The following is a 55,791-nucleotide window of genomic DNA, read 5'->3' as shown; positions in this document are numbered from 1 at the left end:
CACGATGCTGCACACGGTTGCAAAGCTGCACTATGTGGAGGAGATGTCGCAGGTCGACATAGCGCGGCAGCTCGGTGTCTCCACCGCGACGATTTCGCGCTTGCTGCAGCGGGCGCGGGCCGAGGGCATCGTGCGCATCGAGGTCATCGACCTGGCGACGCCGGAGGATATCACCAGGCAACTGGTCGACGGGCTGAAATTGCGGGATGCCGCGGTTGTCGAGACGCCGGCGGCGGGTGGGTTGACGGCGCTTTCCGCCCCGCTTGGCGCTTTGCTCAGGCAGGCGCAGCTGGTGGCCGGCTCCGTGGTCGCCATCGGCTGGGGGCGCGCCGTGCGCGAGGTCATCCGCGCCGGCCTGCCGCGCATGCCGGGCGTGCTGACAGTGGCCGCAACCGGCGGCATGCAGCAGCACGCGGCGCATTTCCAGGTCAATGAATTCGTGCGGCTTGCCGCGGAGGAGTTCGGTGGCACGCCGCGCTTCATCCATGCGCCCTATTTGCCGTCGAGCGAGCTGCGCGAGGTCTTCCTGCGCGACGCCGCCATCCGCGACGCCGTCGCCTTGTGGGAGAGAACCGATGTGGCGATCGTCGGCATCGGCCTGCCGCACGCCATAAACGCGCCCGAGGCGAGCGCAGCCACGCCGAGCGAGCAGGCGCTGGTTCACGCGGCCGGCGACGTGCTGCGTCATTACTTCGATGCGGAAGGCGCCCTGATCGCCTGGGAAGGGGAGAGCCGGATGATCGCCATGTCGCCGGCGCAGCTTCGCGCCGTGCCGCTGGTGATCGGCGTCGCCGCCTCGCCTGAGAAGGCGACGGCAATCATCGGCGCCGTTCGTTCCGGGCTCATCAACACGCTGGTGACGGATACCAAGACGGCGCAGGCCGTCCTCGCGGTTCTTGCAACGCGATAGCGGCAGATATGCCGGACGGATGCCGCGCCGTGGCGCGGAGAGAAGCCGTTGCGAAATCGATTGTATCGCCGGGGAGTCGGGACGATAGTTCGCCTGGGCTCCGAGGAGCAGTCGGATGGTGTCTGGAAAAGCCGGCGTTGCCGTCCCGGAAAAACCGGGTTGCAATTTATTTCTGCAAAGTGTTACAAAATACGGACCCGGCGTGCAGGCATGCCGGGCGCTGTGTTCCCTGACCTGGCGGAGGCGAGGAAAGCGAGCACGGCGATTGCGCCGGTCGGCTGGACCGGCTGACAGACTGGAGGGCGCTTGGGAGGAGCTGCCCGCGAAAGGCAAACAGGCGTTCCCGGCCGTCGGCATCCTGCCCCCGCGCGGATGACGGCCATTCCAATGTCACCGCAAACGGCAGAATTGCCAACAATGAGGAGGATGTCATGAAGAAGATCGTTGCCGCGCTCGCGGCGCTTGCCGTCAGCGCGACGGTGCTGATGGCGCCCGCGCAGGCACAGGACAAGAAATACACCATTGCGCTCATTCCGGGCCTCACCACCGATGGCTTCTACATCACCATGCGCAAAGGTGCTCAGGCGGCTGCCGATGCGCTCGGCGTGAACCTGGTCTTCCAGGGTGCTCCGGACTTCAATCCGGTCACCCAGGTGCCAGTGCTCGACGCGGTCATCGCCAAGAAGCCGGATGCTATCCTGATCGCGCCCACCGACAAGGTCCAGCTGGTGGAACCGCTGCGCAAGGCCAATGATGCCGGCATCCCGGTCATAACCGTCGATACTTTCATCGGCAGCGGCGCCTACCAGACGGGTGCCGGCGACGCCGATTTCCCGCTGGCCTACATTGCCTCGGACAATGTGCTGGGCGGCGAGATCGCGGCTAGGGCGCTGGCCACGTCCATCGGCGACAAGGGCAAGGTCTATGTGTCGAACGTCAAGCCCGGCATTTCGACCACCGATCAGCGCGAAGAAGGCTTCAAGAAGGAGATGGCCAAGCATACCGGCATCACCGTTCTGGAAACCCAGTTCAATGACGACGACGCCAACAAGGCGGCCTCGCAGCTGCAGGCTGTCTTCGCGCGCAATCCCGATCTCGTCGGCGTGTTCGGCGCCAACCTGTTCTCGGCGCTCGGCGCCGCCAACGGCGTCAAGCAGGCGGGGCAGACGGGGACCGTCAAGGTGGTTGCCTTCGATGCACCGACCAGCATCGTCGACAACATCAATACCGGCCTCGTGGACGTGGCAATCGCCCAGCATCCGGCCGAGATCGGCTATTACGGCGTGGTTTCGGCCTACGCCCACCTGACCGGCCATTCGATCCCGGTCACGATCGGCACCGGCTTCACGATCATGGACAAGTCGAACATCGCGGACCCGAACATCTCGAAGTATCTCTACTCCGAGTAAGCCCAGACGAGCTTGGCTCCTCCCGGTTTTGCCGGGGGGAGTTCGCGCCGGGTCCCGCAAAAGGCGGGGCCTGTTTGAAGGCAGCCGCGCCGCGGAGTATTCATGACCTCGACATCACCAGCCCAGCCTGCCGAGAAGCATGTCGCCCCCCAGGCCGATCATGGCGATCCGGCCAGGAGCCTGATCGGACGCATCGCCGAAGGGCGCGCCTGGCTGTTCCTTGCCGGCCTGATCATCTGTTTCGAGATATGGTCGAGATACGCCTTCGGCGCGACGTTCGTGCTCAACCCGTTCAACCTGCAATCCATTGCGATCTTCGCGATAGCGCCGCTGCTGCTGGCGACCGGCCAGACCTTCGTCATCATTTCAGGCGGCATCGACCTGTCGCTCGGCTTCATCATGGGCCTTGCCGCAGTCGTTGCAGCGCATGCCACCAATATGGCGGGCGCCGCCATTCCCTTGCCGCTGGCCATGCTCGCGGGCATCCTCGCCGCCGTGATCGTTGCCGGTGTGCCCGGCATCATCAATGGTCTGCTGATCTCACGCCTCAGGGTGCCGCCGTTCATCGGTACGCTCGGCATGTTCGGCGTCGCGCGCGGCGTTGCCTTCCTGCTTGCCGGCGGCACCACGGTGCCGGTGCAGAATTCTTGGTTCGCGCTGCTCGGCAACGGCAAGTTCTATGGCGTGCCCTATCTGGTCATGATCGCTGCCGTCTTCGTCATCGGCATGCACTACCTGCTCAGCCAGACGCGGTTCGGCCAGCACAATTATGCCATCGGCGCCAATGTGCAGGCGGCGCGGCGCGCCGGCATCGATATCAGGGGCCACATATTGCGGCTCTATGTGCTGTCGGCGATGTGCGCCGGCCTTGGCGGGGCGCTCTACGCAGCGCGCTTCACCGCCGGTGCGGCACAAGCCGGCGAGCCGCTGCTGCTCGACAGCGTCGCGGCGGTGGTGATCGGCGGCGCCAGCCTGTTCGGCGGCTCCGGCACGATCCTGGGCACGGTCGCCGGCGCGCTGGTGATCGCGGTCATCCAGTACGGGCTGGTCTTCGTCAATGTCGAGCCGTTCTGGCAATTCATCGCCGTCGGCGTCGTCATCATCATTTCCGTGCTCATAGACCAGGCGCAGCGCCGGTTCAGTGGAGGCCGCCAGGATGAATAGCACCGACCAGAACACTCCCTTGCTCGAAGTCCGCAACCTGTCCAAGCATTTTGGCGCCGTGCGTGCGCTCAGCGATTTCTCCATGGCCGTGCGGCCGGGCGAAGTGGTGGCGCTTGCCGGCGACAATGGCGCCGGCAAGACGACGCTGATCAAGGCGATCTCGGGCGTGTTCCAGCCGACGGGGGGCGAAATCCTGCTCGGTGGCCAGCCAGTGGCTTTCGCGACGCCGCAGGAGGCGCGCGAAAAAGGCATCGAGACGATCTACCAGGATCTGGCTCTGGCCGACAATCTGTCGATCGGCGCCAACATCTTCCTTGGCCGCGAACCGATGCGCAAGGCGTTCGGCTTCCTGCCGGTGCTCGATCGCAAGGCGATGGCAGAGGCCGCCAGGGAGACGATGAAGCGGCTCGATTTCCATGTCAGCCGGATGAACGCCCCGGTCAGCAATTTCTCCGGCGGCCAGCGCCAGGCCGTCGCCATCGGCCGCGCCGTCTACTGGGATGCGCAGATCCTGATCATGGACGAACCGACGGCGGCATTGGGCGTGCCGGAGCAGCGCAAGGTGATTTCGCTGATCCACCAGCTCAAGGCGCAAGGACGCGGCGTGATCTTCATCTCGCACAATTTGCAGGACATTTTCGCGGTTTCGGACCGCATCGTCGTGCTGCGGCGCGGCGTCCAGGCCGGCGAGCGCAAGATCTCCGAGACCAATCATGACGAAGTCGTCAGGCTGATGGTCGGGGGATAGGCGGGTTCTCTCGGTGTGATCTTGCTCGAAGACCGGATCATGGTCTGCTTCTGTCCAATCTGGGCGCGGCCGCCACCAGCGCCTTGCCGACGGCCGACCGCGGTGCGTCGATGACGGTTCGGGCATCGCCGCTCTCGGCAATCTGCCCGCCATCGAGAAGGATGACGCGGTGGGCGATTGCGCGCACCACGCCGAGATCATGCGAAATGAAGAGATAGGCGATCCGTTCCTGGCGCTGCAGGTCGAGCAGGAGATCGAGGATCTGGCCGCGCACCGAGACATCGAGCGCCGACACCGCTTCATCAAGCACGATCAGCGACGGCTTGGTGGCGATGGCGCGGGCAATCGCCACGCGTTGCCGCTGACCGCCGGAGATTTCATGGATGGCGCGCGGTGCAAGACCGGCCGCAAGGCCGACCCGCTCCAGCAAGGCAGCGATGCGGCGCGGCCGCTCGGAGCGCGAGGCGACGCCATGAATGCGCAAAGGGTCGTCGAGGACGCGCGCCACGGTGGCGCGTGGGTTGAAGGCGGCGAGCGGATCTTGGAACACCATTTGCAGGCGGGCGCGGCGCACACGCAAGGGCGCGCCGCGCAGCGCCAAGAAATCATCGCCTTCGAATTCGATGCCTCCGCCATCCGGCTCGATCAAGCGCAACACCAGTCGCGCGATCGTCGATTTGCCGCTTCCGGACGGCCCGGCCAGCGCCAGCGTTTCGCCGGGCTCGACATGAAAGGAGACATCGTCCACCGCGGCGAGGGTCTTGCCGGCGCGACCATAGCGTTTGGTGAGATTGGACACCGTCAGCAGGCTCATCCATTCAGCCCGCTTCGGTTCAGCAAGGGTTGGGCGTCGAGGCCGATATGGGCGTCGAGCAGCGCGCGCGTGTAGGCTTGGGCGGGTGCGTCGATCATCTGCGCCGTCTTGCCAAGCTCCACCAACTGGCCATGTCGGAAGACCGCGATGCGTTCGGCAAGTTCGGCGGCGAGCGCGATGTCATGGCTGATGAACAGCAGCGTCATGCCGTCCTCTGCCACCAGCCGTCGGATCAGCGCGACGATCTCGGCCTGCACGATGGTGTCGAGCGCGCTGGTCGCCTCGTCGGCGATCAGCAGTTTCGGCCCGGCGGCAATCGCGGCGGCAATCGCCACACGCTGCTTCTGGCCGCCGGAAAGCTGGTGCGGGAAGGCGCGCAAGGCGGAATCAGGGTCGGGCAGGCGGACGCGTCCGAGGAGGGTTTTGGCTTTGGCGTATGCCTGCTGCCATGTGAGGCCGAGATGGGTGCGGGCGACTTCGGCGATCTGCTTGCCGATGGTCATCAGGGGATCGAGGCTTGCGGAGGGATCCTGAAAGACGAAGCCGATGTCGCGGCCGAGGAGGGGTGTCAGGTTTTGTCCGGAGTGAGACTTTGGCGTTCTGCGTTCTACGGCATCCAACGTTGGTAGAGAGAACCACTCGATGCTGCCTTCAATTTTCGAAGACAGTGGCAACAACCCCGCGATCGCCAGCGCCAGGGTGCTCTTGCCCGAACCGCTTTCACCGATGATCGCAAGCCGTTCGCCTGCGTGGAGATCGATAGTGATGTTCTTCAGCGCCGTGACCTCGATGCCATCGCCGCGGTAGGTCACCGAGAGATCGCGGATCGACGCCAGCGCGGTCACGACAGGCCCCTGCGCACGGCCGTCGTCTCGACGATGCCTTCGCCGGCGAGATAGACGCTCAATACCGTCAACACCAGCGCAATGCCCGGGACGATCGACAGGAACGGCGCGGTGCGCAAGACAGTGCGGCCTTCCGCGATCATGCCGCCCCAGGTGACCCGGTTGGGATCGCCGAGGCCAAGGAAGGACAGGGCCGCTTCGGTGAGGATCGCGGCGGCGACGATCACCGATGACATCGCCAGCACCGGCGGCAAGGCGTTGGGCAGCACTTCGCGAAAGGCGATCTCCATTGGATGCATGCCGATGACACGGGCACCGGCGACATAGTCGCGCTCGCGGATCGACAGCACTTCCGCGCGGGCAATGCGCGCCGGTCCAGTCCAGGTTCCGAGCGCTATGGCCACGACAACGACGCCGAGCGAGGGGCCAACCACGCTGACGAAAGCCAGCGCCAGCAGGAAACCAGGCACGGTCTGGCACGCGTCGGCAATGCGCATCAGCACTTCGTCGACGAGGCCGCCGGCAAAGCCGGCAAGCGTGCCGACGATCGCACCGACGACAAGGGCCGCGGCGGCCGCGGCGAGGCCGACAGCCAGCGAGGTGCGGGCGCCGTGGAACAGTTCGGCCAGCACGTCACGGCCGAGCCGATCGGTGCCGAGCGGCAGCGACCAATCCTGGAATGGCGGCAGCAGCGCGGGGCCGGCAATGGCTTGCGGATCCCCGGGAAACAGCAGCGAGGCCGACAGCGCCATGGCGAACAGCACCGCCAGAAGGATAGTGCCGGCAACCGCCTCGGGCGTGCGCAGGAAGCGGCGCAGACGGCTCATGCGCCCGCCTCGCTGGCGCCGACGCGGGGGTCGAGAAAGGCATAGGCGATGTCGACGAGCAGGTTGATGAGGATGACGAGCACCGCGCTTGTGAGGATGATGCCAAGCAGCAAAGGGGTGTCGCGCGCGGCCACCGCTTCCTGCGCCAGCCGGCCGAGGCCGGGCACGGCAAAGACGCTCTCGATGACGACGCTGCCGCCCAGCATCTGCGCCGATTGCAGGCCAAGCATGGTGACCAGCGGCAAAAGTGCGTTGCGGGCGACATGGGCGAGTACGATGCGGCGGCGCGAAAGCCCCCTGGCGCGGGCGGCCAGCACGAAATCCTGACGCCAGGCCTCTGCCATGCCGGAGCGCATCATGCGCAGATAGAGCGCCAGGTAGATGAAGCCGAGCGCGGAAACCGGCAGCACCAGATGGATGGCGATGTCGGCGGCGCGGTCGAGACCGGTCCTGTCCGATGCCAGGGTTTCGATGCCGCCGATCGGCAGCCACCGCAGGTCGACGGCGAAGATCACGATCAGCACCAGGCCGAGCCAGAAGCCAGGCACCGCGTAGAGCGCCAGCGAGGCGACGGAGAGAAAACGGTCGCGGAAGCTGCCGGGCCTTGCGCCGGCATAGATGCCGAGCGCCGAGCCGAGGCCGAAGGAGAGCGCGGTGGCGCTGACCATCAGGATGAGCGTGGTCGGCAGGCGTTCCAAGATGACATCGCGGATCGGCCGGGAGAAAGTGACGGACTGGCCGAGGTCGAGATGCAGCAATGCCCAGAGGTAGTTGGCGAGCCGCGTCAACTCCGACTGGTCAAGGCCCCAGCGATGGCGCAAGAGCTCGATCATGCCGGCGTCGCCGCCGGTCGAGACGATATAGGCGTCGACCGCGTCGCCGGGCGCGGCTTCAAGGAGAAGGAAGGTGCCGATGACGACGATAAGCAGAACGAAGATGCTGCCGATGAGGCGACGACGCAGGAGGACGAGGGCGCGAGTCATAATAATGGGACGCCGCTTGTAAACTTCTGAGGCCGTGCTCCACGGCGCCCCCCTCTGTCCTGCCGGACGCCCTGGCCCGAGCCACGGGTCTCGGCCCGTCCTTCGGACCCCCCACGAGGGGGGAGATCAGTTGTCATCGCGGCTTTCGCCAATCGCCAACGTTGCAGGGAAGTGCGAGGCGCGGAAACCGCCAATCCCCCCCCTTGTTGGGGGAGATGTCCGGCAGGACAGAGGGGGGCGCGAAGGAACTCTCATTCTCCGAATCTGAGCACCCCAAACTTCGATCCGCAAGTGCGGGATCAGCCCGCCAAATAGGTGTCCGCCCAGTTCGACACCGCCCAGCGCGGGTTGTTGGCGATGTTGCCCACCTTGTCACTGGCGACGCTGATAAAACTCCATTCGGCGACGTTGATCAGCGGCAGGTCGGCCGTGACTTGCCTCTGGAACTCCTTGTAGAGGTCGGTACGCGCCGTGGTGTCGAGCGTTTCCGATGCCTTGGTGATCAGCGCGTCGAGCGCAGGGTTTTTGTAGCCGCCCTGGTTGGAGAACGGCACGCCATCCGGAATGCCGCTCTGCACCAGGATGGTAGTCGAGATCGCCGGGTCGCCGCGGAAGACCGGCGGGCCGACCGCGAGGTCGAAGGCGTGGTCGGTGTAGACTGCCTTGATGTGGGCGGCCGAGTCGTTGTTGACCAGTTGCGCGTCGATGCCTATAGCCGCGAGCGCTTGGCGCAGATAGTCGCCGAACTGTTTGGTCTCGTTGAAATAGGGGGCCGGCAAGAGCTTGAGCGAGAAGCGGTTGCCGTCGGCGCCTTTCTTGTAGCCTGCCTCGTCGAGCAGGGCGTTGGCCTTGGCGACGTCGAAGGCATAGGTCGGCACGTCGGCGGTGTAGAATTGCGGATCGTTCTTCGGCACCGGGCCGGTGGCGGTGGCGGCATAGCCGAGGAACACCGTCTTGACGACGAAATCCTTGTCGATGGCGTGCGCGATCGCCTGGCGCACCTTCACGTCGGCCAGTTCCTTGCGGCGATGGTTGATCTCGACGACGAGCTGGTAGGTCAGCCCCTCATAGCCCTTGGTGATGACCTTCAGGCCGGGAACCTTGGAGATGCGGTCGAGGTCGGCCAACGGCACGGCCGAGAAAGCCGCGAGCTGGATTTCTTGCGCTTCCAGCGCCGCAGCGGCGGAGGTGCGGTCGGGCAGGACCTGATAGATGATCTCGTCGAGATAGGGCTCGTCCTTGCCCCAATAGTCCGTGTTCTTCGTCAGCCGGTAATACTGGCCGGCCTTGTACTCGACGAACTTGAACGGACCGGTACCGATCGGCGCGTTGTTGGCCGGGTTGTCCTCGATCTTGCCGACCTCGTAGACGTGCTTCGGCACCACGCTCGACAGCGCCGGCAGGGCGTTGCGGATCAGCTGGAACGGCGTCGGCTTGGCGAATTTGAACACGGCGGTCAGATCGTCTGGTGTGTCGACCGCGCTGAGGTCCTTGAACACGGTGCGGCCGAGATTCTGCAGCGGCTTCCAGATCTGCAGCGCCGAGAAGGCGACGTCGGCCGAGGTGAATGGCTTGCCGTCATGCCATTTTACTCCTTCGCGCAGCTTGAACGTCGCCGACAGTCCGTCGGCGGCCCCTTCCCAGCTCACCGCCAGCCGTGGCGCAAGCCCGTCCTTGCCGTCGAAGGAGGTTTCCGCCAGCGTCTCGACGATCTTGCTGGAGATGAAGAAAACGCCGTTCGAGGCGACGATCGCCGGGTTGAGATTGCGCGGCTCGGAGTCGGCGGCAAGCACGAGCCGGCCACCCTTCTTCGGCGTCTGTGCCCAAGCCAGCGCCGGCATGGCCGTGGAGGCCAGCAGCATTGCCGAACCGGTAAGCATGGTGCGTCTGGAAATGGTGAAACCTGACATGATCGAACTCGTCCTCTCCGCGCGACCCGACCCGGGCGCGACACCCCTCGAACGCCGGCGTGCATCGGCATCCTTGCGGCGGGGATTATGAGCCTTGCGAAGGGTTTCGCCAGAGACGGAATTGGCGCATCCTTGCTTGGCTTTGAAATTTTCGTCCGCTGGACCAGTTTGGCATAAGTTCATTCAATTCCTTTGTCTGGTAGGACCAGATATACGGATAGCTGGACCGAATACCGGCTTGATGCCGCATGGACGGGCATTCATAACGTTTCTGGCTGGACCAGAGTGAGCAAAATAGTGCAGATTTGATCGCGAGCCAGCGGATCGCTGCGAAACAGCGACGATCCCGGCAATTCTGGGAGAGAGTGATGAACATTGCGCCGGGCAAGGGTGCCGTCAGCAATATCCCGTTCGACCAGGCACGGGTCGACCGGCTGATGGAGGAGGCCGGCATCGACGTGCTGCTCGCGACCTCCAAGCACAACACGCAGTACCTGCTGGGCGGCTACAAGTTCATCTTCTTTGCCGCCATGGATGCGATCGGCCACAGCCGTTACCTGCCGATCGTCGCCTACGAAAAGGGCGGACCGGACCATGCGGCCTATATCGGCAACCGCATGGAGGGCGGCGAGCACCAGAACCATCCGTTCTGGACGCCGACGCTGCATGCCGCCTGCTGGGGCACGCTCGACGCCGCGAACCTTGCCGTCGAGCATATCAGGAAGATCGGCAAGGAGGGCGCGCGCATCGGTATCGAACCCGGCTTCCTGCCGTCGGACGCCTATGCGCTGATCCGCGAGGCATTGCCCGACGCGAAATTGATCGACGCGACCGACATGCTGGAGCGCATGCGCGCCATCAAGACCGATGCCGAGCTTGAAAAGCTGCGCACCGCCTCCGAGTTGATCACGGATTCCATGCTGGCGACGATCGCCTGGGCGCATGAGGGCACGACCAAGGCCGAGATGATCGAGCAGCTACGGCGCGAGGAGACCAATCGCGGCGCGCATTTCGAATATTGCCTGCTGACGCTTGGCTCCAGCCACAACCGCGCCGCTTCGCTACAGGCGTGGAAGAAGGGCGAGGTGCTGTCGATCGATTCCGGCGGCAATTATCACGGCTATATCGGCGACCTCTGCCGGATGGGCATTCTGGGCGAACCCGATGCCGAGTTGGAGGATCTGCTGGCCGAGGTCGAGACGGTGCAGCAGGCGGCGTTTTCGAAGGTCAGGGCAGGTGTGCTTGGCGGCGACATGATTGCTTACGCCGAGGGCGTGCTGAAGAAATCCAAGGTCGCGCCCTATACGGATTTCTTCGCCCACGGCATGGGCCTGATCACCCATGAGGCGCCGTTCCTGATGACCAACCATCCGGTGACCTATGAAGGCACCTATGCGGCCAAACCGCTTGAGAAAAACATGGTGCTGTCGGTGGAGACCACCATGCTTCACCCGACGCGCGGCTTCATCAAGCTGGAGGACACGCTGGCGGTGACCGAGGCGGGATATGTGATGTTTGGCGATCGCGGGCGGGGTTGGAATCGGGGTGGGATTTCATGATGCCCAAGGCTGGCGCTGCCCCTCATCCGCCTGCCGGCACCTTCTCCCCGTAGAACGGGGAGAAGAAGGCAGCTTCGGCGATTGGCGAAAGCGGCGATGACAGCATATTTCTCCCCGTCACTATACGGGGAGAAATGTCCGGCAGGACAATGAGGGGCGGCGCGACCCTCGAAGGGTTCACTCCCCCGCCGGCACCAGCCTGAAATCCGGAAGCTCCCTTAGCACCAGCTCCGGCCCGGCCGGCGAATAGACCACAAACAGCTGCATCGGGCCGTCACCCGTGTTGAGGGTAGAGTGGAACCGGCTTTCCGGCACGTAGATGGTGCAGCCGGGGCCAACCTTTTCGACCACCGGATTGCCCTTCTCGTCCTCGACCATCTGTTCGCCATGGCCCGAAATGACGAAGATGATTTCCTCGGCGCCCGGATGGTTGTGGCGGGTATGGCCCTTGCCCGAGGGCAGGTCGACGACGCCGCCGGAAAAGCGGGTCGCGCCATTCACTTCGGGCGCAACGGTCAGGGACAATTTCCCCCAGTCGAAGCCGAAGGCGCTGACGTCCTTCGGATAGACAAACACCTTGCTCTTGTCGGTCATCTCTCATCATCCCTTCTTTTTCTTCGCGGGCGCTCTGTCGTCGCCCAGTGTGACGGCCTTGAAATCCGCCGTCTGCCTGGCGATCGCGGCTTCCGCCGGCAGCCGTTCCATCGAGCTCGCGCCATAGAAGCCGTGCAGGCCCTTGGCATGGGAGAGGATGTAGCGCGCATCGTCCGGCATCGAGATCGGGCCGCCATGGCAAAGCAGGATGACATCCTTGCGCACCGAGCGCGCTGCCTCGGCAATGGCGTCGATGGCAACGACGCAGTCGTCGAGCGACCTGGCCGAGGTGGCGCCGATCGAGCCGCCCGTCGTCACCCCCATATGGGCGACGACGATGTCGGCTCCGGCCTTGGTCATGGCACGCGCTTCTTCGGGGTTGAAGACATAAGGCGTGGTCAAGAGGTCGAGCTTGTGCGCCTCGGCGATCATGTCGACCTCGAGGCCGAAGCCCATGCCGGTTTCTTCGAAACTCTGCCGCATGCTGCCGTCGAACAGGCCGATGGTCGGAAAATTCTGCACGCCGGAAAAGCCCATCGTCTTCAGTTCCGCCAAAAGCAGCGGCATGATGACGAAGGGATCGGTGCCGTTGACGCCGGCCAGCACCGGGGTCTTCTTGACCACCGGCAAGACCTCGTAGGCCATCTCCTTGACGATCTCGTTGGCGTTGCCATAGGCGAGCAGGCCGGCGGCCGAGCCGCGACCCGCCATGCGGTAGCGGCCGGAATTGTAGATGATGATCAGGTCGATGCCGCCGGCTTCCTCGGCCTTGGCCGACAGGCCAGTGCCGGCGCCGCCGCCGACGATCGGCACGCCCTTGTCGATCATTCCCCTGAACTTCTTCAATATGTCCTTGCGCGGTATGGCTGGCATGTCTGGGTCTCACTGTCTGGCAATGTCGAGGAAGGCGGCGGTTGCCGCTTGGGCGAATTCGGGGTCGTTGATGTGCAGCGGCAGGCGGGTGACGCGGCGCGTCGCATTCGGCCTGATGGTGCGCTCGATGGCGTCGAACAGGACGGCGTCGGCTTCCGGATCGAAGAAGGCGCCGCCTTCGATGTCGAGCGCGGAGACGCCTTTTTCCGGGATCAGAAAATGCACCGGACCTTCGCACTGGGCGAGCCTGGTGCCGATCCATTCGCCGATCGCGCGGCATTCCTGCGCGGTCGTGCGCATCAACGTGACGTTGGGGTTATGCTCGTAGAACAGCCGGTCGCGATGCTGTTCCGGGATGGTCGAAGGCGCCCAGAAGTTGATCATGTCGAGGGCGCCGACCGAGCCGACATAGGGCAGGCCGGTGCGGGCGATGGCACCGAAACGATCCTGCGTCGCCGGCAGAACGCCGCCGAACAGCAGGTCGCAAACCTCCGTCGTGGTGATGTCGATGACACCTGACAGCAGGCTGCTGTCGGCCAATTTCTCCATGCTGCGGCCTCCGGTGCCGGTGGCATGGAAGACCATGCAGTCGTAGACGTCGCGCAATCGATCGGCGATTGCGGTCACGCAAGGCGTGGTGACGCCGAACATGGTGAGGCCGATCGACGCCTTGCCGTCCGCTGCCGGCGCTGGATTGCCTGCCATGCCCGCTATCGCCTGGGCGGCGTTGTGCAGCACGACACGCGACAGCCGGTTGAGGCCGGCCATGTCGGTCACCGATGGCATCATGACGATATCGGAGACGTCGACATAGGGAGCGGTGTCGCCGGAGGCAAGCGTCGAGACCATGATCTTAGGCAGGCCGAGCGGCAGCGCGCGCATGCCCGCGGTGACGATCGAGGTGCCGCCGCCGCCGCCGATGCCGATCACGCCGGCAATGTCATTTCGCGACTGGATGAATCGGGTGAAGGCGACGCCCATGGCGGCGACCGCCGCGCCACGATCATTGCCGCCGAGCACGGCCGTGCTGCCGCCGGGATGATGCGCCGCGACATCGGTGGCACCGATGTCGACAGATATTGTTGCCTCTCGCGTTCCGACATCGACACGGCAGACTACTGCGCCGGTGGCAGCGATGGCATCGGCCAGGAAGCCGAGTTCCTCGCCTTTCGTGTCGGTCGTGCCCACCACATAGACGCGCTTCATCAAGGGTCCCCAATCCTGGCGGCTGCGATGCGTGTGTCTCATCGCCAGGGTCGCGCTGGGCTGCCATTGCAATTTTTTGAGACGCGCGTATCGTATTGGTATGGATGTCTCACGTCAACAACCGGCAACGAACGACGATACCGGTGAGAGAGCCGAGCGCGGACCCCGCGCGCGTACGAAACGGCTGATGCTGGAGACGGCGACAAGGCTGATGCAGGCGGGTGTCACCCCGTCGGTCAGCGAAGTGGCGGAGGCGGCGCAAGTGTCCCGCGCCACCGCCTATCGCTATTTTCCGAGTCAGTCAGCGTTGGTGCAGGCGGTCGTCGACGAGGGGCTCGGGCCGATCCTCACCTGGAAATCCACCGCCGCCGATGCCGAGCGCCGCGTGTCCGAACTGTTCGATACGGCCATGCCGCGCATCGAGGCCTTCGAGGCCACATTCAAGGCAGCGTTGAAGTTGTCGCTTGATCAATGGGCGCGGCGCCAGGCGGGCACGCTGGGCGGCGAGCCGGCCTTCACGCGCGGCCATCGGGTCGAATTGCTGAAGGAGGCGCTGGCGCCACTCAAGGGCCGCTTGCCGCCGCGCGACTTCAAGCGGCTGGCGCAGGCGCTGTCGCTGATCTTCGGTGTGGAGGTGCTGATCGTGCTCAAGGATATATGGGGGCTGGACAGCCGCCGGACGATGTCGGTCGCGCAATGGGCGGCGCGTGCGCTGGTGCGCGCGGCGATCGCGGAGTCGGCCGTCGATACGGCCCGGATCATGCAGGCAACGACACAGAAATAGCGCTTATCTGGTTCTACCAGATTTGGGTGTCGACTAGCGATAATAGTTCCAATGCAAAAGTCCGTACAAGGCCAACGCGTATCAATGAGTAGGAAAATATAGAGAAAACAGGTGGATAAGTCTGGAATTCGCCGACTTTGTCCGACATCACTGCTCAAGAAAGGGCTTGACGGGCATTCACAATTGGTAATACCAGATTTGGAAAGAAAAGCGGATCGAAAGTGAGGGCTGCGATCCATTTCCGGACAGGGCGAGGAGGCTCCGAATTCGGAAAGCGCGACCACGGGAGGAACTACCAGGGCCGGCTCCGTCGCCGGCTCGCAAGACAGGGTAGAATGCGCACAAGGGAGGAAATCATTATGCGCAAGTTAGTGACCAGCATGCTTGCTGGTATCGGCTTAACGCTTGCCTGCGGAACGTCCGTCTACGCGCAGGAAAAGTCGCTCACCATCTTCTGGGCGGAGTGGGATCCGGCCAATTACCTGCAGGAACTCGGCAACGAGTACGAGAAGGAAACCGGCGTCAAGATCACGGTGGAAACCACGCCCTGGTCCGACTTCCAGACCAAGGCCTTCACCGAGTTCAACGCCCATGGCGACGCCTATGACCTGGTCGTCGGCGACTCTCAGTGGCTCGGGGCCGGCTCCACCGGCGGCCACTATGTCGACCTGACCGACTTCTTCAAGAAGCATGATCTCGGCAACGTCATGGCACCGGCGACGGTGAAATATTATGCCGAGTATCCCGGCAACAGCGGCAAATACTGGGCGATCCCGCTCGAGGGCGACGCGGTCGGCTGGTCCTATCGCAAGGACTGGTTCGAGGATCCCAAGGAAAAGGAAGCCTTCAAGGCCAAGTATGGCTACGACCTCGACGTGCCGAAGGATTTCAAGGCGCTGCGTGACATCGCGGAGTTCTTCCACCGGCCGGACCAGAAGAGATACGGCATCGCCATCTACACCGACAATTCCTATGACGCGATGGCGATGGGCTTCGAGAACGCGCTGTTCTCCTATGGCGGTGAATTGGGCGATTACACGACCTACAAGGTCGACGGCCATATCAACTCCGACAAGGCGGTTGCCGCGCTCGATGCCTACAAAGAACTCTACAAGTTCACACCTCCGGGCTGGGCCAAATCGTTCTTCGTCGAGGACAACCAGGCAATCACGGAAAACCTGGCCGCGATGAGCATGAACTTCTTCGCGTTCTTCCCCTCGCTGATCAACGAGGCCTCGAACCCGAATGCCAAGAACACCGGCTTCTTCGCCAACCCTCCCGGTCCAAATGGCGACCAGTTCGCCGCACTGGGCGGGCAAGGCATCTCCGTCATCTCGTATTCGAAGAAGCAGGACGAGGCGATGAAGTTCCTCGAATGGTTCATCAAGGACGAGACCCAGAAGAAGTGGGCGGCCCTCGGCGGCTACACCTGTAGCCAGGCAGTGCTCAAGTCGCCTGAGTTCCAGAACGCCACGCCCTACAACAAGGCCTTCTACGAGACCATGTTCAAGGTGAAGGACTTCTGGGCGGTGCCGGAATACGCCGAACTGCTGCAGCAGCTCAACCAGCGCATCTACCCCTACATGATCGGCGGCAGTGGCACCGCCAAGGAAACGCTGGACGCATTGGCTGGAGACTGGAACGCGACCTTCAAGAAATACGGCCGCGTGCAATAATCCTTCATGTCCCGCGGAGGGGGCGGTGTCGCCTCCTCCGTTTCTTTTTCTTGAACCGGGAGCAGGGTCTTGGCGACCACGATGATCACCACCCTCGACAGATCCTCGCGCGCCGCGGCACGCGGCCTGAGCGATATCTCCATCCGCAATCTCTTCATCATTCCGACGGTTCTGTTCCTGATCGTCTTCAACATTTTTCCGCTGATTTACTCGCTCGGCTATTCCTTCACCGATTTTCGCGCGTCGACCAATGCGCCGGCGAATTTCGTCGGGCTGCAGAACTATCGCGACCTGCTCAACGATCCCTACGTCTGGTCGAACTTCGCCATCACGGCGAAATACGTGATTGTCTCGGTCGTCGGACAGTTGCTTGTCGGCTTCGGCGTGGCGATGCTGCTCAACCGGGATATCCCGCTCAAGGGTCTTATCACCACGCTGCTGCTGCTGCCGATGATGCTGTCGATGGCGGTCGTCGGGCTGTTCTGGAAACTGCTTTACGACCCATCATGGGGTGTCATCAATTATGCGCTCGGGCTCGGCAATTTCGAGTGGCTGGCCGATCCCAAGATGGCGCTCTACGCCGTTGCGTTGACCGACATCTGGATGTGGTCGCCCTTCGTCATGCTGCTGTCGCTGGCCGGCCTGTCAGCGGTGCCGAAGCATCTCTATGAGGCCGCCGCGATCGACCGCGCCGGGCCGTTCTACACCTTCTTCCGCATCACCCTGCCGCTGGTCGCGCCGATCCTGATGATCGCGGTCATTTTCCGCACCATGGAAGCGTTCAAGACCTTCGACCTCGCCTACATCCTGACCAGCCAGCCGACGGCCGAGCTGATCTCGATCCGGCTCTACAAGATGGCGTTCCAGGAATGGCAGACCGGACGCTCCTGCGCGATGGCCTACATCGTGCTGATCATGGTGCTGGCGATCACCAACATCTACGTCAAATATCTCAACAAGGTGAAGGAGCGCTGAGATGGCGGCCGTCCGCACTTCTTCCGAAATCACCTTCAACCGCGTCGCCATCGTCGCCGTGCTGCTGGTGACCATCATCTTCCTGGCGCCGATCTATTGGATCGCCTCGACCGCGTTCAAGCCGCGCAATCTTGCCACCACCATTCCGCCGACCGTCGTCTTCCAGCCGGAGATATCGCCCTTCGTGAAGCTGTTCACCAAGCGCTCCCAATTGCGCAGTCCGCCTTCGCCGGAAGAGTACGCGGCCGCCCCATGGTGGGAGCGCGTCGTGTTCGACGGCGGTGAAAAGATCGTGCGCGACGGCAAGGGCCAGGTGCAGTGGTCGGGCTATCCGAGCCGCTTCCTGAACTCGCTGATCATCGCCATCACTTCGACGGTGCTGGCTGTCGGCATGGGCACGTTCACCGCCTACGGCTTCTCTCGCTTCAAGGTGAAAGGAGAGGCGGACCTGCTCTTCTTCATCCTGTCGACACGCATGCTGCCACCGGTGGTGGTGGCGATCCCGATGTTCCTGATGTACCGCGCGGTCGGCCTCAACGATTCCCATATCGGCCTGATCATCCTCTACACTGCCTTCAACCTGTCCTTCTCGGTGTGGCTGATGAAGGGTTTCATGGACGAAATCCCGAAGGAGTATGAGGAGGCGGCACTCGTCGACGGCTACACACGCATGGAAGCCTTCTTCAAGATCGTGCTGCCGGAGGCCGCCACCGGCATCGCCGCCACAGCCGTGTTCTGCTTCATCACCGCGTGGAACGAATATGCCTTCGCGCTGATCATGACCAACCGCCGCGCCCAGACGGCGCCGCCGTTCATTCCCAGCCAGGTCGGCTCCGGCCTGCCGGACTGGACGGTGATTGCCGCCGGAACCTTCCTGTTCCTGCTGCCGGTCGCCATCTTCACCTTCCTGCTTCGCAATCATCTGCTGCGCGGCATGTCCTTCGGAGCGATCCGCAAATGAGCTTTCGCGCCATCAATCAGAAATATCTGGAGCCCGGCAGCCAAGTGCTGATGGTGCTCGGCATCGTCGCACTCTGCCAGCCATGGAACATGCTGCTGCACAGCTACGGCCTGACCATCATCCTGATCGGGCTGATCGGTTTCAACATCACCTCGAAGATAGCGCCCGAGGAAGAGGCCGGCACCGGCCATGGCGCGGATACGCGAAATCCGGGAGCACAGCATTGACCCAGATAGAGCTTCGCGGCGTCCAGAAATTCTTCGGTGCCGTCCAGGTCATCAAGGACCTCAACCTCAAGATCGCGGACAATGAGTTCATCGTGCTGCTTGGACAGTCCGGCTGCGGCAAAACGACGACGTTGCGCGCCATCGCCGGACTGGAAACCATCGGCGAGGGCGACATCCTCATCGACGGCAAGCCGGTCCAGCATTTGAAGGCGGCCGACCGCGATATCGCCATGGTCTTCCAGTCGTTTTCACTCTACCCTCATATGAGCGTCTACGAGAACATCGCCTTTCCGCTCCGCGCCACGCGCAAGAGCAAAAGCGAGATCGACCAGGAAGTACGCTCGGTCGCCAAGACGCTGCAAATTTCAGACCTGTTGGCCAAAAAACCGTCGGCGCTTTCAGGCGGCGACATGCAGCGGGTGGCGATCGGCCGGGCGCTGGTGCGGCGGCCGAAGGCGATGCTGATGGATGAGCCGATCGGCGCGCTCGACGCCAAGCTGCGCGAAGAGATGCGGGCCGAGATCAAGCGGCTGCACATCAAGCAGGGCTCGACCACCATCTACGTCACGCACGACCAGATCGAGGCGATGAGCCTCGCCGACCGCATCGTCATCATGCATGAGGGCGTGTTGCAGCAGGTGGGAACGCCCGACGAGGTCTATTCGCAGCCGGCCAATCTGTTCGTGGCCCAGTTCGTCGGCAGCCCGGTGATGAATGTCGCCGACGCGGCCGTGACCGAGAAAGCCTCGGCCGCATCGGTGACCCTAGGCGACGCGGCCACCGGCTTCGAGTTTCCCAACACGCTGCTGTCGAAGCTCAACGGTCATGCCGGCGACGCGTTGGCGCTCGGCATCCGGCCCGAAGGGGTGCTCATTCGCCGCGATGCGGCCGACGGCTTCATGGCGGTCGAGACGCAGATCGTCGAACCGCTCGGCTCCTTCGACATCGTCGACCTCAAGGTCGGCTCCAATATGCTGCGTGCCCGCACCAAGAGCGGCTTCATTTCAGGCCCCGGCGAAAAGGTCTTTGCCAGGATCGATCCGACGCAGGCGCATTTCTTCGACAAGGCAAGCGGCAAGTCGCTTGAGGTGAGGCTCTGATGGCCCATATCCAGCTCAAGAATATCTCCAAGACGTTCGGTAACCACACGGCCTTGACCGGGCTCGATCTCGACATCGCCGATGGCGAATTCTTCGTCCTGCTCGGCGAAACGGGCGCCGGCAAGACGACCACGCTGCGGCTGATCGCCGGGCTGGAGAAGCCGAGCGCGGGGCAGGTCTTCATCGATGGGGTCGACGTTGCCGACTGGGGCGCGGCCGAGCGCGACGTGGCGCTGGTGCTGCAGCAATATTCGCTCTACCCGCGCTACACGGTGCGCGAAAACCTCGAATTTCCGCTGAAGCCGAAGATCCGCAGGTTGCCTGACGCCGAGATCAAGGACCGCGTCGACCGCGCCGCCCGCACGCTACGGATCGAGCACCTGCTCGACCGCAAGACCGACCGGCTGTCCGGCGGCGAAATGCAGCGCGTCTCCATCGGCCGCGCCATCGTGCGCAAGCCGCGCGTGTTCCTGATGGACGAGCCGCTGTCGGCGCTCGACGCCAAATTGCGCGAGGCGCTGCGCACCGAGTTGAAGAACCTGCAGATACAGCTCGGCGCCACTTTCCTGTTCGTTACCCACGACCAGATCGAGGCGATGTCGATGGGTGACAAAGTCGGCGTGCTCAACCATGGCCGCATCATCCAGACCGGCACGCCTCACGAGATCTACAACAACCCGCGCGACACCTACGTGGCGAGCTTCGTCGGCTCGCCGCCGATGAACCTCATCGACGGCAGGCTGGTGAACGGCCGTGCGGTGATGGCGCCATTGAATTTTGAACTGCCGTTTGCAGGGGGAGCCAAGGCGAGTGCGGCGACCGAGGGTCGCCCGCTCGTCTTCGGCATCCGTCCGGAGGATGTGTATCTGGAAAGCGGCGCACCGGTCGAGGCGCGTGTCCACGACGTCGAGAACCATGGCGTGGAAAAGATCCTGACGCTGCGGGTCGGCGATACAACCCTGCGCGCCACGGTGCCGGCCAGGACCGATGTCGCGATCGAGCAACCGGTGCGCTTTGCCTGGAACCCCGACAAGGTGGTGCTGTTCGACAAGGGCAGTGGAGTCAGCTTGCGGCACGCGTCATAAGGCGCGGCTATTTCGGCAGGTAGGTCTCGTAAGGCGTGTCGTTGATCAACAGGATCACGCATTCCGTCTGCGAGAGGCAGGCGTCGTCATGCATCTCATCGGCCTTCTGGGTCCAGTAGGATCCAGGTGGCAGTTCGACCTTGCTCGCCTCGCCGCCTTGCATCTGCCAGTGCGCCCATAGACCCTGGATGACCACGGCGCGATAGTCGGCGGTGTGCGCGTGCACGGGGGCGCGCCAGTTGCCCGGGACTTTCAGCAAGGTTCCGGCGGACCCCTTGGCCCTTTCGCCCCACAGTGGTCCCAGGCGCTGCGGCTGGTCAAGCGCCTCGGCGACGTAAGGGATCTTGCCTGCCGGCAGATAGCTGTCCTCGAGAGCAAAGGCGCGTCCTGGAATGACCGACAGGACACCAAGCGCGAGCAGTACGAAATGATTGGCCATGGGATTTCCTCCACGGGCCAGCCTATCCGCCGGAAGCCGGCCGGCAATGACGCCGCGTCCAAAAGACCTGGCAATTCCTCCAGCCGGGAGGGATTGGCGTGATTTGGCTGCCTGACGTCAGGACGGCTCTTCGCCGGCACCAATGTGGCGCAGATGGCTCGGCGCCACGCCCATCACCCGCTTGAAGGCGCGGCTGAAGGATGCTTCCGAATCATAGCCCAGTCTCGCCGCCGCAACCGACACCCTCATGCCATCCCGGGCCAACCATTGCCTGGCCTGGTGCATGCGCACGCGCAGCACATATTTGGCCGGCGTCTCTCCGACCACCGTGGCGAAGCGCTGGGCAAAGGCGGAGCGCGAGGCTCCCATCATCCGCGCCAGCGCCTCGACGCTCCAATCGCGATCCGGCTGCAGGTGGATGGTCGCCAGCACCTTGCCGATGTCGGGATTGCGGACGGCCGCGATCCAGCCGGTGGCATCGCCACAGCCGTTCTCGACCCAGGAGCGGATGATCGTGGCGGCGAGCACATCGGCAAGGCGGGCAAGGATTCCGCCGGAGCCGACCCGGTCCATCGTCACTTCGCCGGCCATCGCGTCGAGCAGATGCTGAATGCCCGGTGCGTTCGCCATCAGCTTATGCGCCTGCATCAGGTTGGGCATCATGTCGAGCAGCGGGTGCGAGCCGTCGAGATTGAAATGCATGCTGCCGCAAAACAGCAAGGTCTTGGGGCCGCCACACTCGTTGGAGACGTCGTAGATGTTTTCGCACACCGGTTCGATCGTGTAGCGGCCGATCGGCACCGGGGGCACGCCGGGCGCGCTGGCCAGGACATGCGCGTCGCCGCGCGGGATCAAAAGCGCGTCGCCCACGGATAGTTCGATCCACTCCTTGGCCGGTGAGAACAGCCAGCAGCCCTGCTGGCCGATGAAATGAAACCGAGCCGCCTTCTGTGCGGGAAAGGAAACGGCCCAGGGCTCGCCCAACACGCAGCGGCCATAGTCGACGCCGTCGAGCCGTAATCCGCGCAGCATGTCGGTCAGGGGATCACCAGAAGTCGGCAGCGCCATCTTGGACGAATTGTAATTCATTCCGGCGTTTCTAGCATGGAAACTCCAACTCGTCACTCCCATGTTGCATTGCAGCCAAATGCTGCGCTGCAAACAAATCGAAGACCGGCCGCATAGCCAAGCCATGACGGCAAGCATGTAACGGGTGGAGCCCGAGCCGGTTGTTTTCTATGTGGCGCCGCAAACAGATCGGAGACTGACCATGGCCGAACCCGCGACAGGCGCCGTTGATGCCGCACTTCTCGACCCCGCCGAATCCGATGAACGAACCGAACCGGCGTGGGGTGCCGTGGTCTCGCTCGCCCTTGGCGTTTTCGGTCTGGTCACCGCCGAATTCCTGCCCGCCAGTCTGCTGACGCCAATGGCGCGTGATCTCGGCGTAAGCGAAGGCGTTGCAGGGCAAGCGGTGACGGCGACCGCGATCGTCGGCGCCATCGCCGCTCCCACCATGGCCATCGTCACAAGGCGCATGGACCGCAGGCTGGTGATGTGGATGCTGACGGCGTTCCTCATCCTGTCCAACCTTCTCGCCACCTTTGCGTCGTCGCTGCCCATGCTTCTGCTGGCCCGCGTCGTGCTCGGCGTGGCCCTTGGCGGCTTCTGGGCGATGTCGGCGGCCATGGCGTTGCGGCTGGTGCCGATGCGGCTGATGCCGCGGGCGATGTCGATCATCCTGACCGGCGTGTCGCTTGCCACCGTCACCGCGGCTCCGGTCGGCGCCTATGTCGGCGACATCTGGGGATGGCGCACGGCATTCATGATCGCGACCATCGTCGGGGCGCTGGCACTGCTGGTGCAACTGGCGACCATTCCGAAACTGCCGCCGGTGGGCGTCGCGAGCTTCCGCACCTTGCTCGAAGTGCTGGAGCGGCCGTCGATCAGGGTTGCCCTGCTGGTCGTGATGCTGGTCGCGTCCGGGCACTTTGCCGGTTTCACCTATGTCCGTCCCTTCCTCGAGAAGGTGCCGGTGCTCAACATCGAGACGATCTCGCTGGTGCTGCTGGCCTACGGCATAGGCGGTTTCTTCGGCAACATCGCCGGCGGCATCCTCGCCGAACGCAACCTCAAGGCCGCCGTCGCGCTCGCGCCTCTGCTGATTGCATTGGCGGCCGCCTCGATGCTGATCCTTGGCGCTTCGCCCATGATCGCCGCCACTGCCGTCGCGGCCTGGGGTTTTGCCTTCGGCGCGGTGCCGGTCGGGCTGCAGAGCTGGCTGGTACGGGCAGCACCCGACCAGGCAGAAAGCGCCGGCGGCCTGATGGTTGCGACCTTCCAGGTGGCGATTGCGATCGGCGCCGTCTTTGGCGGTCTGCTGGTCGACAATGCCGGCGTCGCCAGCGCCTTTGCCTATTGCGGCATCGCAACGCTGCTGGCTGCCATCGTGGTGTTCCTGCGCGGCCCGAGGCAGGCCGAATAGTCTCTCCCAACAGCCACCATTGGCAACGGCCCGAGAACCACTACGGTTTTCGGGCCGTTGCCGTTGTGATGGCGGCGACGAAGCGGTTGAGACTGTCCTCGACATAGACGGCCACTTCGATGGTCGGATCAAAGCTCCACCATAGCAACGCCCCTTGCCAATGCGACGCCATCAGCAGGCCGACGTCTGGTGGCGGGTCGTCGATTTCAGCGAAGCAGGCCGCAAGAGCAGCGCACAGGAATGCCTTCCAGGTAGCGCCGCGCGCCCTGAGCACAGGATCGCGCAGATCCTCGCGCAAGACGAGCAGGCCCTCGGCATAGGACTCGATGCCGCCATAGCCCTGCGACAGCGCCACCAGCAATTCGATGGCACCGGCCGGGGTTCTAGCAACGCCGGTGGCCAGCGTTCTGGTCTTGTCGTCGAGATCATCCCAGGCATGCAGCAAGGTGCGCTGCTTCAACCGCGCCTTGTTCTTGAAGCGCTGCACCAGGGTTGCGCCGGACAGGCCGCAGGCTTTTGCCAGACGCTCGAAGGTAAGCGCCTCCGGCCCGTGCTCGTGCATCAATCGCAAGGCTGCTTCCAGCACCTGTTCGTCGGACCGGGTTTTGGGACGGGTCATCTTGACATTCCAATATAACCGAATGATCATTTATATATGTTGTGAGCGGCGTTTGCCAGCTCGGATTTGATCGATGGTGCTGTTTTGGGAGAGTTCAATGACGTTGCAAGGGAAAGTTGCCCTGGTTGCCGGCGGCACACGGGGCGCCGGGCGCGGCATAGCGGTCGAACTCGGCGCCGCCGGCGCCACCGTCTATGTCACGGGGCGGAGCACGCGCGGCCAGCGATCCGAGTATGCCCGGCCAGAGACCATCGAGGAGACGGCTGAACTGGTCACCGTGAACGGCGGCACGGGCATCGCCGTGAAGGTCGATCATCTCATCGCCGATGAAGTACGCAGGTTGGTCGAGCGCATCCGTGACGAGCAGGGTCGCCTCGACATACTGGTCAACGATATCTGGGGCGGCGAAAAGCTGTTCGAATGGGACAAGCCGGTCTGGGAGCATAATCTGGAGAACGGCCTGCGCATGCTGCGCCTGGCCATCGACACGCATCTGATCACCGCGCACCATGCCTTGCCGTTGATGATCGAGCGGTCGGGCGGGCTGCTTGTCGAGATCACCGACGGCACCGCCGAATACAATGCCCGGCATTATCGCCTGTCGCCTTTCTACGACCTTGCCAAGGTGGCGGTGAACCGCTTGGCCTGGGCCCACGCCAAGGACCTGGTGAAACACGGCGCCACGTCGGTGTCGCTGACGCCGGGCTGGATGCGCTCGGAAATGATGCTGGAGATTTATGGCGTCGCCGAAGAAAACTGGCGCGACGCCACGGCGAAAGTGCCCCATTTCGTCATCTCCGAAACGCCGCGCTTCGTCGGCCGCGCCGTTACCGCTTTGGCCACGGATCCGGATCGCTCGCGCTGGAACGGCCAGTCGCTGTCCAGCGGCGGGCTGGCGCAGGTCTATGGTTTCACCGATTTGGACGGCTCGCGACCCGATGCCTGGCGCTATGTTCCGGAGGTTCAGGATGCCGGCAAACCAGCCGATGCAACGGGCTACCGGTAGAGCAGAACTGCTTCACGCCGAGCGCCCATCGAAGTCGAAGATCGACAAGGTGGACGGGTCGAGACCGGTCAAGCAGTTGATGTTGACGTAGGCGCTGCGTTCGCCGCTTTCGCTGATGTCTTCGGCAAAGGGATGGATGCCGCAGGTTCGGCAGAAGCGGTGTGCTATTTTCGCTTCGCCGAATGTGTAGCGGCCAAGGTCATCGCCCCAGGCGACGAGTGTGAGCTTGTCATGTGGCACGGCCCACAGCAGCGCACCCTTGCGGGCGCAGATCGAGCAATTGCAGCGAACGACGCCCTCGAGCTCGCCCTCGATTTCGAACGCAACCTTGCCGCAATGGCAGCTGCCCTTGTACAGCATCAGTATCTTCCTGTCGCTGGCCGGTGCAAAGGCACGCTGGTCGGGTTATTCCTTCGGCAGGCCTGGCGGCTGCTTGCCCGAAGGACGTTCTATCCTGGCGGAGTCCGACATCGACATGCAATCAATCCGCGACCGTCTCGAAAACATCCTGTCACGTCTTGCCAGTCGTGCAGCCGACGAGAAGGTCTACACGAAGCTTTATGCCGAAGCCGCACGGGCCGCGGCTGACGCCAGCGATGCCCGCAAACGAGCCGGCGTGACGCTTGGGCCGCTCGACGGCACCATTGTCTCGATCAAGGATCTGTTTGATGTCGCCGGCGAAGCGACCACGGCGGGCTCGCTGATGCGCAAGACCGCCGCGCCGGCTCAGCGCGATGCGGCCATCGTCGGCCGGCTTCGGCAAGCCGGTGCGGTCATCATCGGCAAGACCAACATGACCGAATTCGCCTTCACCGCGATCGGCGACAACATGCATTACGGAACGCCCGGCAATCCCGTCGACCCAGGGCGCATTCCAGGCGGTTCGTCCTCGGGCGCCGGCGTGTCTGTCGGCGAGGGGACGAGCGACATCTCGATCGGGTCCGACACCGGTGGTTCGATCCGCATCCCGGCGGCGCTCAATGGTGTCGTCGGCTTCAAGCCGACAGCACGGCGCGTGCCGCTGACCGGCGCCTTTCCGCTTTCGGGCACGTTGGACTCTATCGGGCCGCTCGCCCGAACCGTCTCGCAATGCGCAGCCGCCGACGCGGTGATGGCCGGCGAGGCGCCGAACGAATTGGCCGCCATTCCACTCGCCGGGCTTCGCATTGGCATTCCGCGCGGCGTTCTTTTCGGCGACATAGAAGGCGGGGTTGCCGCGGCCTTCGAGCATTGTCTTGGCAGGATCGAACAGGCCGGCGCGCACATTGCGGATCTGTCGATCGACGACATGCTCGCGGAGTTTCGTGCGGCCACCAAGCGCGGTTCGATCGCCGCCATGGAAGGCGCCGAGGTGCATGCCGACTGGCTGGCGGCAGGCGCGCCGGCGCCGGTCGACCCGCATGTGAGTGGACCCTTGTCGCGGGCGGCGCTGCTGCCGGCGCCCGTCTATATCAGGGCGCTGCGCCGGCGCGCCGCACTGGTCGCTGCCATGGACGAGCGGCTGGCGTCGGTCGATCTCCTGGCTCTGCCGGCCACACCGGTGACCGCCCCGACCATCGCCTCCATGGCCGAGGACGCCGAGCTGCGCGACCGCACCGAAGGACTGCTGCTGCGCAACACGCAGGTCGCCAACCAGTTCGACCTCTGCGCGATTTCGCTGCCAATGCCGGGCACGGCGCTGCCGGCTGGCCTGATGCTGGTCGCGCGCAACGGCCACGACCATCGTCTGCTGCGGATAGCGGCTGAAGTGGAGAGGCTGCTGTGACGAGCAGCGTGCCCACGGCAATCAGTGCGCCGCGCAGCGCCTGCGCTCGGCTTTGCCAGAGGCGCGTTCGATACGCGTAACGACCAGCATGGGCGGCTCGTTCGGCTCACCGCGATGCTGGATCGATCCTCTGACGACGAGCTGTCCCGCGTGGAGCTTGTCGGAAGTGTCGGGTGCGGCCCTGTCTTGCAGCGCCAATTCGGTGGTGTTGAGCGCCACGCCTTTGATGACCTTGCCGGTGGCCAGATCCAGCGCGTTACCCGAGGGACAAGGGTCTCTGAAGCAGACGATTCCATTGCTGCAGTAGACATAGTCGCTGCCCTCTGCCGCAGCGAGTGCAGGCAAGGCCGCGGTCGAACACGCGGCGAGAACCAAGGATGCCAAGCGACGATACAACATGACTTTCAGCGTCACCAACAATTGAAGCGAAACCGCGGTGTATTTCACGTGTCGGCCGGAAACCGCCGCCGGTAATGATCGACCACTTCGGGATTGCGCAGATTGACAGGCAGCTTGCCGGCCAGCACCAGCAGGGTCTCGCCGGCCGCGCCGACGCCCATGCGCATCATCGATTCCTCGGTAATCCCTGCCATATGCGGGGTGATGATGACATTGTCGAAGCCGAAATAGGGATGATTTGCCGGTAGCGGCTGTGTCGAGAAAACGTCGAGCGCGGCGCCGCCAATGCGGCGCTGCCGCAAGGCCTCGATCAGCGCGTCGTCGTCGACGACCGGCCCACGCGACACGTTGATCAGCAGTGCGTTGGGTTTCATGCGGGCGATGCGCTCGCGGCTGATCAGGCCGCGCGTCTCCGGCGTCAGCGGGCAGCAGAGCACGATGATGTCGCTCTGCTCGACCAGCGCGTCGATCGACAGGAAGCCGACTTTTTCCGGCGCCGGCTGCATGCTGCGCGTCGTTGCCACAACCTTGAGGTCGAAGCCGTGCGCGGCGATATGCCCGACGGCTTGCCCGACTGCGCCGAGGCCGACGATGCCGATGGTCTTGCCGGCGAGTTCGATGTTGGAGTTGGCATGCTCGCGGCCGGCAAGCCAGCCCTTGGCGCGCAGGTCGCGGTCGACCCTGCGGAATTGCCGCAGCAGCGCAAGCGCGGTGAACATGACATGTTCGGCGACCGAGCGGGCATTGACCGCCGGCACGTTAGCCACCAGCACGCCGGCTGCCGCGGCTGCTTCCATCGGGATCATGTCGAGCCCCGCGCCATGGCGAATTGCGGCCCTCAGCTTCCAGGCGCCCTCGAACAGCGCCGGCGGCAGCGGCGCCCGCACGATGACGATGTCGGCATCCTTGGCCTCCCTGGCCAAGGTGCCGGCGTCCAGCGCCGAAGCGATCACCAGCTGACCGGCGCCGGCGAGCTTGGCCGAGGCGCGCGGGTGCAGCGGATGGGTCGACAGGATCTTTGGCACGGTCTGGGTCACGGTCAGGCCTTTTCGAGCGCCGCGCCTGCCGGCGAAGCCGCCATGCCGCCCTCGATCAGGCCCTTCCAGTAGCTTTCGGCGCCTTGCAGATGGGCGCTCATCAGCGCCTGGGCGAGATTGCCGTCGCGGCGCAGCAGCGCCTCGTAGATCTGCACGTGCTCGGCATGCGAGCGCACGCTGCGTTCGGGATCGTTGAAGTAGATTGGCAGGCGCTGCTCGCCCATCAGATAGTAGACGCTGCAGATGTTGTGGAAGACGCTGTTCTTGGTGGCGCGCACGATTTCGAGGTGGAATTCGCGGTCCTCCTTGGCCAAGCCTTCGCCAGCGGCGATGCGCTCCTCGGAGGCCTTCAGGATTTCGCGCAGCCGTTCGAAATTTTCCTCGGTGGCGCGCGAGCAGGCAAGCTCCGCGGCCTTGATCTCATGGATCTTGCGCAACTCGACCGTTTCATAAATCTGCATGGGATCGAGCGGCAGGCCGGCGCGTGCGAACAGCGCCAGCGCCTCCACGCTCGCCTGTTTGGTGTCGATGTAGATGCCTGATTTGGCGCGGCGCTCGACGATGCGCATGGCTTCGAGGATGGCAAGCGCTTCGCGGATCTGCCCGCGGCTGACGCCAAAATGCTCAGCCAACTCGCGTTCGGAAGGCGTGCGGCCGCTCTCCTTGTCCGAGTGGGAGAACAGATAGGCGGCGAGTTCCGCGAGAAGGTTGTTTTCTTTCATCGTCAATTGCGTTGCGCGTGCGCCTCCAGGAATCGCTCCGAAATGGTGAATCCCAATCCGGCCTTTTCCGGGATCGCTATCATACCGTCCTTCGCTTCGACAGTCTCATCGACCAGATCGTGGATCATCGGGTTGGCGCCGAGCGAATATTCGACCGTGAAACTCGAAGGCGATGCGGCACAGACATGCAGCCCGGCGAAGAAGCAGGGCGCGCCGGCCCATAGATGCGGCGCAAAGCGCAAATTGAAGGCGCTGGCGATGGTGCCGATCTTCATTGCCTCGCTGATGCCGCCGCAAAAGGCCGGATCCGGCTGGAAGATGTCGGCGGCCTTGAGCACGGCGAGGTCGCGAAAGGCATAGCGCGTCGCCTCGCTTTCGCCGGTGGCGATCGGAACGGCGCCGGCGGCGCGCACTTCGGCCATGCCCGGCTTGTCGTCGGCGATCACGGGCTCCTCGAACCAGGCGAGGTCGAGATCGCCGACGAGGTGGATGAAGCGCTTGGCTTCCGCCACGGTATAGGTTCCGTGGGCATCGACCATCAGATCGACATCGGGGCCGAGCGCCTGGCGTGCCGCGCGCACGCGAGCCGCGGAAATATGCGCGGCGCCATCCATGGCGCCCACCCGCATCTTCAGCGCCTTGAAGCCGCCCCTGGCGATATAAGATTTCAATTGCTCGCCGATGGCATCGGCCGACGCCCAGCCACCGGAGGCATAGGCCTGCATGCGATCGACCTTACGGCCACCGAGAAGCCGCCAGACCGGCTGGCCCAGCGACTTGCCCAGGATGTCCCAGAGCGCGATGTCGACGGCGCTGATGGCGGCGACGCTCATGCCGCGCCGCGCCAGCTGCGGCATGGCGTGGCCTGCATGGGCGGCACTCTGGTGGCGCACGCCGTTGTAGAGCATTTCCCAGATGACGCCGATATCGGCCGGATCGCGGCCGATCAATTGCGGCCCGACTTCTTGGTTCAGCATATGGACGAGGGCGCCATAGCTGCCGGCACTGCCGGCCGCATTCTTGCCTTCGCCCCAGCCGACCAGCCCGTCATCGGTTTCGATGCGCAGGATGGCCGCGTCGAAGGTCGTCACCTGGCCGAAGTCGCTGCGATGCTGCTTCGCGGCTTCGATCGGGACGCGGACCCACCAGGCCTGGACTGTCTTGATGCGCATATTTTTCCCCAGCCCCGCCGCCGGCCAGGGCGGAAGGGCAAATTCCCAGAGGCGGTCGACTACTTGATCAGCGGCAACAGCGTTTCGGCGGTGATGCGCATCTGGTCGGTGTAGAATTTCTCGGTGAGTACGCTGGAGCCGTGATCCTGGATGAACTTCAGCTGCTCGGGCGAGATATCGACCGGGTGGCGCTCAACCATGTCGGGATAGGGTGCCGCCGGCGTGCGGTCGACCGGGGCGACGAACTCGTTGGTCAGCGCGCCGTCATAGCCGACTTCCTTCAAGGTCGCGACGATCCTGGGCCAGTCGATCTGGCCGAGGCCGGCGGCGAAGCGGTTGTTGTCGGCGACATGGAAGTCGAACAGGCGCTTTCCGACCTGCCGGATGGCGTCATGGACGTTAAATTCCTCCATGTGGAGGTGGTAGGCGTCGAGGCAGACGCCGCATTCGGGGCTCACCGCATCTGCCAGCGCCAGTGCCTGTGCGCCGCGGTTGAACAGATAGGTCTCGAAGCGGTTCAGCGGTTCGACGGCAATCTTGACGCCGACCTTCTTGGCGTGGGTGAAGCATTCGCGGGTCGCGTCGACGACCCACTTCCACTCCTCTTCCTCGGTGCCGTCCGGCACCACCTTGCCGACGGTTGCCGGAACCAGCGTGATGATCTCGCCGTCGAGTTCGCTGACCATCGTCAGCACGTCCTTGACGTATTGCACGGAGCGCTCGCGCTGACCCTGGTTCCTGGCGGCGAGGTTGCGTTCGCCCAACATCAGGGTCACCGCGCCCCAGCAGCGGATGCCATGCTCCTTCAGCAGCGCCCGCGTCTCCTTGGTCTTGTACTGCGCGGGCTCGCCGGAAATCTCGATCGACTCATAGCCGAATTTCTTGATGCGCTTGAGCGTCGTCTCAAGGGGTTCCGCGCGCATCCAGTTGTGCGTCGAAAGATGCATGGTCTGTCCTTCCCAGATTCGTCCGTATGGTTTGCCTGCGACATGCATCGCCGGAAGACGACGCAAGGGTTCCTCCCCAAGGCATCCCCAGCCTTTTCCCGCAAACTGGTTCGACCAATTGGGCCTGAAGCGAGGTCTACAGCAAATTCCCTGGAACGGCAAGAAGCGTGGAGACGCTACTTCCTGTGTGAATTATAACATTGATTGTATTGCGTTATGTGCCGATATTTTGGATATGCGGAGGGCTTTGCCGTGACATTGTCGGGCTTGACCAAAATCCCCCATTTGGTAATACCAGAATGGCCGTGCCTGTAAGGCGCCTGGTTCGAAAAGACCAAAATGGCTGGCCCTGCTTCCAATCGGCGCTATGCTTGGTCGCGACAAAATGAGGAGGATGCCGATGCCGACGACAATGAAGGGCCCTGGACTGTTTCTGGCGCAGTTCGCGGGCGACGCCGCGCCGTTCAATTCGCTGGCGTCGATCACCAAATGGGCCGCCGGTCTCGGCTACAAGGGCGTGCAGATCCCGACCTGGGACGCGCGCCTGTTCGACCTCAAGAAGGCGGCGTCTTCCAAGACCTATTGCGATGAGGTGAAGGGCATCTGCACTGACGCCGGGGTCGAGATCACCGAACTGTCAACGCATCTGCAGGGGCAATTGGTGGCGGTGCACCCGGCCTATGACGCGCAGATGGATGGGTTCGCGCCGCCATCGGTGCACAACAATCCGAAGGCGCGGCAGGAATGGGCCGTCGAACAGATGAAGTTCGGTGCCAAGGCATCGCGCAATCTCGGGCTGAATGCCTCGGTGTCGTTCACCGGCTCGTTGGCTTTCCCCTACCTTTATCCTTTTCCGCAGCGGCCCGCCGGTCTGATCGAGGAAGCCTTCGGCGAACTCGGCAAGCGCTGGAAGCCGATCCTCGACGCCTATGAGGACAATGGTGTCGATGTCGGCTACGAAATCCATCCTTCGGAGGACGTGTTCGACGGGGCCACCTTCGAAATGTTCCTCGACGCCGTCGGCGGCCACAAGCGCTGCAACATCAATTACGACCCTTCGCACTTCCTGCTGCAGCAGCTCGATTATCTCGAATTCATCGACATCTATCACGAGCGGATCAAGGCGTTTCACGTCAAGGATGCCGAGTTCAACCCGACGGGCCGGCAGGGCGTGTACTCCGGTTACCAGAGCTGGACGAACCGTGCCGGCCGTTTTCGTTCGCTCGGTGATGGGCAAGTGGATTTCGGCGGCATCTTCTCCAAGCTGACGCAGTACAATTACGATTCCTGGGCGGTGCTGGAATGGGAATGCTGCCTGAAGCATCCTGAGGACGGGGCGGCCGAAGGGGCCCCCTTCATCCAGCACCACATCATCCGGGTGACCGAGAAGGCATTCGACGATTTCGCCGCGGGCACCACGGACAAGAAGCTGCTGCGCGCCATGATGGGAATTTGACACGGCTTTCGCTCCCTTTGGGGAGGGTATTTCATACGAGGGAGAAAAATATGGTTGGCGCATCGAAGTCGGAAACGGGAGGCGGCCCGATCCGCTACGGGATGGTCGGCGGCGGGCAAGGCGCCTTCATCGGCGCGGTGCACCGTATCGCGGCGCGACTGGACAATGATTTCGTGCTCGTCGCGGGCGCCCTGTCGTCCGATCCGGCACGCGCCAAGGCCTCGGCCGCCGAACTCGGGCTCGATCCCTCGCGCAGCTATGCGTCCTACGCGGAAATGGCCAAGGCCGAGGCGAAGCGCCCGGACGGCATCGAGGCGGTGGCCATCGTCACTCCCAACAACGTCCATGTGCCGGCTGCCAAGGCTTTCCTCGAAGCGGGCATCCACGTGATCTGCGACAAGCCGCTGGCAACGACGCTGGCCGAAGCCAAGAAGCTTGCGGCGATAGTCGAGAAGACGGGCAAGGTGTTCGTGCTCACCCACAATTATACCGCCTATCCGATGGTGCGGCAGGCGCGCGAAATGGTGGCCAAGGGCGTGCTTGGCGACATCCGCATCGTGCAGTCGGAATATCCGCAGGACTGGCTGACCGAGGACCTCGCCGCCACCGGCCAGAAGCAGGCGTCGTGGCGCGGCGATCCCAAGCAGGCGGGGGCCGGCGGCGCGCTCGGCGACATCGGCACGCATGCCTACAACCTCGCCCGCTTCGTCTCCGGGCTTGAGCTCGACTCGCTGTCGGCCGATCTCGATGCCTTCGTGCCGGGGAGGCTGCTCGACGACAATGTCAACGTCATGCTGCGTTTCAAACCGGCGGGAAAAACGCATCCGGCCAAGGGCATGATCTGGGCGAGCCAGGTGGCGCCCGGTCATGAGAACGGCCTGAAGCTGCGCATCTACGGTTCGAAGGGCGGGCTGGAATGGGTTCAGGCCGATCCGAACTATCTCTGGTATACGCCGTTCGGCCAGCCAAAACAGCTGATCACCCGCAACGGCGCCGGCGCGTTGCCGGTGGCAGGCCGTGTCAGCCGCGTTCCCTCAGGCCATCCCGAGGGCTATCTCGAAGGCTTCGCCAACATCTACCAGGAGGCCGCACGCGCCATCCGCGCGGCGCGCCGCAAAGGTGGCAAGCCGGCAAAGGATGTCGTCTTCCCGACCATTCAGGACGGCGTCGAGGGCATGGCCTTCATCGAAGCCTGTGTGAAGTCGTCGAAGAAGAACGGGGCGTGGACGAAGCTGTAAGGGTGCCTGGCAAGCGCGGAATTCCCCCTCACCCAGATTGCCAACCGATTGCGAAGGACAATTCGGGGCAATCCGGCCTCTCCCCGAGGGGAGAGGAGGGTGCCGGTGCCGACGCTAATTTCTCTTCTCCCCGCGGGGAGAAGGTGGCCGCGTAGCGGCCGGATGAGGGGTCTTGGCGCGAAGCTGGCGGGAACAACCAGCCGGCCTTGAAAATGGGGAGGGCGTCGATGAGAATCGGCATGTGCATGTTCTTGTGGACGACGGAGGTGTCGAAGAAGCACGACCCGCTGCTTCGCGACATCAAGGCCACCGGCTTTGACGGTGTCGAGATACCGATCTTCGTCGGTATGCCGGACGACTACCGGAAACTGGGCGAATTGCTCGACCGCATCGGGCTGGAGCGGACCGCTGTTTCAGCCATGGGCGATCCGGCGATGAACCTGATCTCGGCCGATGCGGCAACGCGCAAGGCTGGTGTGGATTACATGAAATGGGCCATCGATTGCGCCGATGCGCTTGGCGCCCGCACGCTGAGCGGACCGCTGCATTCGACGCTGGGCGCCTTTTCCGGAGCCGGGCCGACAGCCGCCGAGAAAAAACGCTCCGTCGCCTCGCAGCGCGCCATTGGTGACCATGCCGGCAAGCGCAACGTCACCATCGGGCTCGAGGCGCTGAACCGCTTCGAATGCTATCTTCTCAACACCATGGCCGACCTGTCGGAGCATGTCGACGTCATCGACCGGCCGCACATCAAGGCGATGTACGACACGTTCCACGCCAATATCGAGGAGGCCGACCCGATCGGCGCTTATACGAAGCACCGCAGGAATGTCGTGCATATCCACATATCGGAGAACGATCGCGGCGTGCCGGGGCGCGGCAACATTCCCTGGAAAGAGACTTTCGCGGCGATCCGCAAGAGCGGCTATGACGACTGGCTGACCATCGAGGCGTTCGGGCGCTCGCTGAAGGATCTGGCGGCGGCGACGAAAGTGTGGCGCGATTTTTCCGAGACGCCGGAAGCGGTCTATCGCGAGGGATACAAGCATATCAGGGACGGGTGGAAGAAGGCGGCTTAGGCTTAGGGCACGTCGATATTCGGGTGAGGCCGGTCTGCAAATGCAGGGTTCCTGCGCTTCCGGTGCTCACGTACCCAAAAAGTACGCTCCGCTCCGGTTCTCGTAGCCCTGCATTTTCGACTCGGCCTGACCCGAATCTCAACATGCCCTGAGGCGAGATCGTTATCCCTGCTGGGCCTGGATCCTATTGTAGTCGTGGATCGTCCGGCTCAACCTGCGGCGCAGGAAGTTGGATATGTTGTCGAAGATGAAGACGACGAGCAGGATCAGCAGAACCATGTAGAAGACGTTGGCCCAGTTGGAGTTGGTGCGCATCGCTTCCCACAGTTTCAGGCCAATGCCGCCGGCGCCGACCGCGCCGATGATGGTGGCGCCCCTGGTGTTGGATTCCCACTGGTAGAGGGTCTGACTGATGAAGATCGGGATCACTTCGGGCATAACGCCGTAGCGCTGCACCAAAAGGCCGTTGGCGCCGGTCGAAAGCACCCCTTCACGTGGCTTGTCGTCGATGTTCTCCAGACCTTCCGAATAGACTTTGCCGAGCGTGCCGATCTCGGTGAAGAAGATCGCGGCACTGCCGGCCAGCGGGCCGGGGCCGAAGGCGCGGGTGAAGAACAGCGCCCAGATCAGCATGTCGACCGAGCGCATGAAGTCGAAGAAGCGCTTGAGCCCCTGGCTGAGCACGCCGCTTCGCGTAATGTTACGCGCCGCGAAGAAGGCAAGCGGGAAGGCGACGAAGCCGCCGAGCAGCGTGCCGAGGAAAGCCATGGCGATGGTCTGAAGGAGCTTCGTCCAGACGTCGCCGTGCTGCCATTGGGCGTTGTTCCAGATGTTGTCGCCGGCCAGCGCGAGGTTCGAGGTGCCAGGTTTCAGCTCGGGTCCCGATATGATCAGCGAGATCACTTCCTCCGCTGATTTGCCGAAGAAGGGCGAGCGTGTGTCGAAGACGAAGTTCGCCCAGCCGAGGAAGCGCTTGCGCACCTTGACCCGGTCGACGGTGACGCGCACCTCGCCGACAAAGCCCATCTTGGCGACCACCTCGTCATCGTGAACCGTCATCCAGTCGGGCACCGGACCCGAGACCACCGGCTTGCCGCTGGTCAGCGCCACCGGCACTGTCTGTCCATTGGCGACAATCGTCGCATAGGTCTTGTCGAAGGTGACGGATTTGGCCTGGCCGTCGATCCGCACGGTGAAGGACCCGTCGGCATTCTTGATCACCCAATCCGGATTGGGATTGTCGCCCAGTGCGGAGAAACGCGGATATTTGGGCATGATCTCCGGCTGGTCGAGACGGAATTCCGGCTGCAGATCGTAGCTGATCCACTGCGTCAGGAAGAGTGGCAGTCGCTCCCAATGCGATTCACGCAATACCTGCGGCAGGCTGAAGAACCACAAGGCATAGACCAGATAGAGGAGAGTGCCAACGAACAGGAGCAGCGGACCGAAGCGCTTGTATGCGGGGCGCCGGAAAACCTGCGGGTGGCGCGCCTCGATCGACAGCATCTCCTCGGCGGTCATGGTTGCCATGATCTATGCCCCCATCATAAAGGCTTGTTCGCCGACCAGCTTGCGGCGAAGCCAGGCGGAAAACTGATCGATGATGAAGATGGTCGTGAACAGCAGCAACACCAGCGCCAGCGTCTTGGCGCCGAAGCCGCGCGAGATGGACAGCTTCAGCTCTTCGCCGATGCCGCCGCCGCCGACGGCGCCGATGATGGTCGAGGCCCGCACGTTGATCTCGACCCGCAGCAGCGTATAGGACACGAAATTGGGCAACACCTGCGGAAGGTCGGCGAAGCGCACCCGCTCGAACCAGTTGGCGCCGACCGCCGTCAGGCCTTCCTCGGCGCGCATGTCGATGTTCTCGTTGATCTCGTAGAACAGCTTGCCGAGTGCGCCGATCGAATGCAGGCCGATGGCGATTATGGCGGCGATCGGACCGGTCGAGACGATTGCCGCGAAGAGGCCGGCGATGACGATTTCCGGAAAGGCACGCAGCAATTCCATGAAACGCTTGACCACCAGCCTCAGTGCCGGATGGGGCGTCAGGTTGCGTGCCGCGATGAAGGAAAAAGGCACCGCGAAGATGAAGCCGATGAAGGTCGAAACCAGCGCCACGTTCACCGTGGTCAGCATCAGTTCGAAATATTCGGGGACGTAGAAACCGCCCCAGATATAGATGCGGCCAAGCGGGAAGTTGAATTCCTGGGTGCCGGTATCATGCGGCGAGGCGATGTCGAACAGCGCTCGCCAGACGTCGTTCCAGTCTTTCGGGACCAGCCAGCTCAGGAAATCCAGTATCTGCGGCAGCCGGTCGAAGAAATGCCCGGCATTGGCTTCGTCGGCGAACCACATGCTGGAAAGCATCGCGGCAAGCAGGAGGCCGACGCCGAGCACGGTATAGAACCGGCGCAGCGACGTCTGGCGTCGCCAGGTATCGGCCGTCTGGTGAATGCCGTCGGAGGGGGCTGTCACGGAAAGGGTCATGATCGGAGATGCAAAAAGGGCGGTGTTTTGAACACCGCCCCTTCCGATTTCGCCGTTAGCCGCCGATGGCTGCCTTACGGGCTTCGACGATGACGTTGTAGAAGTCGGGCTTCACCGGAACGTAGCCGGTAAAATCGCCGCCTTCGACGCCTTCGAAGCAAGCCTTGTCCTTCTTGGGCAGATCAGTGAAGAAGGCGGTCAGCTTGGCGGTCATGTCGTCGCCGAGCGCGGTGCGCACGACCAGCGGGCCGTTCGGGATCAGGCCCGAGCGCCAGACTTCGACGAAGTCGTTGGGGTCGACGGCGCCCTTGGCGACTTCCTTGTGGAAAGTGCCGGAGGTGTAGCCGTTCTTGAAGTCGCCGATGCCCGAGGAATCGTCAACCGCGACGTCGACCTTGCCATCACGCACGGCCAGAACGTTGTTTTCGTGGCCGCCATTGAACTGGGTCGAAGCGAAGAAGGTCTCGTTCGAAGCGCCAGTGTCCTTCGGAATCTGGGTCAGCGGGATCAAATAGCCGGAAGTCGAATCCGGATCGGCATAGCCGAGCTTCTTGCCCTTGGCCGACTTGATGTCGGTGATCCCCGAGGTCTTCAGCGCCAGGCCGATCGAATAATAGCCGGTGGCGCCGTCGGTCTGCTTGGTGGTGAGGATCGGGGTGACCGCCTTCGGGTCCTTGAGATAGACGCTGGCGTAGCCGGAAGCGCCGAGTTCGGCGAAGTCGAGCGTGCCGCCGAGCAGGCCCTGGATGACGCCGTCATAGTCGGCGGCGGGGAACAGCGAAACCTTTTCGAAGCCGAACTCGGTCTTCAGGTGATCGGCCAGGCACTGGTAGTTGCGCAGCCGGTCGGTTTCGTTTTCGCCGCCGAGAATGCCGACGCGAAATTCCTTCATGTCGGCGGCGTGGGCCATGCTGGTGGCCATGGCGAGCACCGAAACGGCACCGAAAACCATCTTCCTGAACATTGATGTCTCTCCTGTAAGTTCCGGCCCCGCGCCGGCAGCGTTCTTGATCTTGACAAGTGCCCTTGACGCGGGCGGACGATCCAGGCGCTCGCTATGGCCCGTAACGGGCTCAGTACCCCGGGAATGCGGGTTCGAGCGGTCCGGCGGATGCGGCGATTTTCTGCTTGTAGGCAACGCTGGTGGAGGTGATGGCCTCCGATATCTCGCCGCCAGTGCTGTCGGCGCCGTACACAAGACGCACAGCTTCGCGGTTGAGCTCTTCGGGCGGCCCGTCGAAGACGACCTTGCCGGCGGCCATGCCGATGATGCGGTTGCAATAGGTGCGGGCGGTATCGAGCGTATGAAGATTGGTGACGACGGTTATGCCTTCGCGCAGATTGATGTCCTGCAGCGAATCCATCACCACCTTGGCGTTGAGCGGGTCGAGCGAGGCGATCGGCTCGTCGGCCAGGATCACCCTGGGCCGCTGCATCATGGCGCGGGCGATGGCGACCCGCTGCTGCTGTCCGCCCGACAAGGTGCCGGCGGGCTGAAGTGCGGTGCGGGCGATGTCGAGCCGCTCGAGCGCGGCGACCGCTTCCGCGCACTCGGCGCGCGAAAACATGCCGAGAAGGTTGGACAGGGTCGAACGGTGGTTCAATTTGCCGAGCAGCACGTTGGTCAGCACGTCGAGGCGCGGTACCAGGTTGAACTGCTGGAAAATCATGGCGCAGTCGCGCTGCCAGCGGCGCAGCGGCGAGCCGCGCAACCGGGAAACCTCGGCGCCGTCAAAAAAAATCGACCCCTGGCTGGGGTCGACGAGACGGTTGATCATGCGAAGAAGAGTCGATTTGCCTGCGCCCGAACGACCAATGACACCAACCATCTGCCCCTGCGGGATCGAGATGTTGACGTCGCTGACGGCGGTGTTCTTGCCAAATCGTCGGCTGACGCCGCGGATTTCGAGCGTGGCAGAGCTTGCTGACATGGGCTGGTTCCAGTCCGGTCCATATTGATCGTCAGGCACTCGCCTAACGCAGCCACATGAACCTGCCATGTCGCCAGCATGTCAGTTTTGTTACGCTCCACAGATACGACGGCCGCGTCCTGCTGGCGATCAGCCGAGCACCAGCAATTCCTCGAAATGCTTCATGTCGCGGAATGCGCAGAAGGCGGGCGGCTTGATCTCGATCACCGGGGCCTCCCGGCCGAAAAGCGCCAGGCTCTCATCGAACAGCGCCTGCCAGGCAGCAGCCCTGTCGTCGGCGAGACGCTGGATCTGATAGGCGAAGGTGACGTGGAAGACGTAGCCGTCATGGTCGGGGTGCCGGTAGCCGAACGGCACAACCAGTGCATCGCGCCATGCACGCATGATGCGCACATCCTCGTCGGTCGCGCCGGCAACGGTGAGGCCGGTCGGCACGATCTCGACCACCTTGATATTGAACGGGCCGGCGCCCTCGAAACCTCTCAGGCGCTCCAGATAGAGGCGGGTCATGGCGTCGATGCCGGTGTCGAGCGGAACGTCGCGCGGCCAGAAGGGCAAGCGGCGGCGATATTCGATGATGCCCTGGAACAGCGTCATGTGCAGGCTGGAAACCGGCGTGAAGGCGAGGCGGTCGGCGTCCGGCATCGCCATCATCCGATCGCGCACAGCAAGCACAACGGCTTCCGATGGTGAGCCGCTGACCAGATGGCTGACGACGGTATTGCCGGGTTCGATCAGGAAATTGCCGGAAGTGTCATAACGCGTGCCGAGATGTGTCGGCGGCATCGGATTGGAGCCGGCAAAGAATCCAGCGAGCGAGGGTCTGACAGTGTCGGGCATGGAGATCTCCTTGGGAGATGGCGTCCTGTCCGAGTCCTGTGTCAGGGATATGAACAGGACCGCCATATGACGATGATGTGAGCGGCTATGTCTCTTCACCTGACACAATTCCAGGAAAACCGGTTCTCCCTTTTCCTGGAATTGTCCTATCCCTCGTACTTCTCCAGGAACGCCTCGGCGGACAGTTCGCGGAAATCGTCGAGCGAGGCTCGCAGCCTGGCATGGTCCCAATCCCACCAGGCAAGCGCCTGGTAGCGTTCGGCGGTGCGGCGGTCGAAGCGCTCGCGGATCGGTTTGGCCGGCACGCCGGCGACGATGGTGTAGGGCGCGACGTCCCTGGAGACGACCGCTCCGGCGCCAACGGCGGCACCGTCGCCGACGGTCACGCCGGGCAGGACGGTCGAGCCGTGGCCGAGCCAGGTGTCGTGGCCGATGTTGACGCGCTTGGCGCGACGCTCAGCGAAGAATTCGCTCTCATGCTCGGCGTCATCCCAATAGTCCGACGCGCGGTAGGTGAAGTGGTGCAGCGTCGGCCGCCAGGTCGGATGGTTGGTGGCGTTGAGGCGCACGCTTGCCGCGATGTTGGCAAACTTGCCGATGGTCGCGCACCAGACGGCGCAGTCCTGCATCATGTAGGAATAGTCGCCGAGTTCGCTTTCCGACACCCGGCTGCGGTCGGCGATCTCGGTCCAGCGGCCGAGCGTCGAGTTGTGCACCTCCGCTGAGGGGTGGACCAGCGGCGTCTCCGACAATTTCCTGGTCATGCGGCGAGTTTTCCCGGGGCGAAGGCGGTGACGTCGATGATGCGGTCGGCCACCGCCTCGCGCACATCGTGGTCGTGGAAGATGCCGAGCAGGGCAACGCCGGCCAGCTTCTTGGCGGCGATGAGTTCGATCACCACGTCGCGGTTGGTGGCGTCGAGCGATGCGGTCGGCTCGTCGAGCAGCAGGATCGGATGCTCGGTGATGAAGCCGCGCGCGATGTTGACGCGCTGCTGCTCGCCGCCGGAGAAGGTTGCAGGCGGCAGCATCCAGAGCTTTTCCGGCAGGTTTAGCTGGGCCAGCAAGGCGCGGGCCTTGGCTCGGGCTGCCTCGCGCTGCTCGCCGCGTTCAACCAGTGGCTCGGCGACAACGTCGAGAGCCGAGACGCGCGGCACGGTGCGCAGGAACTGGCTGACATAGCCGATCGTTTGCCGGCGAACGGAAAGCACGGTGCGCGGGCTGGCATGGGCGAGATCGATCAACCCGTCCTCGTGCGTGACGATGATCTGGCCTTCGTCGACGGCGTAATTGCCGTAGAGCATCTTCAGGATCGAGCTCTTGCCGGCACCGGACGGGCCGCCGAGCACGGTGCATTCGCCCGCCTTGATCGAGAACGAGACGCCTGTGACGACAGGCAGTTTGATGCCGTCGCGCAGATGCATGGTGAAGCTCTTGGCGACGCCGGAGACAACGAGAGGAGTCGGCATCAGAAGGTTCTCCAATTGTCGTCGATCGGTCGGAGGATATGGCTCTTTCCCCCCGTCACCATACGGGGAGAAATGTCCGGCAGGACAATGAGGGGCAGCGCCGAGGTCCGGTTGAGAAGTTGCTTTGGGCAGGGCGAGGCTAACGGGACAGCATAAGCGTCCACAGCGCGCGTTCCCGCCACGTCAGCGTCGCCCCTCATCGCCCTGCCGGGTACTTCTCCCCGTATAGTGACGGGGAGAAGGGGCTGTGTCGGGCGGTTTCGCCAATCTCCAGCGTTGCAAAATGCGCTTGGCAGATGGGGGTGACCTGGTGCCATCTTCACACCTGAAGTATCGAGGAAACGAGCAATTGCGTGTAGGGCGCGCGCGGATCGTCGAGCACACGGTCGGTGAGGCCGCTTTCGACCACGCGGCCGTCCTTCATCACCATCATGCGCTGCGACAGAAGCCGCGCCACGGCAAGGTCGTGGGTGACGACGATCGCGGCAAGACCAAGGTCGGTGACCAGACCGCGCAGGAGATCAAGCAGGCGCGCCTGCACGGAAACATCGAGGCCGCCGGTCGGCTCGTCCATGAACACCAGCCGCGGGCCGGTGACGAGATTGCGGGCGATCTGCAGGCGCTGGCGCATGCCGCCGGAAAAGGCGCGGGGTTCGTCGTCGATGCGGTCTTCCTCGATCTCGACGCGCGACAGCCAGTCCACCGCGGTGGCGCGGATCTTGCCGTAATGGCGGTCTCCGACCGCCATCAGACGCTCGCCGACATTGGCGCCGGCCGAAACCGTCATGCGCAGGCCATCGGCGGGGTTCTGATGGACAAAGCCCCAGTCGGTGCGCATCAGGAAGCGGCGCTCGGCCTCGCTCATGCGGTAGAGTTCGCGGAACTGGCCGTCACGCATGCGGTAGCTGGCGGTGCCGGAGGAAGGCAGCAGCCGCGTCGACAGGCAGTTGAGCAGCGTGGTCTTGCCGGAACCTGACTCGCCGACGACAGCCAGGACCTCGCCCGGCCACAGGTCGAAGGAGACGTTGTCGCAGCCGACACGCGAGCCGTAGAATTTCGACAGCGCCGAGACGCGCAGCAGCGGTTCGTCGGTCATTGTGCCGGCTCCATGTTTGCTGGCGCTAGATGGGTCTCGGGGGCAAGGTGGCCGCGATGGCCCTCTTCGCGCCTCTTCTCGCAGTGGTCGGTGTCGGAGCAGACGAACATGTGGCCTCCATGGTCGTCGAGGATGACCTCGTCGAGATAGACGTTCTCGGCCGCACACAGCGCACAGGGCTGGTCGAAGGTCTGCACCTCGAACGGATGGTCCTCGAAGTCGAGGCTCACCACATCGGTGAAGGGCGGCACCGCGTAGATGCGCTTTTCGCGGCCGGCGCCGAACAGCTGCAAGGCCGGCGAGCGGTGCATTTTGGGATTGTCGAACTTCGGCGTCGGCGAGGGGTCCATGACATAACGGCCCTCGACCTTGACCGGGTAGGCATAGGTGGTGGCGATGCGGCCGTGCTTGGCGATGTCCTCATAGAGCTTCACATGCATGAGGCCATACTCCTCCAGCGCATGCATCTTGCGCGTTTCGGTCTCGCGCGGCTCGAGGAAGCGCAGCGGCTCGGGAATGGGTACCTGGTAGACCAGCACCTGGCCGGCGGTCAGCGGATGCTCGGGGATGCGGTGGCGGGTCTGGATGATGCTGGCGGTGGCGGTATCGGTGGTGACAGTGACATTGGCGACCTTCTTGAAGAAGGCGCGGATCGACACAGCATTGGTGGTGTCGTCGGCGCCCTGGTCGATGACCTTCAGCACGTCGTCGGGGCCGATGATCGAGGCGGTGACCTGGACGCCGCCGGTGCCCCAACCGTAGGGCATCGGCATTTCGCGCGAGGCGAACGGCACCTGGTAGCCAGGAATGGCGATGCCCTTGAGGATCGCGCGGCGGATCATCCGCTTGGTCTGTTCGTCGAGATAGGCGAAGTTGTAGGTGGCGATGTCGGTCGGTTGCGCAGTCATTCCGCTGCCTCCTTCGTTTCTTCCGCCTTCGCTGGATTTTCGCGGGCCTCATACTCGGCGCGCATGCGGCGCACGAGGTCGAGTTCGGCCTGGAAGTCGACATAGTGCGGCAGTTTCAAATGCTCGACAAAGCCGGTCGCCTGGACATTGTCGGAATGCGAAATGACGAACTCCTCGTCCTGCGCGGCGGCGACGACGTCCTCGCCCAACTCGGAGGCGCGTAGCGCCCGGTCGCAGAGCGCCATGGCCATTGCCTTGCGCTCGCTCTGGCCGAAGACGAGACCGTAGCCGCGCGTGAATTGCGGCGGCGCCTTGGCCGAGCCCTTGAACTGGTTGACCATCTGGCATTCGGTGACCCGCACCGTGCCGAGCGGCACCGCGAAGGGCAGTTCGGGAACGTCAAGCTCCAACTCGACCTCGCCTATGCGGATCTCGCCGACAAAGGGATGGTTGCGGGCGTAGCCGCGCTGCGTGGAATAGCCGAGCGCCAGCAGGAAACCCTCGTCGCCGCGTGACAGCGCCTGCAGGCGGATGTCGCGCGCCATCGGGAATTCCAGCGGCTCGCGGGTGATGTCGCCGGGGATGTGATCCTGCGGCATCTTGCCATCGGGCTCGATCAGGCCTTCACGGGCGAGGATGGCCGAGACACGCGGCATGGGCTCGGCTTCGCGGGCGCGCTGCAAGGGCTCGGCGACATCGGCGCCGGTGGCAAGCTCGGGGTCGAGCAGGCGGTGCGTGTAGTCGAAGGTCGGGCCAAGCAGCTGGCCGCCAGGCAGGTCCTTGTAAGTCGCCGAGACGCGCCGTTCGACCAGCATCGCGCTGGTGTCGATCGGTCTGGTGTAACCGAAGCGCGGCAACGTGGTGCGGTAGGCACGCACCAGGAAAATCGCTTCGATCATGTCGCCGCGCGCCTGGACGATGGCGAGTGCGGCGAGTTCACGGTCATAGAGCGAGCCTTCGCTCATCACCCGGTCGACACCCAGCGCCAGCTGCTCGACGATCTGGTCGAGGCGGAGCGCGGGCACCGAGCGGTCACCGCGCCGGCGGTCGGCAAGCAGGCCGTGGGCGTTGGCAATGGCGGCTTCGCCACCTTTTACCGCGACATACATCTTCAAGCCTCCATCGTCTTGATGCGCGTCGTGCGCGGCAGGCAGGCTACGCCTTGCGATGTGGCGAGGACGATGTCGACGCCGCGCGGAAAGCGCTTGTTGTTTTGCTTCCACTGCTCGACGAAATGGCGCGGCATTTGTGCCGGCGCGATCGTGGCGCTGGTTTCGATGCCGGGGCCTTCGAGCAACAGCGGGGTTCCTGAAGTGAGATCGCCGACCTGCAGGATCAGCGTTGTCGATCGATCGGGATAGTCCTGCGTGCCTTGTGAGAAACCGTCGAGCGCCATCATTTCGGCCGGTGTGGCAACAAACGCGAAATGCGCGTCGGCCGGGGTGTTGGCAAGCGGCGCACCGGTGTGGAAACCAAGCCAGGAGCCGATCGCCGCGGAGGCGTGCAGGGCCGGGTCGAGCCAGAGCGGCGTGTCGTTGTCGCAGAGCGCCAGTGCAATGGCGCCTGATGTTGCCGAAAGCGGCGCCGGCGGGCGGGCCAGGCCCGGCAAGGGCTGGACGCTGCCCGGCCGCGCCATGGCGTCCATGACTGCCCGAAACACGGTCTGTGCGTTGAAGACCGGATCGGCGAAACCGCCCTCGATCGATTGTGCCGCGATATCCATCAATCTTCTCCGCGAACCATGGTGAAGAAATCCACTTTCGTCGCCGCCGTCTCGGCACGGCGTTTTTCGTGGGCAACGGTCAGAGCCGAGCGTAAGGGCGCAATGAGCCTGGTCTCGACCTCGGCGCGGCGGGCAGGGTCCTGCCAGAGCGCGTCGGCGATGGCCGCCAGCTTCGCCTTCTGCTTGTCGCGGCCAAGCGCGTAGCAATGACCGACCTGTCCGGACGGCAGCCGGACCGTGGCGCGGGTAACGGTCGCTTCGCCGACATTGAAGGGCGCGCCGCCGCCGCCGATGCGGCCACGCAGCGTGACCAGGCCGGTCTCGGGACCGCGCAGCAGCTCGGCTTGCGAAGGCAGGCCGGCCTCGTTCCAGAGCCGGACGATGTCGTCGCCGCTGGATTGCGCCAGCGTCGCCATGGCGGCTTTGCGCTCGGCCTGGTCGCGGGCTTCCTGTCCTCGCATCGGCAGCTTTCCTCTTCGCCAGATTTGTCTATTGATATAGACAACTATACAAATTATACATATTCCCTAACGCGAGTCCATGACGGGTGCGTGACAGGCGGGGGCAAAACATGATCGGGCAGCAAGCGGCCGACAGCATCGAGCGGCGCAGCGGTGTTTCACTATGGCGCCAGATCGCCGACAGGATCCTGCAAGCGATTGCCATTGGCGATTTCGCCGAAAATGCCGCGCTGCCGCCCGAAGTCGCGCTGGCCGAGCGCTACGGCGTCAACCGTCACACAGTACGCAGCGCCATATCGGCCCTCGTGCAGGAGGGCGTGCTGCGGGCCGAGCAAGGGCGCGGCACGTTCGTCTTGTCGCGCAAGCGGCTGTCCTATCCGATCGGCGCGCGTACGCGTTTCTCGGCGGGCCTGCAGGGACAGACGTCGGAACGACACATCGTGCTGCTCTCTTCATCGATCGAGCCGGCCAGCCAGCGTGTCGCCGAGGGTCTTGGCCTTGCCAGGGGCGCTGACGTGATGCGGCTGGAAACACGCGGCGAGGCCGACGGACGGTCCGTGTCGCGTGCTGCCAGCTGGTTCGATGCCAGACGCTTTGCCGGCATCGACGAGGCGATGGCGCAGACCGGTTCGATCACCGCGTCGCTCGCGCGTTTCGGCATCGACGATTATCTCAGGCAATCGACCGTGCTCTCGGCGCGCCATGCCGACGCCGCGGATCTTGCCGATCTCGATCTGCAGCCGGGCGCCATCGTGCTGGTCACGGTGGCGGTCAACGTCACGCCCGACGGCCAGCCGATCCAGTTTTCGGAGTCACGTTTTCCGGCCGAGCGGGTGGAGCTGAAGCTGTCGGCGCTGTAACGCCCCGGCTATCCGATCTCGATCACGGCCTTGATCAGGCCCGACTTTTCATGGACCCAGCGTGCGAGATCCCCTGGCGTATCGGTCAGCGTGGTCCGGTGGGTGACGAGCTTGGCCAGCGGCACGGCGCCATTGCGGATCGAGGCGGCGACATGATCGAAATCGGCGCGCAGCGCATTGCGGCTGCCGACCAGCGTCATCTCGCGCTTGTGGAACTCGGGATCGGAAAAGACGATGTCGTCCTTGACGACGCTGACCAGCACAAGCGTGCCGCCATGCGCGACATGGGCGAAGGCCGATTGCACCGAGGAGGTGTTGCCGGTGGCGTCGAAGACCACGTCGAAGCCTTCGCCACCAGTCGCGTCGCGCACCAGATCGGCAACCGGCGCTTGTGAGCCGTCAAGGACTGAGAAGCCGAGCTCGCTTGACGCGAAGCCCAGCCTTTCGCTGCTCATGTCGAGCAAGCTGACGTCGAGCCTGGCGATGCGGGCGAAGATGGCGGTGCCGAGGCCGATCGGACCGGCGCCGATGACCAGCGTGCGTGCACCGGGCTCGGAACGCGCGCGGCGCACGGCATGGGCGCCGATGGCCAGGAATTCGACGGCGGCGGCGTCGGCGAGCGACAGGCCGTTGGTGGGATAGAGGTTCTGCGTCGGCACCAGGATCTGTTCGCACATGGCGCCATCGCGATGCACGCCGAGCACTTCGATGCGCACACAGCAATTGGGCTTGCCGTGGCGGCAGGCGATGCATTTGCCGCAGGAGAGATAGGGGTTGATGATCACCGGTTCGCCGACCGCAAGACCGGCTCCTTCGCCGACTTCGACGACGGTGCCAGACACTTCGTGGCCCATGATGCGGGGGTAGGCGAGGAACGGGTGCTTGCCCTCGAAGATGTGATAGTCGGTGCCGCAGATGCCGACATGGCTGACCGCCACCAGTGCCCAGCCGGGAGGCGGCGAGCCGGGAGCGGGACGGTCTTCCAGAATGAGTTCGCCGGGCGAGCGGCAGACGACGGCTTTCATGGTTCGGTCCAATTTGGGTTTACGAAAACTCCGGCCCGTTTTGATACTGGGCCGGAGTTCGATTTTCGGTTCGTTGACTACTTGCCGCCGCGGCGGCGCAGGCCATCGAAATAGACGATGACGATGATCAGCACGCCGGTGATGACACGCTGCCAGAAGGCGTTGACGTTGAGCAGGTTGGCGCCGTTGTTGATGGTCGCCAGGATGAAGGCGCCGAGCAGTGGCCCGTGCACCGAGCCGACCGCGCCGAACAGTGAGGTGCCGCCGATCACCGACGAGGCGATCGCCTGCAGTTCCCACCCTTCGGCCTGGGTCGGGTTGCCGATGCCGATGCGCGAAGCCAAGAGCACGCCGACGAACGCCGCGCACAGACCCGACAGCGTGTAGGCCATGAAGATGGTGCGCTGGACGTTAACGCCGGACAGGCGCGAGGCCTCGGCGTTCGACCCAACCGAGAACAGATACCGGCCCCAGCGGCTGTGATGCAGGAAGACATAGGCGGGTATGCCGACCAGCAGGACCATCCAGAACAGATTAGGGACGCCGAGGAAGGAGTTGCGCGAGAATTCCTGGAAAGCATCATTGTTGATCGAAATCGAATTGCCGTTGGTCATCAAGAGGCCAATGCCGCGCAGCGACGTCAGGGTCGCCAGCGTGATGATGAAAGGCGGCAGGCCCATCTTGACGATGCCAAAACCATGGAAGAGGCCGATGGCGACGCCGACCAGCAAGGTGAGCAGGATGGCGAGGAAGACCGGGACGCCGGCGTTGATCAACATCGCGGCGATGACGGTTGCGAAGCCAACCACCGCGCCCACGGACAGATCGATGCCGCCGGTGATGATGACGAAGGTCTGGCCGACAGCCAAAATGGCGATCATCGAACCCTGGCGCAGCAGATTCGAGATGTTGTTGGCCGACGCGAAGCTCGATGTGGATAACGACAGGATGACCCACAGCAGCACCAGCAGCGCCAGCAGCGTCAGTCCGAACAGGGCGTTGTAATTGCGCTTCGGTTTTTCGGCAGGGATCGCCTCGGTGCTCATGTCTTTCCTCCCAACTTTTCTTGTTTCTCGGCGAGCGCCTGTGTGAGGATGTCCTCGTGATCGGCGGTGTGGAAGCCGTGCGTGGCCACCAGCTTGCCGCGGCGGAACACGTGCAGCGTGTCGGCCAGTTCATAGACTTCCGGCAAATAGGATGAGATCAGGATGATGCCGGCGCCCTTTGACAAGAGCGCGCTGAACAGGCGGTAGATTTCGGCCTTGGTGCCGACATCGACGCCAACCGTCGGCTCGTCGAAGATGAACAGCTTGGCGCCATGGGCCAGCCATTTGCCGATGACGATCTTCTGCTGATTGCCGCCCGAAAGGCTGGAAGCCAACGCATGGCGCGTCGGGGTCTTGATCCTGAGGCCGGCGATTTGGCGGTCGGCCTCGGCCTTCTCTTTCGCGCTCGAGATCAACAGGTTGCGGGAGATGCGCTTGTAGATCGGCAAATTGAGGTTGAGGCCAACCGGCAGGTTGAGACAAAGGCCCTGGTCGCGGCGGCTTTCCGGCGCCAGCGCCATGCCGAGCTTGATCGCGTCATGCTCGGAGTTGATCTGGACATCCTTGCCTTCCCACAGGACCTGGCCGGCCGACTTCTTGTGCCGGCCGTAGAGCGTGGTGACGAATTCGCTGCGTCCGGCGCCGATCAGGCCGTAGAGCCCGACGATCTCGCCGGCACGGACTGTCATCGACACGTTTTCGAAGCCCTTGCCCGAGAGGTTCCTGGCCTCGACGATCGCGGCACCCGGAGTGAAATGATCCTTGTGGTAGATTTGTTCGATCGAGCGGTTGATCATCAGCTTGACGAGTTCGGCGTCATTGGTCTCGCTGATGTTCCTGGTGCCGACCAGCGTGCCGTCGCGCAGCACCGAAACACGATCGGCGAGCTCGAACACTTCCTCCATGCGATGGCTGATATAGATGATCGTCACGCCCTCCGACTTCAGCCGGCGGATCAAGGTGAAGAGCTGGTCGGCCTCCTTGCGGGTCAGGTAGGCGGTCGGCTCGTCGAAGATCAGGAACTTGGTGCCGCGCACGGTGGCGCGGGCGGCCGCGATCAGCTGCTGCTGGCCGATGGTGAGGTCACCGAGCATGACATGCGCCGGTAGGTCGAAGCCGAGGCCGTTGATGATCCTCTGCGCGTCTTTGACCATGGCGCGCTGTTGCAGGAGGCCGAAGCGGGACTCCTCCTCGCCTAAGAACATGTTGGCGGCGACGGTGAGATGGCGGCACAGCACCACCTCCTGGTGGACGGCGTTAATGCCCAGCGCCATCGCCTCGTGCGGGGTGGCCAAAGCCGCCGGCTTGCCCTCCCAGATGACCTCGCCGGAGGTACGCGGCATGACGCCGGTCAGAAGTTTTATGAGGGTCGATTTGCCGGCGCCGTTCTCGCCGACAATGGCGTGGATCTCGCCCGCTTTGAAGGCAAGGTGCACCGGCTTCAGCGCATGGGTGCCGGGGTAGCGCTTTTCGAGGCCGTTGAGTTCGAGGATCGTCCTGCCCGGCTGCAGCGTAGGTGCCGGGTGCAGTTCCTGCGCCGTCGACGTCATAACAATCCTCCCAGATTGGTCTCAATCGTTGGGTACGCAGCGATGCGTCTTGAACACGCATCTTGAAGGCGGAGCCTAAAGCACGCAGGCGAATTTCCAAATCGTCCGATGGATGTTTCCGGGGCGACGCCGCCCCGGAAACGATTGTCGCGACGCTGCTTATTTGAGCTTCGGGTTGAGCAGCGCGTCGATCTTGGGATCCTTCATATTGGCCTTGGTAACGAGGTTCGCGCCGGTGTCGACATTCGCCTCGACCTTCTCGCCCTTCGACGCGGCGAGTGCGGTCTTGATGCCGTCATAGCCCATCCGGTACGGGTCCTGGACGACGAGGCCGGAGATGACGCCATCATTCAAGAACTTGATCAGCTTCTCGTCGCTGTCGAAGCCGATCAGCCCGACCTTGCCGGCAAGGTTGTTCTCGGCGATCGCCTGGCCGACGCCCTGCGCCATGATCAGATTGGAGGCAAAGATGCCCTTGAGGTCGGGATTAGCGGTGATCAGGTCGGTGGCGATGTTGAGGCCGGTGGTGGCCTGACCGTCGGCGTATTTGTCGGCGATAAGCTCGAGGCCCGGATACTTGGCCTTGATCTGTTCGATGAAGCCTTGCTTGCGCTGCTCGAGCGAACCAGCGCCGGGAAGCGCCGTGATCAGCGCGACCTTGCCTTCGACCTTGCCCCCATTGGCGGCACCGATGGCGGCGGCGAGACCGTCAGCGGCGACGCGGCCGCCCTGCACGTTGTCGGTGGTCAGGAAGGAGGTGAAGGCCTTGGAGTCGGCGCCAGAGTCGATGCCGATGACCTTGACCTTGGAGGCCGCCTCGTCGATCGGCTTGCCGAGCGCCTTGAACTCGGTCGGCGAGATGACGACGGCGGCCGGGTTGCTGGCGACGGCGTTTTCGAGGATCGAGATCTGGCCGTTGACGTCGGTTTCAGCCTGGGCGCCGAGCTCCGGCACATTGACGCCGAGATCCTTGCCGGCCTTGCGGGCGCCGGCCAGAACGATCTGCCAGTAGAAAGAGGTCGTATCCTTGACGATGATCGGAATGGTCACGTCGGCCGCCGAGGCGGGCGCGGAATGCATCGCGCCGGCAAGCATCGACGCTGCTGCCAGGGCCACGAAAGCGCGGCGGTTGAGAAGGCTGGTCACGAATTTCATTAGGTTCCTCCCTAAGTCGCCTGGTGAAGGTTTAGCTCCGTTCGGATAGGCGTGGCCCAAACGGAACTTTATCAATAAAAAACAGTTGCACTGTTTTGATAGTGCATCGATCCAGCCGATGCAAGCGGTGTTTCCAGTCAGTCCTCCAAAGGCCTGACAATGCCTCGCCTACCAGCGCGGCTCCTCCCTTGTCGTAGTCAGGCGCTCCCGTTTCCGTTCCGAGAACGTATGGAATATTAATTCCATATGCCAGTCAATATGGAATGTTCGTTCTTTTCTGGATCGCGACATTGTGAAGTCGGCCCCTGACCCTATGGACATCGCGAAGTACGGGGCCTCAAGCCAGTTCCTGCACCACCGTGTAGGGACGATACTTGGCATATTCCGTCTCCGGCACGTCGATATCGAGCAGTTCGAGGTTGCGCGTCAGGTTCGCCAATTTTGCCGTGCCGGTCAGCACGGTGGCGACGGCTGGCTCGTGCAAGGGAAACTGAAACGCGGCCGCCGGCAGCGGATAACCGCCTTCACCGGCGATCTTCTCCATGGCGTCGACACGGTCGAGCACATCGTGGCTGGCGGGCTGGTAGTCGAAATGGGCGCCTTGCACCGGCCCGGTCGCCAATATGCCCGAGTTGAAAACGCCACCGATCACCAGCGACGTCTGTTGCGCACGGCACAGCGGCAGCAGTTCGGCTTCCGCGCTGCGGTCGAGCAAGGAATAACGGCTGGCGAGCAGGATGCAGTCGAGCGGCGCCCGGCGCATCACGTCAAGGCAGATTGGGACTTCGTTGACGCCGAGCCCATAGGCGGAAATCGTACCGGCCCGCTTCAACTCCTCAAGCGCCTTGAGCCCGCCATCCATCAGCTGGCGGAAATGCAGCTTGGTCTTCTCCACACCATGCGTGTAGACGCCGATGTCGTGCACATACAGGATGTCTATCCTGTTTAGCCCGAGGCGCGCATAGCTGAAGTCTACCGACCGCATGATGCCGTCATAGGAATAGTCGTAATCCAGCGCGAAGGGCAGCGGATCGACATAGGAGTGGTCGGGAACCTGGTCTTCCGGCACCGGGCGGAACAGGCGGCCGACCTTGGTCGAAAGCACGTAGGAATCGCGTGGCTTGTAGCGCAGGAAGTCGCCGAAGCGACGCTCCGACAGGCCGAAGCCGTAGAAGGGCGCGGTGTCGAAATAGCGCAAGCCCGCCTCCCAGGCGCCTTGCAGCGTTTCCATCGCCGCCTCGCGCGAACAGGCGCGGTAGAGGCCGCCGATCGCGGCGCCGCCAAAGCTGATCTCTGTGACCTCCAGCGCTGTCTGGCCGATGCGGCGTCTTTCCATGCACAACCTCCCCGTTCCCGGCCGTTGTCCAGCCCGGCAAGTTTATCAGATATTGCTTGAATTTCAGAGTGTCGCGCCGAGATGCCAGGGCACGAACTCGTTGTCGCCATAGCCGAAATCCTCGCTCTTGGTCTTGCGGCCCGAAGCCGTCTCGACGATGAGTTCGAAGATCTCGCGGCCCATGCCGGCGATGGTCTTTTCGCCGGAGGCGATGACGCCGCAATTGACGTCCATGTCCTCTTCCATCTGGTGATACATGGTCGAGTTGGTGGCGACCTTGATCGAGGGTGTCGGCCGGCAGCCGAAGCAGGAGCCGCGGCCGGTGGTAAAGACGATGACATTGGCGCCGCCCGCGACCTGTCCCGTGGCCGAGACCGGGTCGTACCCGGGCGTGTCCATGAACACCAGCCCGTTGCCGGTGACCTTCTCGGCGTAGCCGAACACGCCGTTGAGCGGCGTCTGGCCGCCCTTGGCGACGGCACCGAGCGACTTTTCCAGGATGGTGGTGAGGCCGCCGCGCTTGTTGCCGGGCGAGGGGTTGTTGTCGATCGAGGCGCCATGCTTGGCGACGTGATCTTCCCACCATTTCACATAGCCATCGAGCTTCTTGGCGACCTCGGGCGTCGCCGCACGATAGGCGAGCAGATGCTCGGCGCCATAAATCTCCGTCGTCTCGGAGAGGATGCCGATGCCGCCGACGCCAGCGAGAATGTCGACCGCCGCGCCCAGCGCCGGATTGGCCGTGATGCCAGACATGCCGTCGGAGCCGCCGCATTGCAGGCCGACGACGATCTCGCTGACCGGAATCGGCTCGCGCTTCAACTGGCCGACTTCCTCTGATATCTCGGCCAGCACGCCCATCGCCTTTTCCACCGATTTGCGCGACCCGCCGGCATCCTGGATGTTGAAGTGGCGCTTGCCGGCGGCGGCACCCTTCTGGCCGTAGAGGGTGAGCTGGTTGACCTCGCAGCCGAGGCCGACCATCAGCACGCCGCCGAAATTCGGATGGCGGGCATAGCCGGCCAAGGTCCGGTGCAGCACCATCATGCCGTCGCCGGTACCGCTCATGCCACAACCCTGGCCATGGACGATCGGCACGAAGCCATCGATGCCGGGATATTTCGGCAGCAAGGTCCTGTTGGCCGTGTCGGCGATCGAATGGCAGACGGTGGCCGAACAATTGACGCTGGCGATGATGCCGATGAAGTTGCGCGTGCCGGCGCGGCCATCGGCTCGGCGATAGCCCATGAAAGTGCGGGCGCGGTCAGCTTCGGTTGCGTGCTCGGCTTCGCTCGGCGGCACCACCGGCAGCCGGCCGGCCTCGAAAACCAGATTGTGCGAATGGACGTGCTCGCCCGGCGCGATGTCCTGTGTGGCGCGGCCGATCGCCTGGGCGTATTTGACCACGGCTTCACCCGCGGCGATCGGCTTGATCGCCACCTTGTGGCCAGGCTCGATGACGGCGGCAGCGAGCGCGCCGCCCGGCAGCGTGGTGCCGATCTCGATACGGCCATTGGCAACGGCGACATTGTCGGCGGGAGATAGAAGAATGGTGTTCGAGGCGTTCACGGGCGTTTCCTGGGTGATCCTGGGATGCGCGGATTGACACGCGCCTGTTAAGAGATAATGTCTTTTATCGTGAAAAAACAGTTTTGCGTCAATTGTTTTTTCGCTCGGGTCGGCCCTTGGTGGCGCTGGAAACAATGAGCCTGGCCCAGTGAAAGCGATTCCTGCTTTCAGGGTCCTGGGAAGATCATATTGCGCTTCAAGCCGGCCGCCGCAAGCGCGGGGATGAATGGGTCAGGGATGTCGAAGAGCAACAACGTCTACAAGGATGCCTACAACCGGTGCCTCAGGCTGCTCGACGAGACGCGCAGCCTGCCGTCGGAACCCGACCTGGGCGCGCTGCTCGGCGTCAGCCGCACGACCGTGCGCAGCATCCTGGCGCGTATGGAGGAAACCGGGCTGATCGCCTGGAACAAGCGCGCCAAGACGGTGCTGCGCGACCCGCATCCCGACGATTTCTTCCCCGAGGAAGAGACCGACACACTGGCCGAGATCATCGAGCGGTCGTTCATGCGGAGGCTGCTTGCCGGCGGCGCCGAGGCCGGCATGCAGATCAACGAGCTCGAACTGGCGCGTGAGATCGGTGTCGGCACCACCAGCGTGCGCGAGTTCCTGATCCGCTTCTCCCGTTTCGGCCTGATCGAGAAACGCCGCAACAGCCATTGGGTGCTGAAAGGTTTTACACGCGCCTTCGCGCTGGAACTGACCGAGATCCGCGAGATATTCGAATTGCGCTCGGCCGCCGCGTTCACCGCGCTGCCGCGGGATAGTCCGGTCTGGGGGGATCTCGACCGGCTGGAGGAGGAACACCGCGCTCTGGCGCGCGAGATTGCAACGCGCTTCAATGAGTTTTCGGAGCTGGACGAGCGCTTCCACCGGCTTATCCATCGCGCCTCGCACAACCGCTTCATCGTTGATTTCTACGACGTCATCGCCATGATCTTCCATTACCATTACCAGTGGAACAAGGCACAGGAACGCGAGCGCAACGAAGTCGCGATCGGCGAGCATCTATCCTATATCGAGGCACTCAAGTCGCGCGACCTCGGCAAGGTCGATGCAGCCTGCCGCAAGCATCTGAAGTCGGCACGCCAGACATTGCTGACCTCGATCCCGGAAAGCCGGCCATCCCAAAAGAGCTGATCCTGCCGCGTTGCCGCAGCATCGAATTGGCGATTTTCGACCTGTCTCGGCCGTGCTAGGTATCGTCATCGATTGTTTGAAGAGGCAGATGGCTTGATCGGCCCGGGGAGACGGTGGAGCATTCCGGTCGTGCTTGTCGCGGCCTATTTGCTGTTGCTCCAGTCGACACTTGGTGCGTT

56 protein-coding genes (1 of these 56 only partly in view) are annotated in these 55,791 nt (G+C 63.6%); 21 read left to right on the top strand and 35 right to left on the bottom strand.

The genetic code is table 11. The annotated features are described in order from the left end of the window. Nucleotides 1-4 precede the first annotated feature (4 nt). The 4 genes from EN851_RS13510 (at nt 5) to EN851_RS13495 (ending at nt 4,231) form a co-directional block, all read left to right on the top strand. Entirely contained in the window at nt 5-910 is a 906-nt protein-coding gene (locus EN851_RS13510) for a sugar-binding transcriptional regulator (RefSeq protein WP_135929410.1), read from the top strand. Nucleotides 911-1,341: 431 nt separating this feature from the next. Further along, the gene (locus EN851_RS13505; RefSeq protein WP_127279900.1) at nt 1,342-2,319 is read left to right on the top strand and encodes an ABC transporter substrate-binding protein; all 978 of its coding nucleotides are present in this window, start codon (nt 1,342-1,344) and stop codon (nt 2,317-2,319) included. Nucleotides 2,320-2,421: 102 nt separating this feature from the next. After that, entirely contained in the window at nt 2,422-3,483 is a 1,062-nt protein-coding gene (locus EN851_RS13500) for a ribose ABC transporter (RefSeq protein WP_127279899.1), read from the top strand. Then, nucleotides 3,476-4,231: an ATP-binding cassette domain-containing protein gene (locus EN851_RS13495; RefSeq protein WP_127279898.1), complete on the top strand. Its 756-nt coding sequence runs from the start codon at nt 3,476-3,478 to the stop codon at nt 4,229-4,231. The genes EN851_RS13500 and EN851_RS13495 overlap by 8 nt, the downstream gene beginning before the upstream one ends. Nucleotides 4,232-4,268: 37 nt before the next feature. On the opposite strand, the gene EN851_RS13490 is transcribed toward EN851_RS13495, so the two are convergent. From EN851_RS13490 to EN851_RS13470, 5 genes are all read right to left on the bottom strand, one after another. Further along, nucleotides 4,269-5,045 (bottom strand): ATP-binding cassette domain-containing protein, encoded by a 777-nt coding sequence (locus EN851_RS13490; RefSeq protein WP_135929409.1) that lies wholly within the window; start codon nt 5,043-5,045, stop codon nt 4,269-4,271. Further along, nucleotides 5,042-5,890 (bottom strand): ABC transporter ATP-binding protein, encoded by an 849-nt coding sequence (locus tag EN851_RS13485; RefSeq protein ID WP_189521843.1) that lies wholly within the window; start codon nt 5,888-5,890, stop codon nt 5,042-5,044. Before EN851_RS13485 ends, EN851_RS13490 begins: the two co-directional genes overlap by 4 nt. Next, nucleotides 5,887-6,717, bottom strand: coding sequence for an ABC transporter permease (locus tag EN851_RS13480; RefSeq protein WP_135929408.1), 831 nt, complete (start codon nt 6,715-6,717; stop codon nt 5,887-5,889). Before EN851_RS13480 ends, EN851_RS13485 begins: the two co-directional genes overlap by 4 nt. Continuing rightward, the gene (locus EN851_RS13475) at nt 6,714-7,700 is read right to left on the bottom strand and encodes an ABC transporter permease (RefSeq protein WP_135929407.1); all 987 of its coding nucleotides are present in this window, start codon (nt 7,698-7,700) and stop codon (nt 6,714-6,716) included. The genes EN851_RS13480 and EN851_RS13475 overlap by 4 nt, the downstream gene beginning before the upstream one ends. Before the next feature lie 299 nt (nt 7,701-7,999). Beyond that, nucleotides 8,000-9,610, bottom strand: a complete 1,611-nt coding sequence (locus tag EN851_RS13470) for an ABC transporter substrate-binding protein (RefSeq protein ID WP_135929406.1) — start codon at nt 9,608-9,610, stop codon at nt 8,000-8,002. A gap of 368 nt (nt 9,611-9,978) precedes the next feature. On the opposite strand from EN851_RS13470, the gene EN851_RS13465 reads away from it, so the two are divergent. After that, entirely contained in the window at nt 9,979-11,169 is a 1,191-nt protein-coding gene (locus EN851_RS13465) for a Xaa-Pro peptidase family protein (protein ID WP_135929405.1), read from the top strand. A gap of 177 nt (nt 11,170-11,346) precedes the next feature. Here EN851_RS13465 and EN851_RS13455 read toward each other — a convergent pair whose 3' ends face one another. The 3 genes from EN851_RS13455 to EN851_RS13445 are packed head-to-tail and all read right to left on the bottom strand — an operon-like array spanning nt 11,347 to nt 13,842. Then, nucleotides 11,347-11,763, bottom strand: coding sequence for a cupin domain-containing protein (locus EN851_RS13455; protein ID WP_127279966.1), 417 nt, complete (start codon nt 11,761-11,763; stop codon nt 11,347-11,349). Between the two features lie 6 nt (nt 11,764-11,769). Continuing rightward, the gene (locus tag EN851_RS13450; protein WP_127872314.1) at nt 11,770-12,636 is read right to left on the bottom strand and encodes a phosphoenolpyruvate hydrolase family protein; all 867 of its coding nucleotides are present in this window, start codon (nt 12,634-12,636) and stop codon (nt 11,770-11,772) included. A 9-nt stretch (nt 12,637-12,645) separates the two neighbouring features. Beyond that, a complete protein-coding gene (locus EN851_RS13445; protein ID WP_135929404.1) occupies nt 12,646-13,842 on the bottom strand; it encodes a Tm-1-like ATP-binding domain-containing protein in 1,197 nt (398 codons plus the stop codon). Between the two features lie 100 nt (nt 13,843-13,942). Here EN851_RS13445 and EN851_RS13440 point away from each other — a divergent pair, with 100 nt between their 5' ends. From EN851_RS13440 to EN851_RS13410, 7 genes are all read left to right on the top strand, one after another. Beyond that, nucleotides 13,943-14,626, top strand: coding sequence for a TetR/AcrR family transcriptional regulator (locus EN851_RS13440; RefSeq protein ID WP_135929403.1), 684 nt, complete (start codon nt 13,943-13,945; stop codon nt 14,624-14,626). A 359-nt stretch (nt 14,627-14,985) separates the two neighbouring features. Continuing rightward, entirely contained in the window at nt 14,986-16,302 is a 1,317-nt protein-coding gene (locus EN851_RS13435) for an ABC transporter substrate-binding protein (RefSeq protein ID WP_127279271.1), read from the top strand. A gap of 69 nt (nt 16,303-16,371) precedes the next feature. Further along, the gene (locus EN851_RS13430; protein ID WP_015315632.1) at nt 16,372-17,277 is read left to right on the top strand and encodes a sugar ABC transporter permease; all 906 of its coding nucleotides are present in this window, start codon (nt 16,372-16,374) and stop codon (nt 17,275-17,277) included. Nucleotide 17,278: 1 nt separating this feature from the next. Then, the gene (locus tag EN851_RS13425; protein WP_127279270.1) at nt 17,279-18,238 is read left to right on the top strand and encodes a carbohydrate ABC transporter permease; all 960 of its coding nucleotides are present in this window, start codon (nt 17,279-17,281) and stop codon (nt 18,236-18,238) included. Further along, nucleotides 18,235-18,465 (top strand): hypothetical protein, encoded by a 231-nt coding sequence (locus EN851_RS13420; RefSeq protein WP_127279269.1) that lies wholly within the window; start codon nt 18,235-18,237, stop codon nt 18,463-18,465. Before EN851_RS13425 ends, EN851_RS13420 begins: the two co-directional genes overlap by 4 nt. Next, entirely contained in the window at nt 18,462-19,565 is a 1,104-nt protein-coding gene (locus EN851_RS13415; RefSeq protein WP_135929402.1) for an ABC transporter ATP-binding protein, read from the top strand. Before EN851_RS13420 ends, EN851_RS13415 begins: the two co-directional genes overlap by 4 nt. Continuing rightward, nucleotides 19,565-20,650 carry an ABC transporter ATP-binding protein gene (locus EN851_RS13410; RefSeq protein WP_135929401.1) on the top strand — a complete coding sequence of 362 codons (1,086 nt, stop codon included), beginning with the start codon at nt 19,565-19,567 and terminating at the stop codon, nt 20,648-20,650. Before EN851_RS13415 ends, EN851_RS13410 begins: the two co-directional genes overlap by 1 nt. Nucleotides 20,651-20,657: 7 nt before the next feature. On the opposite strand, the gene EN851_RS13405 is transcribed toward EN851_RS13410, so the two are convergent. Beyond that, a complete protein-coding gene (locus EN851_RS13405) occupies nt 20,658-21,089 on the bottom strand; it encodes a DUF4437 domain-containing protein (RefSeq protein ID WP_135920264.1) in 432 nt (143 codons plus the stop codon). 117 nt (nt 21,090-21,206) lie between these two features. Then, a complete protein-coding gene (locus EN851_RS13400; protein WP_135929400.1) occupies nt 21,207-22,178 on the bottom strand; it encodes an AraC family transcriptional regulator in 972 nt (323 codons plus the stop codon). Between the two features lie 181 nt (nt 22,179-22,359). Between EN851_RS13400 and EN851_RS13395 the strand changes: the two genes are divergently transcribed. Continuing rightward, complete coding sequence (locus tag EN851_RS13395; protein WP_135929399.1) at nt 22,360-23,574, top strand: MFS transporter; 1,215 nt, start codon at nt 22,360-22,362, stop codon at nt 23,572-23,574. 40 nt (nt 23,575-23,614) lie between these two features. On the opposite strand, the gene EN851_RS13390 is transcribed toward EN851_RS13395, so the two are convergent. Beyond that, nucleotides 23,615-24,193 (bottom strand): TetR/AcrR family transcriptional regulator, encoded by a 579-nt coding sequence (locus EN851_RS13390; RefSeq protein ID WP_245511773.1) that lies wholly within the window; start codon nt 24,191-24,193, stop codon nt 23,615-23,617. 97 nt (nt 24,194-24,290) lie between these two features. Between EN851_RS13390 and EN851_RS13385 the strand changes: the two genes are divergently transcribed. Next, nucleotides 24,291-25,199: an SDR family oxidoreductase gene (locus EN851_RS13385; protein ID WP_135929398.1), complete on the top strand. Its 909-nt coding sequence runs from the start codon at nt 24,291-24,293 to the stop codon at nt 25,197-25,199. A gap of 12 nt (nt 25,200-25,211) precedes the next feature. Here the strand turns inward: EN851_RS13385 and EN851_RS13380 are convergent, their stop codons facing one another. After that, nucleotides 25,212-25,559, bottom strand: a complete 348-nt coding sequence (locus EN851_RS13380; RefSeq protein ID WP_127279578.1) for a GFA family protein — start codon at nt 25,557-25,559, stop codon at nt 25,212-25,214. A 115-nt stretch (nt 25,560-25,674) separates the two neighbouring features. Between EN851_RS13380 and EN851_RS13375 the strand changes: the two genes are divergently transcribed. Continuing rightward, nucleotides 25,675-26,964 carry an amidase gene (locus EN851_RS13375; RefSeq protein ID WP_135929605.1) on the top strand — a complete coding sequence of 430 codons (1,290 nt, stop codon included), beginning with the start codon at nt 25,675-25,677 and terminating at the stop codon, nt 26,962-26,964. Nucleotides 26,965-26,985: 21 nt separating this feature from the next. Here EN851_RS13375 and EN851_RS13370 read toward each other — a convergent pair whose 3' ends face one another. Genes EN851_RS13370 through EN851_RS13350 form a run of 5 tightly spaced genes read right to left on the bottom strand, consistent with a single transcriptional unit; the run spans nt 26,986 to nt 31,241 of the window. Continuing rightward, on the bottom strand, nt 26,986-27,411 hold the full coding sequence (locus EN851_RS13370; protein ID WP_245512088.1) for a hypothetical protein: 426 nt from the start codon (nt 27,409-27,411) through the stop codon (nt 26,986-26,988). Then, nucleotides 27,408-28,388, bottom strand: coding sequence for a hydroxyacid dehydrogenase (locus EN851_RS13365; protein ID WP_127872362.1), 981 nt, complete (start codon nt 28,386-28,388; stop codon nt 27,408-27,410). The genes EN851_RS13370 and EN851_RS13365 overlap by 4 nt, the downstream gene beginning before the upstream one ends. A gap of 14 nt (nt 28,389-28,402) precedes the next feature. Continuing rightward, nucleotides 28,403-29,122, bottom strand: a complete 720-nt coding sequence (locus tag EN851_RS13360; RefSeq protein ID WP_127872323.1) for a FadR/GntR family transcriptional regulator — start codon at nt 29,120-29,122, stop codon at nt 28,403-28,405. Between the two features lie 2 nt (nt 29,123-29,124). Beyond that, the gene (locus tag EN851_RS13355; RefSeq protein ID WP_127872324.1) at nt 29,125-30,294 is read right to left on the bottom strand and encodes a mandelate racemase/muconate lactonizing enzyme family protein; all 1,170 of its coding nucleotides are present in this window, start codon (nt 30,292-30,294) and stop codon (nt 29,125-29,127) included. A gap of 59 nt (nt 30,295-30,353) precedes the next feature. Further along, entirely contained in the window at nt 30,354-31,241 is an 888-nt protein-coding gene (locus tag EN851_RS13350) for a sugar phosphate isomerase/epimerase (protein WP_127277895.1), read from the bottom strand. Nucleotides 31,242-31,641: 400 nt separating this feature from the next. Here EN851_RS13350 and EN851_RS13345 point away from each other — a divergent pair, with 400 nt between their 5' ends. The 3 genes from EN851_RS13345 (at nt 31,642) to EN851_RS13335 (ending at nt 35,014) form a co-directional block, all read left to right on the top strand. Then, on the top strand, nt 31,642-32,697 hold the full coding sequence (locus EN851_RS13345; RefSeq protein ID WP_135929397.1) for a sugar phosphate isomerase/epimerase: 1,056 nt from the start codon (nt 31,642-31,644) through the stop codon (nt 32,695-32,697). Between the two features lie 50 nt (nt 32,698-32,747). Then, a complete protein-coding gene (locus EN851_RS13340; RefSeq protein ID WP_135929396.1) occupies nt 32,748-33,935 on the top strand; it encodes a Gfo/Idh/MocA family oxidoreductase in 1,188 nt (395 codons plus the stop codon). A 227-nt stretch (nt 33,936-34,162) separates the two neighbouring features. Then, complete coding sequence (locus EN851_RS13335; protein WP_135929395.1) at nt 34,163-35,014, top strand: sugar phosphate isomerase/epimerase; 852 nt, start codon at nt 34,163-34,165, stop codon at nt 35,012-35,014. Nucleotides 35,015-35,176: 162 nt separating this feature from the next. Here EN851_RS13335 and phnE (EN851_RS13330) read toward each other — a convergent pair whose 3' ends face one another. The 12 genes from phnE (EN851_RS13330) to phnG form a co-directional block, all read right to left on the bottom strand. Then, the gene (gene phnE, locus EN851_RS13330; protein WP_135929394.1) at nt 35,177-36,544 is read right to left on the bottom strand and encodes a phosphonate ABC transporter, permease protein PhnE; all 1,368 of its coding nucleotides are present in this window, start codon (nt 36,542-36,544) and stop codon (nt 35,177-35,179) included. Between the two features lie 3 nt (nt 36,545-36,547). Continuing rightward, the gene (phnE, locus tag EN851_RS13325; protein ID WP_135929393.1) at nt 36,548-37,504 is read right to left on the bottom strand and encodes a phosphonate ABC transporter, permease protein PhnE; all 957 of its coding nucleotides are present in this window, start codon (nt 37,502-37,504) and stop codon (nt 36,548-36,550) included. Nucleotides 37,505-37,559: 55 nt separating this feature from the next. Next, nucleotides 37,560-38,468: a phosphonate ABC transporter substrate-binding protein gene (gene phnD, locus EN851_RS13320; protein WP_135865823.1), complete on the bottom strand. Its 909-nt coding sequence runs from the start codon at nt 38,466-38,468 to the stop codon at nt 37,560-37,562. 109 nt (nt 38,469-38,577) lie between these two features. Next, nucleotides 38,578-39,435, bottom strand: coding sequence for a phosphonate ABC transporter ATP-binding protein (gene phnC, locus EN851_RS13315; protein WP_135929392.1), 858 nt, complete (start codon nt 39,433-39,435; stop codon nt 38,578-38,580). Nucleotides 39,436-39,564: 129 nt separating this feature from the next. After that, complete coding sequence (locus EN851_RS13310) at nt 39,565-40,275, bottom strand: DUF1868 domain-containing protein (protein ID WP_135929391.1); 711 nt, start codon at nt 40,273-40,275, stop codon at nt 39,565-39,567. Nucleotides 40,276-40,421: 146 nt separating this feature from the next. Then, a complete protein-coding gene (locus EN851_RS13305; protein WP_127277886.1) occupies nt 40,422-41,039 on the bottom strand; it encodes a DapH/DapD/GlmU-related protein in 618 nt (205 codons plus the stop codon). Then, nucleotides 41,036-41,743: a phosphonate C-P lyase system protein PhnL gene (gene phnL / locus EN851_RS13300; RefSeq protein WP_135929390.1), complete on the bottom strand. Its 708-nt coding sequence runs from the start codon at nt 41,741-41,743 to the stop codon at nt 41,036-41,038. The genes EN851_RS13305 and phnL overlap by 4 nt, the downstream gene beginning before the upstream one ends. 319 nt (nt 41,744-42,062) lie before the next feature. After that, nucleotides 42,063-42,839 carry a phosphonate C-P lyase system protein PhnK gene (gene phnK / locus EN851_RS13295; protein ID WP_015315654.1) on the bottom strand — a complete coding sequence of 259 codons (777 nt, stop codon included), beginning with the start codon at nt 42,837-42,839 and terminating at the stop codon, nt 42,063-42,065. After that, nucleotides 42,836-43,747, bottom strand: coding sequence for an alpha-D-ribose 1-methylphosphonate 5-phosphate C-P-lyase PhnJ (locus EN851_RS13290; protein WP_135865813.1), 912 nt, complete (start codon nt 43,745-43,747; stop codon nt 42,836-42,838). The genes phnK and EN851_RS13290 overlap by 4 nt, the downstream gene beginning before the upstream one ends. Beyond that, nucleotides 43,744-44,856: a carbon-phosphorus lyase complex subunit PhnI gene (locus tag EN851_RS13285; protein ID WP_127279890.1), complete on the bottom strand. Its 1,113-nt coding sequence runs from the start codon at nt 44,854-44,856 to the stop codon at nt 43,744-43,746. The genes EN851_RS13290 and EN851_RS13285 overlap by 4 nt, the downstream gene beginning before the upstream one ends. A gap of 2 nt (nt 44,857-44,858) precedes the next feature. Further along, nucleotides 44,859-45,470, bottom strand: coding sequence for a phosphonate C-P lyase system protein PhnH (gene phnH, locus EN851_RS13280; protein WP_127279889.1), 612 nt, complete (start codon nt 45,468-45,470; stop codon nt 44,859-44,861). Next, nucleotides 45,470-45,931: a phosphonate C-P lyase system protein PhnG gene (gene phnG, locus EN851_RS13275; protein ID WP_127279888.1), complete on the bottom strand. Its 462-nt coding sequence runs from the start codon at nt 45,929-45,931 to the stop codon at nt 45,470-45,472. The genes phnH and phnG overlap by 1 nt, the downstream gene beginning before the upstream one ends. Nucleotides 45,932-46,041: 110 nt before the next feature. Between phnG and phnF the strand changes: the two genes are divergently transcribed. Continuing rightward, nucleotides 46,042-46,791, top strand: a complete 750-nt coding sequence (phnF, locus tag EN851_RS13270; RefSeq protein ID WP_127279887.1) for a phosphonate metabolism transcriptional regulator PhnF — start codon at nt 46,042-46,044, stop codon at nt 46,789-46,791. Between the two features lie 8 nt (nt 46,792-46,799). Here phnF and EN851_RS13265 read toward each other — a convergent pair whose 3' ends face one another. From EN851_RS13265 to EN851_RS13240, 6 genes are all read right to left on the bottom strand, one after another. Then, on the bottom strand, nt 46,800-47,816 hold the full coding sequence (locus EN851_RS13265; protein WP_127279886.1) for a zinc-binding alcohol dehydrogenase family protein: 1,017 nt from the start codon (nt 47,814-47,816) through the stop codon (nt 46,800-46,802). A gap of 77 nt (nt 47,817-47,893) precedes the next feature. Beyond that, entirely contained in the window at nt 47,894-48,862 is a 969-nt protein-coding gene (locus EN851_RS13260) for an ABC transporter permease (protein ID WP_027144667.1), read from the bottom strand. Then, nucleotides 48,859-50,412 carry a sugar ABC transporter ATP-binding protein gene (locus tag EN851_RS13255; RefSeq protein ID WP_127872336.1) on the bottom strand — a complete coding sequence of 518 codons (1,554 nt, stop codon included), beginning with the start codon at nt 50,410-50,412 and terminating at the stop codon, nt 48,859-48,861. Before EN851_RS13255 ends, EN851_RS13260 begins: the two co-directional genes overlap by 4 nt. Before the next feature lie 159 nt (nt 50,413-50,571). Beyond that, a complete protein-coding gene (locus EN851_RS13250; RefSeq protein WP_127872337.1) occupies nt 50,572-51,567 on the bottom strand; it encodes an ABC transporter substrate-binding protein in 996 nt (331 codons plus the stop codon). A 337-nt stretch (nt 51,568-51,904) separates the two neighbouring features. Further along, nucleotides 51,905-52,903 (bottom strand): aldo/keto reductase, encoded by a 999-nt coding sequence (locus EN851_RS13245; RefSeq protein WP_127277040.1) that lies wholly within the window; start codon nt 52,901-52,903, stop codon nt 51,905-51,907. Nucleotides 52,904-52,966: 63 nt separating this feature from the next. Then, entirely contained in the window at nt 52,967-54,472 is a 1,506-nt protein-coding gene (locus EN851_RS13240; protein WP_127872338.1) for an altronate dehydratase family protein, read from the bottom strand. Nucleotides 54,473-54,709: 237 nt separating this feature from the next. On the opposite strand from EN851_RS13240, the gene EN851_RS13235 reads away from it, so the two are divergent. After that, nucleotides 54,710-55,612, top strand: a complete 903-nt coding sequence (locus EN851_RS13235) for a GntR family transcriptional regulator (protein ID WP_135929389.1) — start codon at nt 54,710-54,712, stop codon at nt 55,610-55,612. A gap of 120 nt (nt 55,613-55,732) precedes the next feature. Continuing rightward, on the top strand, nt 55,733-55,791 hold the 5' portion of the coding sequence (locus EN851_RS13230) for a DUF2946 family protein (RefSeq protein WP_135915244.1). Its footprint extends 298 nt past the window's final position; the window shows 59 of its 357 coding nt (coding positions 1-59); the start codon lies at nt 55,733-55,735; its stop codon lies beyond the right edge, outside the window.

The organism is Mesorhizobium sp. M8A.F.Ca.ET.208.01.1.1, assembly GCF_004791315.1.
GTDB lineage: Bacteria > Pseudomonadota > Alphaproteobacteria > Rhizobiales > Rhizobiaceae > Mesorhizobium.
This window is presented reverse-complemented; position numbering and strand designations above follow the sequence as displayed.

Coding starts and splice junctions, on each gene's coding strand:
- EN851_RS13335 (WP_135929395.1), top strand. CDS start 34,163: ATGAGAATCGGCATGTGCATGTTCTTGTGGACGACGGAGGTGTCGAAG.
- phnD (WP_135865823.1), bottom strand. CDS start 38,468: ATGTTCAGGAAGATGGTTTTCGGTGCCGTTTCGGTGCTCGCCATGGCC.
- EN851_RS13350 (WP_127277895.1), bottom strand. CDS start 31,241: ATGCATCTTTCGACGCACAACTGGATGCGCGCGGAACCCCTTGAGACG.
- EN851_RS13265 (WP_127279886.1), bottom strand. CDS start 47,816: ATGAAAGCCGTCGTCTGCCGCTCGCCCGGCGAACTCATTCTGGAAGAC.
- EN851_RS13410 (WP_135929401.1), top strand. CDS start 19,565: ATGGCCCATATCCAGCTCAAGAATATCTCCAAGACGTTCGGTAACCAC.
- EN851_RS13310 (WP_135929391.1), bottom strand. CDS start 40,275: ATGCCCGACACTGTCAGACCCTCGCTCGCTGGATTCTTTGCCGGCTCC.
- EN851_RS13250 (WP_127872337.1), bottom strand. CDS start 51,567: ATGAAATTCGTGACCAGCCTTCTCAACCGCCGCGCTTTCGTGGCCCTG.
- EN851_RS13255 (WP_127872336.1), bottom strand. CDS start 50,412: ATGACGTCGACGGCGCAGGAACTGCACCCGGCACCTACGCTGCAGCCG.
- EN851_RS13435 (WP_127279271.1), top strand. CDS start 14,986: ATGCGCAAGTTAGTGACCAGCATGCTTGCTGGTATCGGCTTAACGCTT.
- EN851_RS13425 (WP_127279270.1), top strand. CDS start 17,279: ATGGCGGCCGTCCGCACTTCTTCCGAAATCACCTTCAACCGCGTCGCC.
- EN851_RS13245 (WP_127277040.1), bottom strand. CDS start 52,903: ATGGAAAGACGCCGCATCGGCCAGACAGCGCTGGAGGTCACAGAGATC.
- EN851_RS13405 (WP_135920264.1), bottom strand. CDS start 21,089: ATGGCCAATCATTTCGTACTGCTCGCGCTTGGTGTCCTGTCGGTCATT.
- EN851_RS13475 (WP_135929407.1), bottom strand. CDS start 7,700: ATGACTCGCGCCCTCGTCCTCCTGCGTCGTCGCCTCATCGGCAGCATC.
- EN851_RS13440 (WP_135929403.1), top strand. CDS start 13,943: ATGGATGTCTCACGTCAACAACCGGCAACGAACGACGATACCGGTGAG.
- EN851_RS13395 (WP_135929399.1), top strand. CDS start 22,360: ATGGCCGAACCCGCGACAGGCGCCGTTGATGCCGCACTTCTCGACCCC.
- phnF (WP_127279887.1), top strand. CDS start 46,042: ATGATCGGGCAGCAAGCGGCCGACAGCATCGAGCGGCGCAGCGGTGTT.
- EN851_RS13305 (WP_127277886.1), bottom strand. CDS start 41,039: ATGACCAGGAAATTGTCGGAGACGCCGCTGGTCCACCCCTCAGCGGAG.
- EN851_RS13260 (WP_027144667.1), bottom strand. CDS start 48,862: ATGAGCACCGAGGCGATCCCTGCCGAAAAACCGAAGCGCAATTACAAC.
- EN851_RS13385 (WP_135929398.1), top strand. CDS start 24,291: ATGACGTTGCAAGGGAAAGTTGCCCTGGTTGCCGGCGGCACACGGGGC.
- EN851_RS13360 (WP_127872323.1), bottom strand. CDS start 29,122: ATGAAAGAAAACAACCTTCTCGCGGAACTCGCCGCCTATCTGTTCTCC.
- EN851_RS13450 (WP_127872314.1), bottom strand. CDS start 12,636: ATGCCAGCCATACCGCGCAAGGACATATTGAAGAAGTTCAGGGGAATG.
- EN851_RS13340 (WP_135929396.1), top strand. CDS start 32,748: ATGGTTGGCGCATCGAAGTCGGAAACGGGAGGCGGCCCGATCCGCTAC.
- EN851_RS13285 (WP_127279890.1), bottom strand. CDS start 44,856: ATGTATGTCGCGGTAAAAGGTGGCGAAGCCGCCATTGCCAACGCCCAC.
- phnC (WP_135929392.1), bottom strand. CDS start 39,435: ATGTCAGCAAGCTCTGCCACGCTCGAAATCCGCGGCGTCAGCCGACGA.
- EN851_RS13380 (WP_127279578.1), bottom strand. CDS start 25,559: ATGCTGTACAAGGGCAGCTGCCATTGCGGCAAGGTTGCGTTCGAAATC.
- EN851_RS13345 (WP_135929397.1), top strand. CDS start 31,642: ATGCCGACGACAATGAAGGGCCCTGGACTGTTTCTGGCGCAGTTCGCG.
- EN851_RS13505 (WP_127279900.1), top strand. CDS start 1,342: ATGAAGAAGATCGTTGCCGCGCTCGCGGCGCTTGCCGTCAGCGCGACG.
- phnG (WP_127279888.1), bottom strand. CDS start 45,931: ATGCGAGGACAGGAAGCCCGCGACCAGGCCGAGCGCAAAGCCGCCATG.
- phnE (WP_135929393.1), bottom strand. CDS start 37,504: ATGACCCTTTCCGTGACAGCCCCCTCCGACGGCATTCACCAGACGGCC.
- EN851_RS13480 (WP_135929408.1), bottom strand. CDS start 6,717: ATGAGCCGTCTGCGCCGCTTCCTGCGCACGCCCGAGGCGGTTGCCGGC.
- phnK (WP_015315654.1), bottom strand. CDS start 42,839: ATGACCGACGAACCGCTGCTGCGCGTCTCGGCGCTGTCGAAATTCTAC.
- EN851_RS13465 (WP_135929405.1), top strand. CDS start 9,979: ATGAACATTGCGCCGGGCAAGGGTGCCGTCAGCAATATCCCGTTCGAC.
- EN851_RS13355 (WP_127872324.1), bottom strand. CDS start 30,294: ATGCGCATCAAGACAGTCCAGGCCTGGTGGGTCCGCGTCCCGATCGAA.
- phnH (WP_127279889.1), bottom strand. CDS start 45,470: ATGGATATCGCGGCACAATCGATCGAGGGCGGTTTCGCCGATCCGGTC.
- EN851_RS13375 (WP_135929605.1), top strand. CDS start 25,675: ATGCAATCAATCCGCGACCGTCTCGAAAACATCCTGTCACGTCTTGCC.
- EN851_RS13490 (WP_135929409.1), bottom strand. CDS start 5,045: ATGAGCCTGCTGACGGTGTCCAATCTCACCAAACGCTATGGTCGCGCC.
- EN851_RS13495 (WP_127279898.1), top strand. CDS start 3,476: ATGAATAGCACCGACCAGAACACTCCCTTGCTCGAAGTCCGCAACCTG.
- EN851_RS13455 (WP_127279966.1), bottom strand. CDS start 11,763: ATGACCGACAAGAGCAAGGTGTTTGTCTATCCGAAGGACGTCAGCGCC.
- EN851_RS13235 (WP_135929389.1), top strand. CDS start 54,710: ATGTCGAAGAGCAACAACGTCTACAAGGATGCCTACAACCGGTGCCTC.
- phnE (WP_135929394.1), bottom strand. CDS start 36,544: ATGGCAACCATGACCGCCGAGGAGATGCTGTCGATCGAGGCGCGCCAC.
- phnL (WP_135929390.1), bottom strand. CDS start 41,743: ATGCCGACTCCTCTCGTTGTCTCCGGCGTCGCCAAGAGCTTCACCATG.
- EN851_RS13500 (WP_127279899.1), top strand. CDS start 2,422: ATGACCTCGACATCACCAGCCCAGCCTGCCGAGAAGCATGTCGCCCCC.
- EN851_RS13470 (WP_135929406.1), bottom strand. CDS start 9,610: ATGTCAGGTTTCACCATTTCCAGACGCACCATGCTTACCGGTTCGGCA.
- EN851_RS13445 (WP_135929404.1), bottom strand. CDS start 13,842: ATGAAGCGCGTCTATGTGGTGGGCACGACCGACACGAAAGGCGAGGAA.
- EN851_RS13400 (WP_135929400.1), bottom strand. CDS start 22,178: ATGAATTACAATTCGTCCAAGATGGCGCTGCCGACTTCTGGTGATCCC.
- EN851_RS13290 (WP_135865813.1), bottom strand. CDS start 43,747: ATGACTGCGCAACCGACCGACATCGCCACCTACAACTTCGCCTATCTC.
- EN851_RS13510 (WP_135929410.1), top strand. CDS start 5: ATGCTGCACACGGTTGCAAAGCTGCACTATGTGGAGGAGATGTCGCAG.
- EN851_RS13390 (WP_245511773.1), bottom strand. CDS start 24,193: ATGACCCGTCCCAAAACCCGGTCCGACGAACAGGTGCTGGAAGCAGCC.
- EN851_RS13420 (WP_127279269.1), top strand. CDS start 18,235: ATGAGCTTTCGCGCCATCAATCAGAAATATCTGGAGCCCGGCAGCCAA.